The following is a 57,671-nucleotide window of genomic DNA, read 5'->3' on the forward strand; positions in this document are numbered from 1 at the left end:
ATTTCGTTTGTTCTTGAATAAATTTTACCGTTTGTTGTTTAAATTCATCATTGTACCTTTGCCGTTGTTCACCCATTGTGAACACCTCCTCGTTACATCTATTATCTTAAATCTGTTAACGAGGTGTCCACTTTTTATTCTAGCTGCAGAAATCCAGTTAAACGTCCCAAGACGTGGATTTCCCACGAATTAGCGGGAGGAAATCCAGTTATTTGTCAAAAAGGGGGCAATGCCGTATCATTGAGCCGCGGAGCTCCCTCAATTTCGATTTTAGCTAGTTGGAAGTGCGCTCGATTAAAGTTGGGGGGAGTTGGAGCCGCGGAGCCCCAAAGAAACAAAAAGCGAATCCCGAAGGATTCGCTCTCCATACAACACGCAACACACAACCTACAGCCCCGCCGCGGCATACACCTTGTCGAAGCCAGCTTTGGACCGCTCGACCAGGCTCTCCGGAGAATCTGTCGGCGCTTCGGCCGTCAGGATCTCCTGCGCCACGGCGCCGGTGTAGCCAATACGCTTCAGGCCTTGYAGGAAGCCTGCCAAATCAATAACACCTTCGCCCGGATACACACGTCCGTTGTCGAGCACTTCCTCAACCGGCACATCCGGTGCATCGTTGATGTGCACATGCACGATCTGATCGACGCGGAGCTTCTCGATATCCGCGACAGTCCCACCGTTCGTGTACCAGTGGTACGAATCGAACAGTAAACCCACGTTGCGCTCACCGATCGCATCGATCCAATCCAACGTTTCATCGATGGTCCAGATGAACGGGTTCTGCCACCGTGTCCGCAGATGATGCGGACCGACGAACTCCAGCCCTAGGCGAATGCCGTAGGCGCCTAGGATTTGGGCGCACGTGCGCAATCTGCGCGTCGCGAGCGCCATGAAGTGCGCTGCCCCGAGGTCTGTCGAGGGCAGCACATACGTGCAGCAGCTCGTGCAGCCGAGCGCTGCTGCCGCTTCCGCGGCTTGGGCTAGCTTCGGCAGCCCCTCGCGGAACACCTCTTCCGTGGAACGCCATTCCACGGGCAAACCAATGGACCCGACAACGAGTCCATTCTTCTCTAATAACTCACGAGCACCAGCTGCGGTGTGAGCTTCTACAAGGCTCAAAGCGTCGATGTCGACCGCTTGGAAGCCATATTTTGCCGCTAACTCGATGAACTGCTCGTTGCTCTCGATCTTGCCAAGCCCTGCTCTCGTTAACCCTCTAAGCATCGGATAATCCCTCCAAATGGTTGCTGCAATACGCTTTCTTAGTCTGTTCTCCACGCTGTCCGTTCTATATTCACTCTGTTCCGCTTACTTCGCTCTATCCGCGACTACTCCCAGTTCAATTTCACTTCACTACCTGTACGCGAAGATTCATAGATTGCATCGAGAATCAAATTGTTCGTATAACCGGAAAGTGCCGATGTGATCGGCTGTTTGCCTTCTCGAATACAATCTAGGAAATGTAGGCTAAGACGTAGGCGCTCGCCTTCATCATTCTCAGGCTTTTTCAATTCAGTCTCGATTGCACGGTTGAATTTCTCTGTCAGCAATTTACCCGTAGGTCCCTTGTAGCTAGCTCCGCCATCCGCGCCCATGAGGTGTACGAAAGGCGTGTTGTCTGTGTCCATATGAACCGCCCAGCTCACTTCAAGCGTCAGCGTGCTGCCATCTTCCATACGAATCAGCGCAGTTGCCAAATCCTCTACATCATAGGTACCGTTCCAATTCGGTTTGCCCCATGTGCCAATCCCTTTGCGGCGCGGCCCGAATTCCGCATACGTTGCACCTACAACAGAAACTGGTTTCGGATTCCCCATCAAATAAAGAGCAAGATCCAGCATATGAACGCCGATATCGATCAACGGACCGCCACCGGACTCATCCATTTTCGTAAACCAAGTTCCCCAGCCTGGAATACCTTTGCGACGGAACCAGCCTGTTTTGGCTGTATAAATTTTGCCTAATTCGCCTGCTTCAACCTGCTCTTTGATTTGCATAGGAACGGATTCCCAGCGCATTTGGTGACCGATCATCACAATCGTATTCGACGCTTTACTTGCTTCATATATTTGTTTAGCCGCTTCGGCGTTAATGCCCATAGGCTTCTCGATAAGTACATGTTTACCCGCTTCAATCGCTTGTACAGCAAGGGAAGCATGGTATTGATTCGGCACCCCAATAATGACGGCGTCGACGTTCGAGCTTTGGATTAATTCCTCCGGTGTGGCAGCCACATGAGCAATGCCATGCTCTTGCGCTCTCGCTGCAGCCAAAGGCAAGTACGCATCTGTAATCGCCGTAATTTCACAGAGTTCCGCCAGCTTTGAAAACTCCCGAATATGAACCCCGCCAATATTGCCTGCACCAATAATTCCAATTCTAATTTTGTTAACGCTTTCCACGATTCGTTCCTCCTCATAAGTACACGCTGTTGACCCTGCTTTTATGATAAAATAAGATCACTAAGAAGTCGTACCGTATATTCGGAAAACGTCCCATTTTTTCGAAGGAGCCCTGACTGATCATGACGTATTTTCCAGATTATCTGAAAACGTACCCTAATATGCACTCCCCCTTCCCATTTCACCTTAGTAGAAATACATTGGAACATGGCTTTCGCGCGCACCGCCATGATTACCTGGAGTTCTCTTATGTGGTTGAAGGACGTGGCGCTGAATCCATAAATGATGTGAAACATACGATGGCGCCTGGCACTTTCACGTTTGTACTGCCCTATCAGGTGCATGAGATTTTTACGGACCCGGGTCAAAAGCTAGTTCTCTTCAACGGCATGTTCAGTATGGATCTGCTCATGGAACCAGGGAACGATCAAGGTCTCTCTGATCTGTTTAATGATGCGAATGGATTGCCAGCTTATGTCCAGTTCGAAGGGGCTGAGCAAGAGATGATGTCGGCTCTCATCGAAGAGATGGTGAAAGAGTATCACGGTGACGAACGTTACAGGCAGACCCTGCTGAAGGCCAAATTGAAGGAAATACTGATCCGCTTCGATCGGCATCGCTTCCAGCACGCAGGTCAGGAGGAGGAAGCTGCAACATTGGCCAAATCCCCCTCAAGGTCCAGCCACGCCGTGTGGCCGATTATTCATTATATCCATCGGAATTATCAAGAAGATTTGGCACTGTCCGATCTGGCAGCTCGCTTCACGATGAGCGTGTCACGCATCAGCGAAGTGATTAAGCAAACGACAGGCCAAACCTTTGTCCACTTCCTGCACGATCTGCGCTTGCGTCATGCCTGCAGCTTGCTGGTCTCCACCGACATGAGCGTCACGGAGATTGCATTGGAAGTTGGCTATGGCTCGTACAAAACCTTTTCGCGGATATTCCGAGAGAGTAAGGGCATTGTGCCGAAGGAGTACAGGCGGGTTGAGCATGGGCGTGCGGTGACGTAAACAGGACTGGTCTGATGTACCCTATCGTGATGATCCTTCCTACCATTGCGTATGTAGAAAGCTGCCGCGAGGCAGCTCTTTTGCCGTTCTACTGAACTGCGCTACAACCCTACTACACCGGTACTATGAAATGTTAGTACTTATCCTACTGGGCTTACTTTACTAAAATGTAAGTATTGAAGGGTGGGTGTGGTAATGGAAAGAATAAGCGTGTATACGAAAGTTATTGATTTCATCGGTTTAATCATTCTGGGTATTCTCGTAGGGTTTCTTTATTCGATCTTATCCATCGTCATTCTGGTACTATGTTCACCTTATTTGGAGCCGCAGTTTCAGATGTTTAGTCAAATCTACATGTACTATCTTCCACTAGCGGTCTTACTGAGCTCCCTTATTTTCAAACAAGTTAACGCATTTATCACTATACTCGCTGCCATGCTGACTGTGGCCTATTTGTATTATCTATGGAGCCATATGACATTCGGATTCTAGTCTGACCTACTACGCTACAAAAAAAATGACCCACAGCAACGGGCCGCAGGTCTCAAGGTATATATATTTAAAAGGGGGTCGAGATTTAGTATAGGCTCGTTTCCTTAAATCTACCTGAAGATAAGATTTCAATCTTGTTACATTTACATGACGGCTTGTTAGGCCCCCCAAGGGGTGCCCCACTCATCGCCATCGTGGTGCGATCATAAGCTCGTTTATTTTTTCTTAAGCATTTCGAATACTTGTTCGACATCCTTGTCTCCGCGACCAGAGAGGTTGATGATGATGATTTGATCCTTACTCATCGTCGGAGCAAGCTTCTTCGCATAAGCGACAGCATGCGCGCTCTCAAGCGCGGGAATGATCCCTTCCGTGCGAGACAGCTCCTGAAATGCCGCCAAAACTTCATCATTGCTGACTGTCACATATTCCGCTCTCTCCGTTACTTTCAGATGGCTATGCTCCGGACCTATGCCTGGATAATCGAGACCCGCTGCAATCGAATAGGTCTTCCGTGGGTTGCCCTCCTCGTCCAACAGCACCAGGCACTTGAAGCCGTGAATTACGCTCGGAACACCTTCAGTCAACGTAGGTGCTTGATCCGGCTCGACCCCGATCAATCGAACCGATGGTTCGTCTAGGTAGTGGGCAAACGCGCCGATCGCGTTGCTTCCTCCCCCTACGCAGGCGATAACCGCATCTGGCAGGCGACCCTCCTTTTCGAGAATCTGACGCTTGGATTCCTCGCTGACGATCGATTGGAAATGTTTAACCATTGACGGGAATGGATGTGGGCCGACGGCAGAACCAAGCAAGTAGAACGTGTTCTTGTAATTCTGAACAAGATCTCCCAAGGCTTCGTCAACGGCATCCTTCAGGCGACCTTGTCCTTTGTGAACGGGAACAACGGTAGCGCCAAGCAGCTCCATCCGGAAAACATTCAAGGATTGACGGCGCGTATCTTCGGCGCCCATATAGATGATACATTCCATGTCGAACATGGCGCAGGCAGTCGCCGTTGCGACGCCATGCTGCCCGGCTCCAGTTTCGGCGATAATCCGCTTGGCACCCATCCGCTTGGCGAGCAGAATTTGACCGATTACGTTGTTAATTTTGTGCGCACCTGTGTGGTTCAGATCCTCACGCTTTAGATAAACTTTCGCACCGCCCCAAGTCTCCGACAGCCTCTTCACATAGGTCAGTGGATTCTCGCGACCCACATATTCACGTAAATAATAACTATATTCTTCATTAAATTCCGCATCGTCCTTATACTTATAGAATTGCTCACTCAGATAATTTAGCACTTCCTGTAATTCTGGCGGCACGAAGCTGCCTCCGAACTCCCCAAAATACCCTTCCTGCAATTGTTCCTGATTCATACTGTAAGCGCCTCCAATATACATAATAATAGTCTGTCTGACCTAGTTTCCATCGTACCATAAATAGCCAATTTGTGGTGTTGCACATTTTACAACTTCATGAGGAAGTCCGTCGGCACAAAAAAGAGGCCCTAAAGCCCCTCATTCATTCGAGGATCCCCTTCTAGGACAGCCCCGACATAATTCTACGCCGCTTTCTTCTTGTTCTTTACGTTCTTATTCAGAAAATGGATAAGTGCCTGGTAGAAATCCCGTTCATTTTCTAACTTGGAATAACCATGTCCTTCGGACATTTTGAGCATATAAGGTACGTCGACATCTAGTTTGCGAAGCGCTGTCACCATCTGATCCGATTCCGTTCTCTTCACCCTCGGGTCGTTCACGCCTTGCGCGATCATGAGAGGGGCTTTGATTTGGTCCGCATGCAGCACGGGCGAATACGCTTCGAGCATCTTTTTATCTTTAACAGGGTCACCTACCTGTTGGTACATCTGCGAACGACCAATCTCCCAATATGGGGGCATCGAGTTCAAAAACGTTAATAGACTGGACGGACCTACATAATCCACACCTGCTGCGTACAAATCCGGCGTAAACGCCATACCCGCCAACGTCGCATATCCACCGTAGGAGGCACCGTATATCGCCACGCGTTCAGGGTCTGCAGTGCCCCGTTCAATCAGCCATTTAACACCGTCCGTGATATCATTCTGCATCGCTTGGCCCCATTGCTTATCTCCAGCATGCAGGAAGGCTTTCCCATAGCCTGTTGAGCCTCGGAAATTCAATTGCAGCACAGCGTACCCTTGGCTAGCCAACAGTTGAACTTCCGAGCTATAGCCCCAGGAAACGCGAGCCCTCGGCCCGCCATGCGGATTGACAACAAGKGGCAGTTTCGTTGCTGCTGCTCCTTTAGGTAACGTTAAATATCCGTGAATCGTCAAGCCATCTCTGCTTTTGAAAGAAATCGGCTTCATATCGGCCAGTTTCTTCTCATCCAGATTCGGATTACTATCTGCAATCTTGTCGAGCTTATCCATCTTGCGATCATATAAATAATAGCTGCCGTATGACTTATCGCCTCCCGCATGCAGCAGCAGGACGTCTTTATCCGGTGAACCAATAATGCCCCAATGCGTGTTTTGCAGTTTGTCATCGATTTGGCGCGACATCACTTCAAACTCTTTATCCAAATACTTCAAATGAACATCATCGGTCTCATAGGAAACCGCTAAAATGGTCCTCTTCTTGTAAGAATAGATGAAATTGCTAATATCGACTTCGTCATTCACATAGATGACTTCCGTCTCTTTCTTCGTGCTTAAGTCATAAGTAACCAGTGCTACTTTGTCGCGTCCAACGTTGGAAGCCGCATAGAGTTGATCAATTGCATTAGCCCCTGGATTGTAAGTGAACATAACAGGAATAAAGGTATCATTTGGATCAAAGCTCGCTATTTTCTCAAAATCTTTGTTCTCATCCTGCCTATAGAGGAGGCTTGTCTTTTCGCCATCTACAGCTATCGCTGCACGAACTTGGCCCCAATTATCGGTCTGCCAATAATTAACGTTTCCTGGATTTTGCACATGGAGGGTTGTATCTCCTGATCCCAGCTTTACCCGGTAAACATCCATTGCTTTGGGATCGCGCTTATTCATGGTAACTAAAAGTTCAAAATCCTCTTCTTTCTGAGCAGGCCGCACATCAAGCAGGTCCGCCTTTACATTCGTATAGGGAGTCAGGTCTTTATCGCCTGTACCGTCTGCATGAACAACATGAATATGTGTATTTTCGGTACCGCCGTTATCGACGGAATAGATGAGCACTTTGTCTGTAATCCAATATAAGCTTTGAATATTTTCGTCTTTGGAGCTCGTAATCCGTGTGCTTTCTGTCTCTCCAACTTTTTGAATATAGAGATTCATGCGGTTTTCCCACGGTTGCAATAAAGCTAGTTTCGTACCGTCAGGTGATAAACGTAAAGCAGCCTTATCTGGTAGCTTCAGGAGATCATCCAATGAAACCGTACCTTGCGACGTCTCTTCTTGCGCGGAAATCGTCCGATATATGAATAAGACAAGTTGTGCACGCGTCACATGATCCTGTGGCATAAACGTCAATTGCTCGGTAATAAAATTTTGCTTCAGTCTTATCACATCGTCGTGATGCGGTTTTGCGATGCTGCCCTCATCCTTGAGCCAGGCCTGAATGCCATTATCTTTGAGCTGAAAAGCACGAACGAGCAGGCTCGCCATCTGTTCACGTGTTAGAAAGGATGCTGGTTGATACATCCCGCCATCCCCCTGGACAATGTTCCGTTCCTTCAAAGCGTTCACCGCTTCCGCGTAAGGACTGGATTCGGCCACGTCCGTGAATCCATTCAATGACTTCGGCTTCTGCACCTTGAGCGCCTTGCCGAGCCATACCGCAGCATCACCACGTGTAACGGCATCATCTGGATGAAAGTTACCGTCCTCTTCGGCTTGGATAATCCCCTTTTGTTTAAGCCATGTAATCTCTTGACTCGCATAGTAATCAGCTGGCACGTCCGCATAGGCGACGGCATCGTTGCTTGCCTGAGCACTGATCGGCACGGCAACGGCCACAATCCAAACAGCAGCCAGTAGGGAAGCTATCCCTTTTCGAATGAAAATCTTCATGTTATTCCCCCTGTAAACTAAATACAACGAACATAATACGTCCCATTATATGACAGAAAATAGTATATTCATAGACTTATAGGAGAGATTTGTATAACATTCCTATTCTCTTCGAAAAAGGTAAAAGCCCCCAACTCACGATGAAGTGATTGGAGGCTTCTCTTATTGGTTCAGCACGCGATTCGAAACATCGCTGATCTGCTTTAATTCCTCTTCGGTTAGTGTGAATTGCATGGCTTTCACATTCTCTTCTGCGTGATGTGTTTTCGACGCACCTGGAATGGCGAATACGGTCTCCCCATGCGCATGAATCAGCCAATTCAGTGCAATCTGCGTTGGTGATGCATCATAGATCAGTGCAAGTTCATCTAACTTGTCGATCAGCGGCTTCGATTTCTGCAGCCCCGAGGCACGGAAAGCCGATGTGAATTTACGCGGACCTTTGATTGCTTTCACCAGCTCTGGGTTTTTGTGAAACTTGCCGCTTAAGATCCCCTGCTCCAGCGGTGAGTACGCGATAATCGCGACACCAAGCTCCTTGGCAGCCTCCATGATCCCATTGTGCTCAATCCTGCGATCCAGCAAGCTATACTTCACTTGATTGGAAATGAGGCGAAGTCCGTGCTCGCGGAGGACGCGGTCGGCTTCACGCATTTTATCCTCAGAAAAATTACTGACGCCTACGTTCTTGATTTTACCTGACTTCACAAGTCCTGCCATCGCGTTCATTTCTTCTCGAACAGATGAAAATGAAAAAGGCTGATGCACCTGATGCAGGTCGATCGTCCGATTCTCCAGCAGCCGTATGCGCTCTTCAATCGTGCTCGTGATGCTGCTCGCGGTACGAAGGAACGGCCACCACTTCGTCGCAATATGTGCTTCATCAGCCAAAGGACCCGCTTCGCGCAGTGCTTCCGCTAGCATTTGCTCAGATTGACCTTTTCCGTACACCTCCGCTGTATCAAACCAATTAATCCCGCCCTTGAGACTGGTCTGAACGATGCTGCGCACATCCGCTTTCTTCAGCACCGGCCAGAACTTCCCAACCATGCCCTGACCGTTACTGAATTGCCAGCAGCCGAGCCCAAGTGGCGACAACGCCAACGACGAGCTGCCCATTTGCCGAAGTACCGCTTTCCCCATCATACTATTCACCTATTCCTCGCAATGTGATTCTCCCATGATTATACACGATACCAGTAGGAATCACCCAATTCACGCAAGTGGCGAGTCTGAGCTTCACCAACGCGAAAAACTCAAGCTGTCGAGAACATCCCGACGACCTGAGTTTTTCATGAATTGCTCTATTCCCACAATTTATTGGTAATCCTTCGCTTTCTTCACCAATTCATCATACGCCGCTTCCGGTGTAATTTTGCCGAACATCACTTTTTCACCAATATCCTTAAAGTCCTTAGCTGTGTAGTTACTCCAGCCTTTAGCGCCAGGATTAAATGGTTGTGCATCCGGTGCTACATTCTTGATCAGCTCGATTTGCTGTTTATCTGCAGGCGTTAGCTTAGGTGTCAAATATTCGAGAACCTTTTTGGAAACGGGTACACCGCGCGTTGTTGTCAAAATGTCCGCTGCTTCCGTATCGTTGACAAACCAGTCGATGAACGCTTTGGACGCTTCGATGTTCTTGGAATCCGCACTGATGGACCAGAACATGGACGGCTTCAGGAAGCCGCTGGCTTGAGCGCCTTTAGGCTGCGTAACAAATTTATAAGCGCCCGGCTTCACGCCTTCATATCCAGGTAACAGTGCCGCAAAGCTGCGCTTGATCAAAACCGTATCGTTGTTCATCAAATCCATCTTTGCATCGGATTCTTTATCTGTCGTTGCAATATCCGGTGGGGGAACAACGCCTTCTTTTCGAAGGTCAGCGTATTTCTTCGCGTACGTGAGGTAAGTATCCTTGTCCAAATTAAATTTGCCGTCTACTGTTACCGGGTAGCCTTTGCCTTGGCTGATCTGGTAGGAAGAATAAACTGTGTAATCACTCGTCGCATCCATTAGCGCATATTTATCTTTCTCCAGCTTTGCTTTCGCATCCCTGCCGAATTGGAAATATTGATCCCATGTCCAGCCATTGGCCGGAGGTGTGATGCCGAGCTTGTCCACGGCATTCTTGTTAAATAGCATACCCGTAGCGTTATTTCCTAGTGGAATTGCATACAACTTATCTTTATATTTACCAGAATCAACTAGGGATTTATCGATATCCGCGGTATTAATACCTTTGGACAGATCCACGAGTTGGTTTCTTCCACTATATTCAGCTAACCAAGCCGGATCCATCTGGATCACGTCTGGTGCATTTTTCGCCGCAGCCTGAGTGGCAAGCTTATCCGCATAGCCATCGAACCCGGAAAATTCCGGTTCAAACGTAACGTTTGGATGTTTCTTCGTGTAAGCATCAAGTGCCTTCAAAGTCGCATCATGTCTGGCTTGTGAGCCCCACCATACAATGCGCAGTTTCACAGGCTTATTATCCACTGCTGCTGTTGCTGCTGCACCGCTGCTTGGTTGTGCGCTTGCACCCGTTTTGGTACTGGTCGCGGTATTGCCACCGCAAGCGGTCAAGCTTACCGCTGTAAGTGCTGTAACTGTCAGTAAACCCCATCTTTTTATCTGCTTGTTCATCATTCTGTTAACCCCTTCCTGTACTCCATATTCAGGTCCATGTGTCAACGCCTTTTCGATAAAAGGAACGAAGTACTGTGGCAACTCCATTCATCAGCAGCGCGCTTATACCTTCATTATATAAACCGAAGGACACAATCAAAATAAGGGTAATGAACACATTTCTACCACAATCGAGCACAACCTATTTCTTTCCGAGCTCACTGGGATTCATACCGTAATGTTTTTTGAAAATAGAGCTGAAATAAGCCACATTTTTGTAGCCCACCTTTTCTGCTATCTCATAAATCATGTGCTTACCTTCCGTCAGCAGTACTTTGGCTTTCTCCAGCCTTACACGGATCAAATAGTTCGTAAAGGTTTCTCCCGTTGCATTCTTAAACATCCGGTTCAAATAATTGCGGGTTAAATACAGCTGTTTCGATAAATCTTCCAAAGCAATGTCCTCGGCATAATGCTCATGCGCATATTGAATCATGAAATCGATGGCTTCCTTATGTTTGGAATGTTCGCTCCATCCACGCTGTGAGGAAATGCCGGAGATTTTGTTCTCAAGCCAATCCCGGAGCTCCTCGATTGTCTGAATCTTGGTAATTTCTTGGTTTGCCGGCAGACCGGGAAACAGATCGTCGAGCACTACGCCGGTGCTGTATAGCGAATAGGCCAGAATCGTCCACAGTTCCGAGCATAAGTATTGCAGATACGCTGGCGTTACGGAAGGCATCTGGCGAAGCTGCGCCAAGTAGGCATCCACAATCGCAAGTGTCTCCTCTTTCTTCGCATATACAATAGCCTCGGCCAGTTCTTGATAAAACTTGATAGGGCGAATCGTAAACTCGGGCTCCTCAGCATCCGGATTGGATAGGCGAGTCCCCTGATCTTCGTTCAGCGTTTGCTGCAGGAGATCCAAGAAAGCCTCTTCTGTTGAGTCAGAGAGTTGTCTCCAGTCCGCCTGTACACTACCAATTCCGATACGGATACTTAATTTCAAATAGGTCTGGGTACATTCCGAAATGTACGCTCCGATACGCTTAATACTCGCTCTTGCCTCTGCATCTGATTGCTCTAGAGGAATATGAAAAACGATGGCAGCATGATGGCTGTGCAGCTCGATGAACTCAGAAAGCGGCCAATCCCGCTCTAACACTTCGCGGATGATGTTGGCCAGAGCGAACCGGAACAAGCTCCAGTCCGTTAAGGTGAGGTTCGATACACGGATTGTCCCCATGAGCTCGATGCCCATGATAAGATGTTTCTGCCTTAGCCACGATTTCTCGTCGATCGGCTCCATGCTTTCCTCCGCGATAGCCCGACCCAACGTACCCGTGACGATCGACTTCAGCCATTCCTTCTGCACGAAGGGCTCGTACATCATTAACCTGCGCCGCGTCTCCTCCTGCTCTAGCTTCGCCAGTTCCTTGGTCTCCAGCTCATGGATAGCCCGCTCCAGCACACCACTTAGCTCATCCATCGTGACTGGCTTCGACAAGTAATCACTTACCTGCAGTCGCAACGCTTGACGCGCGTACTGAAAATCGGAATAACCACTGAGAATAATGATTTCTCCCGCAAATCCTACCTGCTTCAGTTGCTCGATCATCTCGAGACCATTCATCATAGGCATATAGATGTCGGTTATGATAATGTCTGGGCTCGTTTCCTTCACCTTCTGGAGTCCTTCCTGCCCATCCATCGCTTCTCCTACCCATTCGGCTTCTAAACGTTCCCAGGGGATGGATTTCTTCATCCCTTCCAACACTTGAAAATCATCATCAATAATGAGTACTCTCCACATGAAAGGCCTCCTCCACTTCGGATTTATTGTGCAGAACAGGGAGCCGCAGGACCACTTCCGTTCCGCCTTCCGCTCTGCCTCGCATCGTGACGCCGTATGGTTCCCCGAAATAGGCAGCGATGCGGTCCATCACATTCCTAACGCCATAGCCGCCTGTTTTGCGCGGCTTCGGCACTTCCCAACCTGGCTGTAGACCTACGCCATTATCACGAATGGTAATTTCCAATTCGCTTTCCTTACGCTTAAGGGCAATATGAACCTCCCCAGCCCTTCTGCCATGAAATCCATGAATGAATGCATTCTCGACAAATGGCTGTATCGTTAAACGCGAAATATACAGTTCTTTTAGCTCCTCTTCGATTTCAATGGTGTACGTAAGACGTTCGCCCCAACGAATCTTTTGAATTTGCAGGTAGCAATCAACATGCGTCAGCTCATCCCGAATTGGAATGACTGTCTCACCATTGGAAAGACCAATACGGAACATTTTACCCATTAACGAAACGATTGTACTGATTTTCTCTTGCCCAGAATCTATCGCAATCCAGTTCAGCTGATCCAAGGTATTATATAAAAAATGGGGATTAATCATCGCCTGCAGCGCCAATATCTCCGCTTCTCGCTTACGCTTATGCTGGGATTGCAGTGATTGCACCAACTCATCAATCCGCTCCATTTGCCGGCGGTAGCCGTTGAATAAGCTCCCGAACTCATTCTCATAGTCTGTAGGCAGATCCATGCCAGCCCCTGTCGCGGGCACACGTCCCATTCGCGCAAGCAGCAGGCGAATCGGCTTCGTGAATTGCTTTGACAGGAACAGCGTGAAGAAGGCGGTGATGCAGATGGCCATCAGACCAATAGAGACTAGGATATAGGCAAGCCGGATACTGCCGTGTACAATTTCATTCCATGGCGTGATTTCAATCAACATCCAATCCGATCGCACCTTGCTCCACACGAGCAGAGCTCCCTCACTCTGATCTTGGTTCACCGGTAGGTGTATATAATTCGAAGCGATTTCCTTGCTGCTGATCAGCCTAAGATCATTTTCACTTAATGTTGGTTTACCAATCGTGGCAATCGTTCTGCCGCTGGCATCCAACAGCAACCGGTTCCTCTCTTTACCCTCGGACTCCCCGCGAACCAAGCTTTCGATTGCGGATGCCTTCACGTTCAGCATCAGAAGCCCATAGTACTTGTCCGAATTGTTGTATAGCTTACGGGCGAAGCTGATAAACTGTTGAGGCCCTTTATTCGTAGGGAGCGTCCGCTCCCCGACCCAGGCGAAGTCTGATTTCTGAATCTCTGGATACCAGGGCTCATCCCGAACATGCGCCATATCGAAAATTTGTACAGGAGCTTGGGGATCCGTCTGAGATGGATTGTCTAAATATAAATAAATAGACTGCACCATCGTCGTGCTGTAGGTGATCCTAGCCAACATCTGCAGCATATCTTCCCTTCGAATATGTTTCTGTAGCAAATCCTTTTCAAAAGGATCGTAACCGATCGTATTCATATTGCGGGAAGCAGCCAGCGACATTTGCTCGATCGATTTCAGCTGGATATCAATCTGTTTATTCAACTCATTGAGCATATCTTGCTGGTAGTACGATGATGTATCTGCAAGTTCTCTAGCCGTCACACTGTAGCTGATCCATGTAAAGACGAGCAGCAAGATCGATAAGAAAGAAGCGAAACTGCTGAAAAACAACCGATCAATCCGCACACGTTTGAATAAGTTCATCAAGGCCCTCCCCTCAGGCGGCAATCCTAAAAGCCAAAAAAGCTGCACAATATCGCAGCTTTTCAAGCAACTCATCAAATTTTACCCCTTCACTGCACCTGACGCAATGCCGTCTACAAAATGGCGCTGAGCCATAAAGAAGATAATTAACGAAGGCACAATGGATACAAGTGACATCGCCAGCAATTGACCCCAAGGCAAGGCAGACTGACTGTCTACAAACAATTTGAGTGCCAGCCCAACTGTGTATTTATCCACTGAATTGATATACAACAAGTGACCGAAGAAATCATCCCAGTTCCATAGGAAACAGTAGATGGCTACCGTGACTAGTGCAGGCTTGGTGAGTGGCAGGATGATGCGCCAGTAAATGCCGAACCAGCTGCAGCCATCGATTTTGGCCGATTCGTCCAGATCCTTCGGAAGACCGCGAATGAACTGAATGAGGAGGAAAATAAAGAACGGTCCGCCGATACCACCAGCTAAAGCATGAGGGACATAGAACGGCAGATACGTATTAATCCAACCGAATGTATTGAACATAATATATTGCGGAACTAACGTCACCTGACTAGGCAGCATCAACGTGACCATCAGGATAGAGAACCAGAAATTTTTGAGCGGGAAGTCAAGTCGGGCAAAGCCGAAAGCGACGAGGCTGCAAGAAAGCACCGATGTAATTAGTACGCCTGCGATCAGCTCGAAGGAGTTCATATAGAAGTGCGTGAACGTAAATTTCGGAAGCGCAACCCAACCGTCAGTGAAGTTGCTCCACAACCATACTTTCGGGAACAAATTAGGCGAGCTCATCTCATCATTGGATTTGAATGCGGCTCCAACCCACCACAAGATGGGATATACCATAACGATACTGAATAGGGTTAAAAAAATATGGGAGCCGAGAGTCCGGCGCTGCGTTAGTGTCATTTCTTACGGCCTCCTTCAGTCTCATAGAATACCCAGTAACGGGATGATGCGAAGATCAAGGCAGTCGCGATGCCGATAATAACAAGCAGTATCCAGGCTAATGCCGAAGCGTAGCCCATATCATAGCGGGCGAAAGCTCTTTCGTACAAATACAGCGCATACATATACGTAGAGTTGATCGGGCCGCCTTTTGTAATAATGAATGCCTGCGTGAACATTTGGAACGAGCCAATCGTCTGCAAAACCAGATTAAATAGCAGAACCGGGGAAAGCATGGGCAGCGTAATGTTGAAAAATTGTCTGAGCTTCGATGCGCCATCGACAGAAGAAGCCTCATAGAGCTCCGATGGAATTTGTTTGAGCCCCGCAAGGAAAATAACCATCGAAGAGCCGAACTGCCACGCCACCAAAATAATTAATGTGCCCAGAGCCGTACCAGGGGAGCTGATCCAACTGATCCCCTCGATCCCAAAAATACTTAAAAACTTATTGATAAATCCGTCGATCCCGAAAATATTTTTCCATAGAACCGCGACGGCGATACTGCTTCCGATTAGAGATGGCAAATAAATAAATGTACGATAAATGGAAATTCCCTTTATGTTCTTGTTGAGCAGCATAGCGACCAACAGGGCAGTCACCAGCTTGATTGGCACGGAGATGACAACGAACAACAGCGTGACAGTGAGAGACTGTCTGAACGTTTCATCGTCGGCGAAGATTCGTTCATAGTTTCTCAAGCCGATCCAATCGGGAGCGTCCAGCAACGTAAACTTGGTAAAGGAATAATAAACCGATCGGATCATCGGCCATAAGGTTAAGAGCAAGAAGCCAAGCAGCCATGGGGAGATGAACAAATACCCTGCTACAGGCGATTCCCAGCGGCCCTTCCAATGAAAGGCGGAGAACCGCTTTTGAGCCTGTTTACTGGTATTTGTCGTAGGTTGTGTACGCATATTGGGGCTCACCCTTTTCTAATAGTAATTTCATCTATCATCAGTATAAAAGAGCCCTCTCCTCAAGAAAATGAGAGGATTGAACACAACTTCATCCCTATCGAACACAACCCAGACAGAAAAACCTCCTAGCCTATTCTAGCGCTAATGTCAAAGTCAGCCTCTCAGCAGCAGCCATTTTAAAACTACGTTGTTTCACCTCTCTACCTCCTCGAACTGGATAACATTGCTGACGTTGGGATCACGATTCCCGCTATGACTTGTCATAACGTTCCCTGTGTCTTGCTATGCTGTTTGCCGCGCTATGATATACTATCCACATACCTATTATCGAAGGAGATCCGATCGTTKAACGTGCTATACAAGGAACAAACCGCCCACCATGACATCTCCATTTATGACACCAACACCTTTTCTGATGAAAAAGGGAGCTTCCGCGTCTTGGAGTTTTCCAATCAGGCCATGCAAGGTGCGATGGATTTGGATCGTCCAGATCGTATCCTTTTCGAATATCCACGAGCCATGATTCATCTCATGCAGATTAATGCTCCCACCTTTGAACGTGTATTCCTTATCGGTCACGGGATCGGCACGATCGCTTCCCACCTGAAGGAGAAACGCTTCACCGTTGCGGAGTTGGATGAACATGTCGTGGCGCTGAGCAGGCGCTACTTCGGTTATAACCAGGACAATGTGCACATCGGTGATGGCAGGCAGCTTCTAAGCTACGAGCCTCCACGAACGTATGATTACATCCTCGTTGATGCTTTTACTGACAAGGGCACACCGCTGTCATTAACGTCATTAACCTTTTTCCAAATCGTCCACACCAAGCTCGACGAAGGCGGCGCTATTCTTCTGAACCTAATGGGCAAAGGTGAGCATGATCCGCTCCTAGCCGCCATTCACACAACACTTCGTGAAGTGTTTAACCACGTTAAAGCATACGCCCTCCCCTCGGAGGGACGCCGCGATCTGCAGAATATGATCCTTATTGGTCAAAATAAGCCGATCATCTGCCACATGCGCCATATGGCCGGCTTCGTCGAAATAGAGCCAGGCTATGGGCATATCCTGATGGATGAAGCTTAATTTCCTTTTTTTATTCACCTGCGGGAGTTGTTTGCTTCCTATCGTTTATAATAAAATGTAAGAAGAAGAAAAAAAGTTCAATAGAAAAGGTGTCATTCATGAGCATATTAAATGTAGAACGACTTAGTCACGGATTTGGGGATCGCGCGATCTTCAACGATGTATCCTTCCGCCTGTTGAAAGGCGAGCACATCGGACTTATTGGCGCAAATGGTGAAGGGAAATCGACCTTCATGAACATCATTACCGGCAAGCTGCAGCCGGACGACGGGAAAGTCGAATGGTCCAAGCGCATGCGCGTTGGTTACCTCGATCAACATGCAGTGCTTAGCAAAGGTATGACGATGCGCGACGTGTTGAAAGGTGCCTTCCAGTATCTCTTCGATATGGAACAGGAAATGAACGATATGTATGGCCGCATGGGCGACGTTTCGCCTGAAGAGCTTGAGCGCTTGCTCGAGGATGTAGGAACGATTCAAGATACGTTAACGAATCAGGATTTCTACATGATCGATGCCAAAATCGAAGAAACGGCCCGTGGTCTGGGTCTGACAGATATCGGCTTAGATAAAGACGTGAACGATTTGAGCGGTGGGCAGCGTACGAAGGTGTTGTTGGCGAAGCTTCTTTTGGAAAAGCCAGACATCCTGCTCCTCGATGAGCCTACGAACTATTTGGATGAGCAGCATATCGAATGGTTGAAACGCTATCTGAACGAATATGAGAATGCCTTTATCCTCATCTCACATGACATTCCTTTCCTGAACAGCGTAATCAACTTGATCTACCACATGGAAAATCAAGCCTTGAACCGCTACGTCGGTGACTACGATCATTTCCTAGAAGTCCACGAAATGAGAAAATCCCAGTTGGAGTCTGCTTACAAGCGACAACAGCAGGAAATTTCGGAGTTGAAGGACTTCGTTCAACGTAACAAAGCAAGCGTGGCCACACGGAACATGGCGATGTCCAGACAGAAGAAACTCGACAAGATGGAAGTCATTGAGATTGCCAAAGAGAAACCGAAGCCACAATTCAACTTCAAAGAAGGCCGCACAGCTGGCAAGCTCATCTTTGAAGCGACAGATTTGGTTATCGGATACGACTCACCGTTATCCCGTCCGCTTAACCTGCGCATGGAGCGCGGGCAGAAAATTGCCCTCGTCGGTGCCAACGGGATCGGGAAGACGACGTTGCTGCGCAGCATTTTAGGCGAAATCCCTGCGTTGTCAGGTTCCGTGCATAAAGGTGAAAACCAACAAGTTGGCTATTTCCAACAGGAAATTAAAGAGTCCAACAACAATACCTGCATTGATGAAGTGTGGAACGAGTTCCCGTCATTGAACCAATTCGAGGTACGCGCGGCGCTTGCTCGCTGTGGACTAACGACCAAACATATCGAGAGCAAGATTGTCGTTCTCAGCGGTGGTGAGAAAGCGAAGGTCCGCTTATGTAAGCTGATTAACCGCGAAACCAACCTGCTCGTGCTCGATGAGCCGACGAACCATTTGGATGTCGATGCGAAGGAAGAACTGAAGCGTGCACTGAAAGCGTACAAAGGCAGTATCATCTTGATCTCCCATGAACCTGACTTCTATCGCGATGTCGTGACAGAGACTTGGAACTGTGAGTCGTGGACGACGAAAGTATTCTAATCCACGCGTAACTTGAAGTGCTTACCCCATTTATGTTGGGGTAAGCTCTTTATTTCAAGGCAGGTTCTGGAAAATAAATTGACCCAATCTTACGCAGCATGGTACAATTAAGCGATCTTAGGTCCGTAGCTCAATGGCAGAGCAACCGGCTCTTAACCGGTAGGTTGTGGGTTCGACCCCCACCGGGCCTATAACGAATCCCCCTCGATCTCCATCGGATCGCAGGGGGATTTTCTTATACGTCGGTGTAACTGGACAAACTGCCTTCAGAATGATACATTATGTATCAATAGTGGGATTCGTCCTCCTCACCTCTGACCTGCCCGATGCTCCGGAACGCATCCGAATGAAGCCACGGAAAGCGAGGAACCGTATGCTTGTTGTTCGATCCATGTTTAAGAGCAAACTGCTGGTATTGCTGCTCATTCTCTGCTTTTTCGACGCACTATTCACCGATATCGGCTTGCAGCTAGCCCTCATTCAAGAGGCCAATCCGTTCATCCGCCATCTCTACGAATGGCACATCATCGCGTATTACCTCGTGAAACTCATATTCCCTCTCGCTCTAATGCTCATATATCCCTATATTCGCCAGAAATTATGGGTACAGCCCTGCCTAACCCTCACTGTTATCGTTTATGCAGCCGTCAATGTGTATCATTTCGTCTGGCTTTCTTATGGGCTAACGTATGTCGCTGGTTCTGCCTAGCTACGCTGTCCTCATAAGGCGATTCCGTTTCGGAAGGTAACTGGAAAATATACAGCTATTTACGAGAAATTTCTTCGAAAACTCGATTTAACTGTAAAATATGTAGCTAAAACGGCCTATTTTCTTCATATTAGGTAAAATGGTTAAAATTAACTGTAGGTTCTCCATCTATTAAGCGATTGATCGAAAAATCTCGAAATATAACTGTATAAAATCCATCTATTTGCCTAGAGCACCGTATATTTGAGAAACTTACAGCCAGCATATACGCATCTTCACGCCCTATGGCGAAAAAACAGAAGCCTGATGTACGTCTACCGTCAACTCGGTATCAACGTCAACATCAGGCCTCTTCGTCCGCATTTTTCACATGCTCAATGAGCTTCACTTAACACGATGCTAGGATTGTTGCCCTGTCCAAGAATTGCATCGATCTCATGCTGAATTCTCTTCAGAATGTGTAAGGCTTCCTGTGGATGGATGCCATTCTCCAGCTCCTTCTCCATAGCGAGCACCTCCGTCACCAGCGCATCTGCGTAGAAATTCACAGCGATCCCTTTCAGGGTGTGGATCTTTCTTTTAACGGCAACCAGCTCCCCGCCATCTATAAATGGGATCAACTGATCATAGAAGTGATGATAATCCTGCTTAAATTTCTCCATCATATACTGGAAAATATGCAGCTTCTGATCAATATTCTGCAGTAATTGCTCTACACCAACGCCTGGATATTGGTTCAACAAGCTTAATTGATTCCATTTCCCTAACATATCTGTCAGCTGCCGTTCCGTAATCGGTTTAATAAGCAAATCATTCATGCCGAGCTTCAGTAGCTGTATGCGATCCTGCATAAGCATATTCGCCGTGAGTGCTACGATCGGCACGAGATTCAAATGCTTGCGCTGTCTCAGCTTCTGGGTAGCCTCATAGCCATCCATCTCTGGCATATGTACATCCATGAGAATCAGCTTCCATGGCTGGCTGTCAGCTAATTCTAAAGCTTCGAGGCCATTCTGTGCGATCACCGTGTGATAGCCCAATTGCTTCAATTGCTCAGAGATGACGAGTTGATTGATCTCATTGTCCTCAACCACGAGAATGCTCCCTTTGGACTCCGTTGCCTGCTCCGCTTCCGTGTGAGTCATGGGAGTAGTTTCCGATGCAATCGCTCGGACCTCCCTCTGAGCTAACTCCTGGATAGCCAGCTTCAGATTCGATCTACTTACAGGCTTCACGAGCACAACATCCGCTTGCAAAGCCTCTGGCAACTCTGACATCCATTCTCTGCCATCTAGTGTCGTATAAGCGATTATCTTCGTACGTGAACGGTCAATAGGCGCGATCACTCGCTCTAACCCATCCTGGTACTCGAGATTTTCCATTTGCATATCGAGAAGCACATAGTCAACAGGCGAGTCGTTCCACGCTTCCTTTTCTAACGCAGCTACTAATTCCGACGCTGTCGCTACGCGATCTGTCTTCAAGTGCATCGCTTCGAGTAATTCCGCGATATGCTTAGCAACAAGAGGATGATCTTCGGCAATCCGAATTCGCTGACTCTGACAAGAATTAAGCTTCGTCTGTACGTTAGCAGGCTGCACTTCCTCTTCGGCATGGACTTTCCCTAGCACTAAATTGAAATAGAATCGGCTGCCTTGACCGATGGTCGATTCAACTTGCAGGACACCGCCCATAGACTGTACTAAATGTTKGCAGATGACAAGCCCTAAGCCTGTCCCCCCATATCGCCGACTCATCGACGTATCTGCTTGTGAGAACGGAACGAAGAGCTTCGAGAGCTGCTCCTTAGAGATTCCGATGCCCGTATCCTCCATGGAGAACGAGAGTAAATAACCCTCATCTGATCTTTCCTCTAGAGCGACTTTCAATCGCAAATAGCCCCTCTTGGTAAACTTAATGGCATTATTCGTTAGATTAATGAGCACTTGCTCTAACCGAAACGGATCCCCACTGACGCGATCAGGCAGGTCCTCCGACGTTTCGAGTATAATCTCGATTCGGTTTTTGCCTAGCGATACACTCGTCAGATCAACTACCTTTTGGAGTGATGCCTCCAGAGAGAAATCTACCGTTTCAAGTGACATTTTACCCGCTTCAAGTTTCGAGAAGTCAAGAATATCATTAATCGTAGCCAACAGAACGTTAGAGGATGAATCGATTTTGCTTAAATAATCCTGCTGAATGGTCGTTAGCTCTGTCCTTTGTAAAAGCAAAGACAAACCGATGATCCCGTTGAGCGGCGTACGTATTTCATGACTCATCCTAGCTAAGAACTGACTCTTCGCCCTGTTGGACTGATCCGCTTCTTCCCGCTTCTTCAAATCCGTAATATCGTGGACCGTTCCMGTCACACCATCAATTTCCTTCTCACCTTCCGTAAATAGAGGCGACAACGTCACATTATAGGCATGCTCGGACCCATCCGGATGCAGGAGGTGAATACCGAACTGTTGCGTTTTTCGCTCCAGAATGGTTTGCTCGAACCCTATTTCCCATGTTTCTGGCTCGTCCATTTGGACCAATTCTGTTAGCCGTTTTCCTTTCACCTGGTCGGCATCCAACTGATACGTCAGATACATCTTACTATTGGACGAAGCAATGGTACCATCCAATTGAAATCGAAATATGAAATCTTCCGAGTTTTCTACCAAAGTCCGATACTGTTCATCCCTAGCTCTTGCTTTAATTAATGCAGCGCGTTGCTCCGTAACATCACAAGCAGAAGCGATCAATTCAATCACGTGACCATATTTATAGATGGGCTGTAGACTGACTAGGATTGTAAAACCGTTATAGTCATACTCATAATTGACTCGTTCGCCCTGCCATGCCTTTTCGTAATATTGTTGGATACGAGCCATAAAAGATTCGTTAAATACATTCACTTCACTGAATTTCTTGCCAATAAATTGGCTGGGTTTCAGACCTAACATCTCCAGCAGCTGTCCTTCAATAACGATATACACGAATTCATCGCGGTGTTTATGCAGCTTAAACGTGAATCCCGGTTGAAACCGCAGCATGTCCAGCATCTCTTCCTCAACCTGTCGAATCTGCCCTTTATATTCCCGATTTCGAAGCATATACCGCATGAAGCAAGCGATTACAAAAACACACATGAACTGATAACTGACGTATTTCAAGATAACATCCAGCGATGTCCCGAATACGAGCCATATCATGGCATAATAAAAGACAAAAAAGAACGTAGACGCATACAGCCATCTCATCCAATACGTTTTTACTTGGGCGAAAATGATGCCAGTTCCAGTAATCGCTGCAAGGCCAATGAACAAAAGCGGCAACGAAATCGCACCTTCCACGACAAATCTAGCTATCCATACGCAAGCAAACGTAATGAATAGAGAAACTATTCCTCCCATATAGGCAGCTAGCAGCAGACCGACACCACGGAAATTCAGACTCACCTGTGGCGCCATTTGAATACTGAAATTCATCAAGATGACCACAAGCGCACCATGTGCCAATCCGATATAGACTTTATGTAACCAGGTTGGCCTCTGATCCAGCTTCATGACAAGGAAGAAATGTTCCACAACTACGACAAAGACCGTTATTAACGCAAAATTGACAATCAAATCACGCAACAGAACAATCACCAACCCGTTTCTGACTCTAGTGCGGATACGCTTCTAACTTATCCTTCATCATTCTATCATTTCGGTTAGGCTAGTTGATACAACATTTCTTCAATATGTCTAACTTCCACTGGTTTGCTAAAATAATAGCCTTGAACGAAGCGGCAGCCATACTCGCGCAGCACCTGCAATTCTTCTTCGGTTTCAACGCCTTCTGCGACGACAGAGAGGTTCAACTGATTCGCCATGGAGAGCATGGTACTCACAATAATTGCGTTCACTTGGCCGTGTTGTAACCCTTTAATAAAAGATTGATCTATCTTTATTTTATCCACCGGGAGGTCACGCAGGTAGCCAAGCGAGCTATAACCTGTTCCGAAATCATCCATGGCAATGCGCAGACCCAGCTCTTTGAGTTTGCCTATTGTATCCGCGGCTAGTCTGGCATCCACACTTAGGCTCTCTGTAATTTCAATTTCTAAGTACTGGGGCTCTAAGCCGGTTTCCTCCAAGATCGTTGCTATGATTCCACTTAAGCGACTATCATTGAACTGCTTGCGTGATAAATTAACAGCTACAAACATCGGTGGCAAGCCCGAAAGCTGCCATTTTCGGTTCTGTCTGCATGCTTCTCGCAGCACCCACTCTCCAATATCGTGGATAAGCCCGCTTTCTTCAGCTATCGAAATAAATTCCGACGGGGGGACAAAGCCGACATCAACATTGTCCCAGCGTAGTAGACACTCCATCCCGACAACACAACTTGTACTAATATCAACAACAGGTTGATAGACAAGATTAAATTCTTCCTTCGAAATGGCATGTCGAAGATGCGATTCAATATCCATCCGTCTCTGCAGTAATGCGCCATTAATTAACGGAGCACACGGCTGCAAGCTATCCATGTAACCGTCTGTGTGTGTGGTTGCAGGATATACGCCTTTAACGCCATTTTGAACGGCAAGCTTGCAACGTTCGAGGAAGTAGGTGACTACCCCTCCTCCCTCCAAACCCGAAACCAACATCTCTTTATGGAAATAATCGACTGCGCCAAAACGCATCGCTTGGATCGTTTGAGCCGAGCCTTCTGATGTCAGTGTACTTAATATGATTACAGGAATAGGACTATGGTCCATGATTAATTGAAGCGCCGAAAGTCCCAGTAAATCAGGTAAGTCCATATCAATGAGGATCAAGTCCGGCCTGTCACGAAACACACATGCTAGTACGGCACTGCCATCTGCTACAACCTCTGACAGTATAAGCTGTTCATCCTGCTTTAATATGGTCGCAATGACCCCCTGCGTTCGTTCCAACCTACTCACTAGTAGTACTCCATGCCTGCCTATCAGACTCATTTTCCCCGCCACCTCTTCAAGCCATTCTTACTTATACTACCAGTATACTTTCCACTTATTAGGTTACTTACTTAAATCTTATGAATTTCACACCTCCTTTTCGCTAATATTTTACTAACATTTTTTTGAATTTCCTAGATGAAAACGGTTTACTCTTAAAATTCGACAGCGTATAATAGAATTATTAGCTAAATATTAGCAATATCACTCACCTCATCACTTTTACGAATTTCAAATTAGAAAACTATGCGTTAGGGGGAACTTCTAATGGACAGAGTTCTATTAATTGAGGACGATGATATTATAGGTGAGATGATCTGCATGTATCTGAAGGAGGAAGATTTCTTAGTTCTCAGGTGCCACAATGGACAGGAGGGTCTAACGGCCTTAAACAATTTCCAACCCGATCTGATTCTACTTGATCTTATTCTTCCTGACTTTGAAGGTACAGAGCTATGCAATTCCTTACGAGGGCTAACACCTGTTCCGATTATTATCATCTCCTCTAATTCCAAAGTCAGCGAGAAAATCGAAGCCTTTACCGTTGGTGCCGATGATTATTTATGCAAACCATTCAGTATGCATGAAATGAAGGCACGCATCCAAGTCCTATTACGCCGCTTCAAAAAGGAACTACCCGCTGAGCAGCAACTTGCTACTCCTACCCCGATTCGCCAACGGATTACCGTTCCCGCCATGGAGCTCCAAATTAATTTAGAGAAACGAACCTTGCACGTACGAGGTGAATCGATCGAAATGACCTTCTCTGAGTTTGAGCTCATTCGATTGCTAGTTGAACATCCTGAACGGGTATACCGTCGCGAGGACCTGATCAATGCTTTACGCGGATTCGACTCCTACATAAATGAACGGGCGATCGATGTACATATTACGAATTTGCGCAGGAAAATCGAGATCAATCCCAAAGAGCCAAAATATATTAAGACCGTATGGGGCGTAGGCTATAAATTTGTCATCTAAGCCAATTACATATTGACCTGATCCAAGAGTGGATTGGGTCTTATTTTTTTGTTTTCATTATTAAAATTAGTAAGAAATGGGTTGACTTTCCAGCTCCATACCTTTATCATTTAAATTCTGAACCGCTGCCGTAAGCGGTAATTATAACTATGTAACTTACAGGTGAGGTATTCGAATGCACAATGATAAGTACATGAGGAAGCTAGATACGCTAGGTCAAGAAAAGAACGAATTATCCGATTTGTTAGCCGACAGCACAGTGCACGCTGAGCATAGAACGGAAGATCATCTAGCTGCTCTGAAGAAGCCTGTCTGGGCTGCAGGAATTCCGAACCATCTCGATATCATTCATGTGGGGGAAAATCATATACATATCTTGAGCTCCTCACTAGAAACCCTCCATGTCATTCCCAACGGCATCCTCGATCTGAATCATCAATTCAACTTACGAAGGGCTCCTAACCAAAGGCAGATCGCACTGTGTATCAAATGGCTGTCTTGTCGCTTGCCGCCTACCTTACAGACTTTCGCTTGTATCGGCAGAGGACTTCATGCCCTGCAACAATCAGCCATTGAGCTTGAACAGGATCGCTATTGCTTACGCGAGGATTTCCTTCTATTTGCGCAGCAATTGGCCCTTCAAGAGTTTCATACCTTTGCTGCTAATTCCCCTTCGAAACCAGTATGGGTGCAGGAGATTATTGCCTTGCACTGCGTTATTCTAGCGGGATTGTTCAAATCAGGTGCCTCTAAATTCATGCCACACACGTTGGAATCCAATTCATTAACGGGGCTAATCTAAGTAAAAAGCATCTCTCCTTCTTGTTTGGATGAAGAAGATCCGCGCAGATCTTCCGAAGGATTCTTAATGGACCCTATCTGCGATAGAACCAGCCTTAAACGAGGTCGTTTATTGGGAATGACCTCGTTTAAGGTATTTAATTAACCAGGTATTTCTCTGACCTATTACTTAGGTAGGCTAAATATAAACGAGGGTTATGGAAGGGGCAGGGGCAGCCGCAGCGTCCGCTGACGGCAACGCATGGGACTCATGAATAAACTGTTGTTCCGTTTATTCATCAAAGAAACGCCGATAGAAACCTTTCCTATCGACAGCTATCTGAAAGCGAATGACACGCTAGATTTCCCTGCTGGTTTACAAACGATCCCTGCTCCCGCGCATAGCGCAGGGCAAACGGCCTTGCTGCTGCCGAAGCAAGGCGGCGTGATGTTCGCCGCGGATGCAGCGGCCAATATGATGGGCCTTGGCTGGAGCATCGGCCACGAGAACTTCGCGCAAGCGAAGCAGGACTTGATCCGCCTAGGAAAGGCGGAGTTTAATGTCGCTTGCTTCGGCCACGGCAAGCCGTTGCTCGAGAAGGCTTCGCAAACGTTTCGAGCCAAGTGGGCTCACTGAAGCAAGAGAGATAGTCGATTATTTCGACTATCTCCTCTGCTTTTKCCTCTCTTGTACCCGAGATAGTCGATTATTCGACTATCTCCTCTGCATTAGTTCGATTTTGCCGAATTAATCTCACCGCGCGCGCCAATAAATCTCAATTAGTCCGAAATGACCCAACTAAATCGCCCCAAACAACCCACACGCCAGGAAAATGGCTAAATAGTTCGGCATAATCGGACTATTCCTCCATTTTCACAAGCAATCTTCGTTTTAGTTCGGAGAAATCGGACTAAATCGAGGATTTTAACAAATAAAACAGGCCGTCCACAAGTAGACACTTATCTACTTTACAGGACGACCTGTTATCACTCAATCACTCATTCCTTCTTCTTCACCTTGATTGAAGCCAGTGTGGCTCCCTCAGGCACAGCGTGTCCTCTCGATTTGGACAATCCGATTCGCTGTGACGTGTAGATCCCTGAGTGGCCGGAGAACAAATAGCTCACGATGCACGCCATGAACATGTAAAGGATCCCCTCGGAGCCGAACAGCTCCACGCCCATGATGAAGCATGCTAGCGGCGTGTTCGTCGCGCCACTGAATACCGCGATTAGCCCAAGCGCCGCTAAGAATGGCGCAGAAAGCCCCAACAGATCGGCTAGCGAATTGCCCAGCGTAGCGCCAATGACGAACAGCGGGGTTACTTCCCCGCCGAGATAACCGGCACCGAGAGTAAGCGAGGTGAACAACGTTTTCCATAAGAAGGCCAAATGCGCAACGGGCTCTTCAAAGGATTGCTGTAGCAGCGGAATGCCCAGCCCCAGGTAATCCCTCGTTTTGAATACCGCAACAAGCGCAATAATCACAAGGCCGCCGACAAACGCTCGCAGCACCGGGTTCGCAAATAGCCGCGTATACAGCTTTTTCACCCCATGCGTTAGCTCGCTAAATAGGATGCTGGCTAATCCGAATAGAATTGACGCCATCACGACCTTGAGTATAACCCCTGTGGATAACTCAGGGACGCTCCCCATCACATAGTGAATATGCTGAATCCCCCATGCCGTGGTCACGAGGTGGGCCACCAAGCTGGCAATAAAACAAGGGATCAGCGCCTGATATCTCACCATCCCAATGGCGACCACTTCCATGCCGAAGACGGTTCCCGCAAGCGGCGTCCCAAACACAGAGCCAAACCCGCTGCTAATGCCGCACATGAGCAGGATTTTCCGATCAGCCTCATCCACTCGGAAGATGCGCCCTATCCATTCGGCGAAGCTTCCCCCCATTTGAACAGCCGTCCCTTCGCGACCTGCTGATCCGCCAAATACATGCGTGACAAGGGTCCCTATGAGAACCAACGGTGCCATCCGGAAAGGAATCACTTCCTTGCCATCATGCAGCTGTTCGAGGATCAGGTTATTCCCCCTGCCCGAATTTTTGCCCATTTTCAGATAGACATAAGCCATCAGCGCCCCGCCTAAGGGTAATAGAAACAACAACCACGGATGGTGCAATCGTTTCTCAGTTACAAGGTCTAAGCTGGCTAGGAACAGCGCAGAAGCGGAACCCGTCACAATGCCGACTAGGCTTCCATAGAAAATCCATTTAATGAATGAACCTATTAATGCAACATGTAGGAATGAATCAGCATGCTCTGCGAGTGCCTTTAGACGATGTTTCAACGTAATTCTCACCCCTCATTGAAAGGCCTAGTGTTGCAAGGGTCCGACTCGATCCAACAGATGCTTGCTTTCCGCGTTCAAGCCAATCATCGTTACGGTTTTATTGATTTGCTCGTATCTTTGCATGGTTTTGGCAATCGCCGTCACGGCCGAATGATCCCAAACATGAGATGAGCTGAAATCGATAACGATGGATTCCGGGTCATTTTTATAATCGAAAAGCTCAACGAAATGCGCCATCGTACCAAAGAACAACTGTCCCGTGATGCGATATACCTTGGTCCCATTTTTCTCGATCGTCGTGTGAGCCTTGATTCTTGCTGACCGCCAGCCATACACCAACGCGCTTAATATCACACCAGATACAACACCTATCGCCAAATCAGATGTAGCCACAACGATGGCAACCGTCACAATCATAATCAGCGCATCACTCCGTGGAATTCTTGCCAACGTTCTTAACGAGTTCCAATCGAAGGTCCCGATGGATACCATGAACATCACGCCAACTAGCGCCCCCATGGGAATTTGCTTCACGACATCGCCGAGAACAAGAATAAGGAAGAGTAGAAATACACCGGAAACGAACGTCGATAATCGCGCTCTTCCTCCGGATTTCACATTAATAACCGTTTGCCCGATCATGGCACAGCCTGCCATCCCGCCAAACAACCCTGAGACCACATTCGCGATTCCTTGGCCCTTTACCTCTTTGTTTTTGTCGCTTTTGGTCTCTGTCATTTCATCCACAATCGTGGCCGTCATCAGGGATTCCGTCATGCCGACAACCGCAAGTGCTAAGGAGAACGGCAGCATGCGCCAGATCAGTTCGAAAGACAATTCAATTTGTGGAATATGGAAAAAAGGCAGCTCTTGCGTAATTTTGCCCATATCTCCTACTGTCCGAAGATCTAGATGCAAACTCGTAGAAATGATAGTCATTACAATGATCGCCACAAGTGGCGAGGGCACGGCCTGTGTGAATCTCGGCAATATATAGATAATCGCAAGGGTACCAGCAATCATCAACGGCATTTGCCAATTCGCCCCTTCAAAGCTTGGGATCTGCGCCATAAAAATAATGATCGCCAATGCATTCACGAATCCCGTCATGACCGAATGGGGGATAAATGTAATGAATCTGCCAAATTTCAAAAGCCCCATCACATACTGGAGAATGCCCGTAAGTATCGTCGCGGCGAATAAATACTCGATCCCGTATTTCGCCACAACAGGTCCCATCAACGAAGCCATAGCCCCTGTAGCAGCCGAAATCATTCCTCTACGCCCGCCTACAATAGATATCGTAACGGCAATACAAAATGAGGCGTACAACCCCACCATCGGGTCAACACCCGCTAAGATCGAAAAGGCAATAGCCTCAGGAATCAGCGCTAAAGCCACCGTTATGCCTGCGAGAACATCCTTACGGACGTTCGAGAACCACGCCATTTTAAACTGCTGAACCAACAACCTATCTCCACTCCTTCCACGTACTTCTTGACCTTTCAGTCTCAGAAAAGTCGAGTCCGTTCGTCAACTTGTCTCATTATACACAAATATTAGACATCCCTCTAGATGAAAAAGAAAAAGCACAGCACACTCCAAAGGAGCGTACTGTACTTATCCGCGAGCTTCTATTTGTCTTACGATGCACGAACTGGTTTGCGATTTGTAACAACTTCTGTTTCTTCTTCCGCTTGGCCTACACGTTTGATAAAGAAGGAAAGCACCAAGCCAACAACTCCGATTCCAATAATAACGAGATAAGAATCATTAATACCCTGAATCGATGCTTCTTTAATCATTTCTTTCGTAGCGGTCGCTGCTTTACCTGTCGTCATGATCTCGATGAGATGAGATTTCGTTCTAGTTGTCATAACGGTAATCAATAGTGCCGTACCAACGCCACCCGCCACTTGCTTGATGGTATTGGATATCGCCGTACCATGCGCATTCAGCCTTGCAGGCAATTGATTGAGTCCCGCCGTCGTGATCGGCATTAAGAATAGGGCCATACCGAAACGTCGTCCTGTGGACATGAGAACTAGGTACGTATAACTTGTAGAATCCGTCAAATTGATGAAGCCAAGTGTCGTAATAATCGTAATGACCATACCGATAATGGACAACCATTTTGCTCCGAATTTATCGAAAAGCTTACCAGCTATTGGCATCATCAAGCCCATGAGCAGTGCGCCAGGGAGCATAAGGATACCTGATTCCAACGCGGTATAGCCGCGAGCATTTTGCAAATACAACGGAAGCAGCATCATATCCGCATACATGACCATTGTTACTGCGATGTTGATTAAAGTGGTCAAGGTAAACATGTTGTGTTTAAACGCTCTAAGATCTAATAGTGGTTCTTTGATAACGAGTTGACGCCATGTAAATAGAATTAAGGCAACTACACCAACAATGATAGATACGATAACTTCCGCACTGGACCAGCCTTTGCCACCAGCACTGCTGAAGCCGTAAAGAAGGAAACCGAATCCGACGGTTGAAAGAATGGCACCCCACGTATCAATTTTGGGATACTGACGTTCAGAAACATTTTTGAGATAGATAAAAGCAACAGCAATAACTACAACAACAATAGGGATGATACCATAGAAAAGAGTACRCCACGAATAATGTTCTAAAATATAACCAGCAAGAGCAGGGCCGACTGCAGGGGCAAAAATGATTGCCAATCCAACCATGCCCATAGCTCCTCCACGCTTATCTGCAGGGAAGATCGTCAAAATAACATTCATCAGAAGCGGCATGATAATACCTGCCCCAGCTGCTTGAATCAGACGACCCGTCAACAACACCTCAAAGCCTGGCGCCACGGCTGATACAATGGTACCAATGAGGAAAATAATCATGGACGCTTGGAACAGCTCCCGCGTCGTAAAGCGTTGCATCAGGAACGCTGTGATCGGAATCAAAACACCGTTAACCAACATATAACCAGTGGTCAACCATTGTCCTGTTGAAGCGGCAATATTGAACTCGACCATGAGTGGCGGCAAGGCAACGCTCATAATCGTCTGATTCAAAACAGCGATGAATGCCCCCAGAATCATAACAAATAATAGGGGACCTTTCTTAATAGAACTAGGATCAAATGCTGCAATTTTACTCATTTCACATATTCCTTTCAAATTCAATTTCTAACTAATTGACAATGTGTTGTATAATAAACTTGATGTAAATAGTATTATAGTCATCAATCCTTATGTTCACAAGCAACAGCTTTTTTATAAATGTTTATTAGTTAACAGTTTTTTATTAATGTGTCGTCTACTCTATACATAATCCACAAATATTGCAGGAATTGTCGTCTATCCTTAGGTAAGAAGGAAGTGATTAATTATGTCAACAAAAGTACAACGAACTGATCCTCGTGTGGTTCGTACGAGGCTTTTGATCCGAGAAGCATTCATTGAATTACTTCAAGAGCTTGAAGTTGAGAAAATAACCGTGAATCGCATTGCGGAGCGAGCGACGATCAATCGCGTCACCTTCTATCTTCATTATCGAGATATTCCAGATATGATTGATAAGTTAGCAGATGAGATGATCCATGAAATCCATGAGATTTTGCATGAAGCTCCGAACTTGAAAGGTTTTAACATGCAGATCATCATCAACATACTCGAACATATCGCGGTGAACTCGAAATTTTACAAGATCTTGCTAGCTTCCAAGCGGATTCCCGTGTTCACAGAACGACTCATGAAGCTCATCTCTGACTATATCACTAGTCGCATAGATAAGTTGGAAACATCCTCCACTTTGAACGTCCAGAAAGATATCGCAATCTGGTACGGCTCCTCTGCCATCATTGGTACGATTGTCTTCTGGCTCCGCAATGATTTGCCCTACACGCCAGTATTCTTGGCTGCACAGCTCGCTGAGCTTCTGCATTTGCCTAAACCCGAATAGTCCATCATTCATCCGGGCATATTATTTGGCAGACACATTAACAGCAGTTTGTAAAAACAAAAGGAGCGAACCAAAAATCTGTTCGCTCCCCTGCATGCAACCTCGTTACTTCTTCATCGTTTTATAAGCATCGCTAATCTCTTTGTCGTAATCTTTTCCTCCGGCTCTTTCCCATGCGCCAAGCATCTCCGCATACGTCTTCTCGAAATCCGTAGAAATAATCACTTTGGAAACCCCTTCATACAGGCTCTTCTCGATGGTTGCAACGGTCTTCTGAGCTACAGGTCGAGGTGAGTCGATCACCGTGTTCGGTTTGCCGAATTTCTTGAAAATATCATAATAGGTTACGAATGAATTGGCATACTCTTCTCGCTGCTTCTCATCCGGAAGTGAAAGGGCTACTGACTTAATGAGTTGCTCTTTGTTTAATGCGGGTCCCCCTTGTTGAACAATAGCAAGGTCTCCCGCCAGAGATACCCATGTAGTTTTCTTATTCAGTTCAGGATCAATCTGGACTTTAACGCCACCGTCATCCTTCCAGTTCACTCCCTCAATTCCGCTTTGTACGGTCGCAAGGTTCTTCGGTTGAACCATCCAGTTCAGATACTTCAAGACAGCATCCGGATTCTTGCTGGATTTCGGAACTGCGACAAGCATAGAGTAATCCGATACCTTTGACATAAGCTGAGTTCCGTCCGGACGTTTAAATGGTTCTACAGGTACCCAATTGGCTGTTGGGACCGATTTGCGTGTGGCCACATTCAGGTTCCACGGTGTGTCATTGGAATCTACGAAGCCGGCAACACCACTATTAACCTGTTGCGTAAATTGCTGAGAGTTCACATCCGTGACAAATTCCTTGGAAATCAGCCCCTCTTTGTACACTTTGTTCATCCATTGGTAATAGGCTTTTCCTTCAGGTGTAGCAACGGAAGAGGTGAAGACACCATTCTTATAGTTGCCATCTGGTGCATAGAACTGGTTACTCGGGCCGTCCATATTGACGCCGAAGCCAAACATCGGACCATAGTAGAATGCTTTCATGGATTGGTTGATGGCAGGGAGCGCCCATGGGATTACTTTGTCTTTCCCTACATTGCCTGGGTCTTTCTCTTTAAAGGCTTTCAGTACCTGATATAATTCTTCGTTCGTAGTCGGATTCTTCATCCCTAGCGCATCAAGCCAGTCTTTACGAATCTTCATGTTGGGGCCGGAGTACGTGTTCGCCTTCAGGGCAGGAATCGCGTACCGCTTACCTTTGTACATGCCCACTTGGTCAAGCGCTAGTTTGTTATTCTTAATCAAGTCTGGATACTTGGCTAGATAGGAATCCAGCTCCCATAATCCGCCTTGTTCCGCGTATTTGAAGATCGTATCCATGGAGTAGGTTAGAATAATGTCAGGTGCTTCACCGGAAGCCATCCATACGTTCAGTTTCTCCGATTCCTGCGCTCTAGGCAGGGAGACGAATTCCACATCGAGACCAACCTTCTTCGTTTCATCAATGACATATTTAATAATCGGGTTATTGCCTAGATTTTGCCCCTCTGGCGCATTCGCGCGGTCCCACAATGTGACACGGATTTTGGCTGGTTTTTCAGGTTCCTTGCTTGGTGTTGTTGTGTTACTGCCACTAGGTGAAGTTGTTGCTGTGCTTCCGCCCTCATCTTTGTTGGAGCAAGCAACCAAGAAACCCGAAAGCATGAGCATAACAGCCATACTTCCTAATACCCCTTTTTTAAGTACCTTTACCATAACGCTTCCTCCCTAGTATGAAATTTCAGGCCTACTCGTTGAACTGGGATTTCACCCATATCTGGTTGGGAATGCATGTAACTTAAAGCGCTTGCATTGTAAATATAGGCTCTTTCCTTATGCGATTCTATTCGATAATTTTGACATTTTAATAGTTTTTTTGTTATTCACCTTTGAGCTTCATCCTTTAACTGATCCGAGGAACGACCCCTTCACAAAATACTTTTGCAGAAAAGGGTAGACGATGAGAATTGGAACCGTGGCAAAGACAATTGTGGCTCCCTTCAGAGACTCCTCAATGACGTTGAGATTATCCAACGATTGCATCGTTTCCAATGAAGTATCCATTTGGGCAAGCAGCAGTATGTTCCTGAGTTTCACCTGTAACGTATAGAGCGCCGAATCGTCGATGTACAGGACGGCTGCAAAATAGGCGTTCCAATGGCCGACCGCATAAAACAGGCTTATCGTTGCCAATACGGCACCGGATAGGGGAAGCACGACCTGTGCTAAGTAACGCAAATTGCCACAGCCGTCCATGACGGCCGCCTCACGCAGCTCTTCAGGGAGATCCTGAAAAAAGGATTTCATGATAATAACGTTAAACGCGCTGATTAATCCTGGTAGCATCAACGCCCATAAGCTGTTCAACAGCCCTAGCGACTTGATCAACAAGTAGCTGGGAATCATACCGCCGCTGAAAACCATGGTCACAATCATGAAATTCATAAAATATTTGCGTCCCTTCAAGTCCTTCCTGGAGAGAGGATAAGCCGTTGTAATCGAGAATAGCATGTTAAGAGCAGTACCGACCACCGTAATATAGATGGTTACCCCTAACGATCTGATGATATTGGAATCTGTGACGACCGATTTCATCGCATCAAGCTGAAATTCGACAGGCCAAAGCACAACTTTACCCGTCTGTATGGCGTGGCTGCTGCTGAAGGCATTAGCTAACGTATTAATGAAGGGAAATATACATATGAAAGTAAATAGGATCAGCAGGGTATAATTAAAAATGTTAAAACTTACATCCCATCCCGAGTACTTGCCGAATAAGCTGCGTCTATTCCCATGTTTGTGTGCAGTAGCCTCCATATCTCTACTCTCCTACTCATTCGAATTTTACCAAAGTCCTTCTTTACCCAGACGCTTGGCAAAATAATTCGCACCAAGCACAAGAATAAGATTAATAATGGATTGCGACATCCCGATGGCCGTCGTAATTCCGAATTGCCCCTGTTTAATCCCCGAGGAGTACACGTATGTGCTAATGACCTCCGAAATATTCGTAACAACAGGATTCTGCAAGGCAAAAGGATGCTCGAAACCGATGGATACCATATGACCGATATTGAGAATCAACAGGATAATCACAGTCGGCATAATGCCTGGCAGCGTAATATGTACGATTTTTTTCCATCTGCCTGCACCATCCATAACTGCTGCTTCGTACAAAGAAGGATCGATCATCGTCATCGCTGCAAGATAAATAATCGTTCCCCATCCCGCTCCTGCCCATACGCTGGACAACGTGTAGATGATGACCCACCAGGTCTCCTCGATCATGAAATAGATCTCTTCCATCCCAAGGAATCTCATCATACTATTGACGATCCCATATTTCGGGGAAAGCAGATTATAAATAATCCCGCCCATGATGACCCAAGACATAAAGTGTGGCAAATACAGAAGCGATTGCGATATTTTCTTGAAATATTTCGCCCTGATTTCATTCAGCATTAGCGCCAGAATAATCGGTGCTGGAAATCCAACAATAAGGCCTAGAACGTTAAGCAGCAGGGTATTGCGGACGATCCGATAGAAATCCTGAATCTGTAGCATCTCTTTGAAATGGTGCAGCCCTATCCAATCCGAATCGAAGATCCCTTTGAAGATGTTATAATCCTTAAAAGCGACGACAAGCCCGAACATCGGAATATAACAAAAAACAAAGAAGAAGATAATGCCTGGGACAAGCAGTAAGTACAAATCGTAATTTTTGAACAGCTCTTTTGTAAAAGCGTTTCTTGGTTTACTGTCCGTCTGTGCAATTACATGGCGTTTATGTGATTGTACTTCCACATCCTTGCTCCTTTCTCCAAATACGAAACCCCTTAATTGAAAGCGTTTTCTATTCAGTTAAAATAATTCGCTGCACAGCCTATTCTTCTAGGTATGTTGCAAGTGTACTCGCTTTTGAAAATGATTGACATGCTAGAAATTTTACTTTTTATTAGTTTTCTTTACTTCATCTTTATATCTCTTGCTCTCGGTCAATCGATCAATAATTCATACATGCCCTGTAAGCAGATTTCGGCATGCTGCATCATATCGTCAATAAAGATGAACTCGTCTGCTTGATGCACGTGGGTATCGACGCCACCAGGTAGCCCTGCACCGAATGCGACACCATTGTTCCGCATTTTACGGGCATAGGTGCCAGCGCCCATACGCAGCAGCACGGCTTCATCTCCAGTGATTTTCTTGTAAGCGCGGCTTAACCGGACAATGACCGGATGGGTCTCTGGCACATAAACGGGAAGCAGATGTCGCGTCAACTCAATATGGATGCCATCCTTGCCCGCTAGACCGTCAACCGCAGATAATATACCAGCGCCGTCATGGCTGACTGGATACCGAATATTACACAGTGCTTCCGCACGATGGAGATCACAGGAAATGGTGCGCAAATATACGACCAGTGCGCCTGAGAAGCTATCGCTACAAGCGATACCGAGCGACTGCCCGCCTTTCTCCGCACCAATCTTACTATTGAGGAAGTGCAAGAGGCTGTCCCAATTGGTAGTCATTCCTTGTCCACTTAGGAAAGCAACCATGTTTGCGATAGCATTTCGCGATCCTGTTGGACTGTCAGCCAGAAACTCGCTTCCTGCTGTTAACACCAAACCGCCATCCTCGTCGTATGCGACCGACATATTCACCTGAATGTTGATCGCAGCGTGAAAATTTGCCACCTGGCTATCGGTAAGCTGCGCCAGAGAAAGCGAAGCCGTGCACGTCTCCGGAATGAGTGTAAGCATGTTACCACCCTTCAGAGACAAGATCGTCAGCTGCGGTTTCGTGGAAGACAATTCTTGTTCACTGGAGAACACCACGTTCATACTGCCCATTTCCACATTGAAAATTGGGTAGCCAGCATCAGGCGCAAATGCCATTGCTGGAAGCTGTTCCCTCTCGAAATAGTAGTCGAGGTCTTTCATGCCACTCTCCTCATTCGTACCAAAGATCAATCGGAGACGGCGATTGCCGGTAATGCCTAGATCCATCAGCGTTTTCAGCGCATAGAGAGCAACTACGGCTGGTCCTTTGTTATCGGATGCACCTCTTCCGATGATCTTGCCATTCTCAATGACGCCGCCAAACGCCGGGAACGTCCATCCCTCTCCTTCTTCTACTGTATCCAGATGAACAAGCACGGCAGCGATCTCCTCGCCTTGTCCGTATTCGGCATGACCTGCATACCCGTCCACATTAGTCACTTCGAACCCTAACGATTCAGCCAGGCTGAGCATATATTGCAAAGCACGATCAACGCCAGCCCCGAACGGTTTTCCCGGCTCTGGGGTGGCCATGACGCTTCTTATTTGTACGAGTTCAGAAATACCAGCCGTGATTGCATCCCGATATTTGTGGATTTCGTTCCCAATAATCATAGGTTTACCTCCCACCTTCCCACATTCGCTTCCAACGGTTAGTCGACATGATGAAGGCTTTCCACCAACATCAGCAATGTCATCGATTGCCCATAGGGCATCGGACATATCGGGATTTCGCGATAGAACTGTAGCGTACGCCCCATGCGCGTACCGTAAGATACGCCGTGAACGGCTCCTTTTACGTCAACCTTATTCATGACCGCCTGCAATGCCTTCAACCCGACTTCTTTGTAAACTTCGCTGATATAGCCTTTGCGAACTGCCTTTAGAATGCCGTATGCAAAACCTGCAGTTGCTGAGGTCTCCTCGTAGGATGTCGGATCGTTCAGCAATGTCGTCCACATCCCGCTCGGTCTTTGCAGCTCAGTCAGCTTCTGAATCTGACGTTCTAGCGAAGAAAGCAAGAATACTTCCACACCTAGCGGTATCTTGACGATATCTAAGTAGTCGACCAACCCAGCCGTGTACCACGCATTACCGCGACCCCAGAGCGCTTCCGCGAAATTATGACCCTCCATGAAACTCCAGCCATGGAAAAACAGTCCCGTTTTCTTGTCCGTCAAATACTTCAGATGGACGAGGAATTGACGGATACTTTCTTGTACATAGTGATCCTTGGTCAACAAAATGCCCATCCGGCCCATGAACAGCGCTGTCATATAGAGCGTATCGTCCCACAACTCGCCTTCGTTCGCGTTATCGATCGTCTCGTGCGTGATCCCAAACTCAGGCGTGCGGGGCATCTCATCGGCCGCATAACTAACCCACTCTTCACATATCCGCAAATACTCTGGATTACGCGTTTCTTCGTACAAGTAGCTTAGCGTAAGCAATGGACACATCGTGTTGACATTCTTCGGTGGCAGCCCCTCACGAATCCGACTGTCGAACCAATCGGTTAAATACGTAAACACATCACGATTCTGGGTTTCCTTGTAATACAAATAGAGGGAGAACAAACCGACTCCCTGGGACCAATCCCATTTATCCATCGTAATGATGCTGATTGGGGTGTCTTCCTGGATCGTTGCCTCCAGATTTTTCATTCCGCTAATGACTTTATGAATCAAAATCTCTATCTCTTGCCGCTGTATTTGCGCGATAGTCACGGTAAGCACCTCCTAGTACGCACTATAAAGTGCTTGTAACCATAATGTATCGCACACGTCCAGCAGTTTACATACGAGAATCTTACCCTTTTATTAGATTTCTTTACCTCTGTTCTTGTATTCTTTGGGTGATTGACCTTCAAGCCTCTTGAAAACCTGATAGAAATAGGCGTATTCCTTATAGCCTACCATTTCTCCTACTTCATTCACCTTATTTTTGGGATCCATCAGCAGACGCTTGGCGGTTTCAATTCGAGCCTTAGAGACAAGGTCTACGAAATTAATACCGGTTTCTGTACGCAGCAACCTGCTTAGATAACTGGAGCTCAGACCAAAATGTTCAGCAGTTGACGTCAAGTTGATGGTATCGGCGATATGACTGTTGATATAATCGATAACCTTTTTGACAACAAGGGAATACACCTTTTCCCCGCCTTCAAGCTTCTTTTTGACTGTCCCAATAAACGTTGTGAGGTAGGTAGAAGCTTCCTTCATACTCGTCAGTCGGTAAACATCCTCGAGTATTTGGTCGATGCTTTTACCAAGACCGAACTCATCCCCGGTTACGCGGAAATAGTAGCGTGCCACTGCAAGACAAACTTCAGAGAGCAAGCCCTTCACGACAAGAATATTGCCTTCACTATAGGCGGTAATTTGTTGTAGAAAACGCTCCAAATAAGCCATCACATCTTCGCTGGATTTGTCCTCCAACATTTGGTTGAACTGCTCCAAATCCTGAATAATCGAATATTTCCCCAGTTCCTTCTCTGGCTGGCTATGATCCGGGAATAACACACTTTCCTCCATCCGGAAAAAGCTTGAATCCATAATCAAAGAAGCTTCCCGGAAAGCTTCCGGCAGCTCAAGAAGTGATTTATACACGGAACTAACCGCGATATGACAGGAAACCTGCTCCCTTACATGGGCTATATCAATAAACTCGTTGCAGAAGCTCTGCAGCTTCATTCTGAACTCCCTCTGCGACAATACCTTAGGGAACAGACATACAAATATAAGATCGTTATTCCGCAGAGACTCAATAACATAGAAATCACGCTTTGCAGTCAACTCATGCGCTTGTTCGGATAGGCGGAGCTGCATCTGCTGCTTAACCTTGACAGCGTTCGCTGCACTAGACGGATCCCTTCTATTAGCTGTACGGACAATTTGCACAACGTATCGGCTACACAGGATATCGAGTTTCTTCACCTGTTCCTGCATATCGTCTGTTCCTGTAATCAAATCACCGATCAGTTTGCTTCTAAGCGAGGGCATGGCATCGATATGCTGCTTCTCCAACTCGACGAAAGCAGATGTAATCTTGACCGTGTGCTCATTCTCTCTGCGCTTGTTATCGATCTCTACGACAGCCCCCCCGATTACTCGGCTTAGCTCTTCGTAGTTAATCGGTTTGACGATAAAATCAAATACACCGAGTCGAACAGCCCTCTTCGCATATTCAAAATCCTGATAGCCAGTAATTAGGATTGTTTTGGCCAAAGGAAAGTCCGTACTCATCTCTTCAGCTAAATCGAGCCCGCTTAAGCCGGGCATTTTGATGTCCGTCACGAGAATATCTGGCTGCAGCTCCCTGATTAAACGTTTACCCTCCATGCCATCCTCCGCTTGACCGACTACGGTGCAATTCAGCTTATCCCAGGCGATCGTTTGCACAATTGCTTGCCGGATCAGCGGCTTATCGTCTATCACCACTACTTTGTATGTCATCTGGAGCCCTCCTCCGTTAGGATTGGAAGACGAATCCGAATCGTTGTCCCCTGATCCATTTCACTCATAATGCTTAAGCCGTATGCTTCTCCAAATAAGATTTGAATGCGCTTGTGCACACTGATGATCCCGACGTTCGTATGCTTATCCTTCTGTTTCAGTTTCGAGTGCTCTGGTGGGTCCAGCAAGTGTTCCTTCGTTTCTTCATCGATGCCTACGCCGTTATCGGACACTTCAAGATACAGAACGTCTTCCTTCATCCAGCAGCCGATACTGACAATTCCTTTACCTACCTTCTCTTCAATGCCATGCTTGATCGAGTTTTCTACGAGTGGCTGCAGAATGAACTTAGGAACCCTAAAGGCCATCAGGCTCGTGTCAAAATAATAATTGACCTCTATTCGATTGCCATAAATGATTTGGTGAATAGATAAATAACTCCTAATGAAGTCCACTTCTTCCTGCAGGTAGATAATATCCCCCTTCTTGCTGATACTCTCTCGCAGCAGCTTTCCGAGAAGGTAGATCATTTCACTGACTTGTTCGTCGCCACGCAGCTTGGCTAAGCTATGAATCGACTCCAATGTATTATAGAGAAAATGGGGATCAATCTGGGCCTGCAGCGCTTTATATTCGAACTGCAGCGTGCGATACTCCGCTTTTTGCTTAAGCAGCTTCTCCTCATAGACGGAATGGATTAACTCGCTAATCTTCTGAGCCATCGAATTGAATTTCTCCGCTAGCAGCCCTACTTCATCTCTGCTTCTGGGAACGATGACCTTATGGGTGAAGTCCACAGAGAAGTGGGTCATGCTCTGGAGCAGCAGTCGAACGTTTCCAGTGATGTTTCTAGAAATGATCACCGCTAGGATGAACGCTAGGAGTAGCGAGACGAGAATGGTGCTTAATGTCCACAATTTGATAACTTCTGTGCCACGTGTTAATTCGTTAACAGCGATGACTTGGATAATCATCCACTTGTCATAGGGTGTTGAAATTATAGTAGAAATGTACGTCTGCCCTTCAAATTGAAAACCCTGATTGAGACTGGGCTTCTGAGCGTACATCTTGTTTTCGATAAAATAGCGGGTCGGCTCGGAAACAAGCCTGTCAAACATCAGCGGTTCCAATCCCTCATTCAGGATGACGATGTTCCCCTTCGTAAGTTCGTCCACATTCGTGTAGATGCTGCCGATCAGATTAATGTCCACACCAACGATAATAATGCCCACATAACGGCTAGACGTGACATCATATACAGCCTTCTCCATGAAGATGACGTTGCTATTTCCCGGAACCCAGGAAGTGCGGCCACGCTGATCTTTAATCTTCTCGATATCCAGATTCATCAGGTCTTTGTTGTAGTTTTGAGTTGCACTGCGTTCGAACCCGTAGGGGTTACCTGCCGTATCGACGATCATAACCGACAAATAATAATCTTTGGAAAACACTAAATCTTTCATAAACTCACTAATGACCTTATTTTTGATATACAAATCGGATTCACTTGCATCTTCGGAAATACCTAGCGTCGTATTCAGCGTGGAATTACGGAATTGTTGGAATACATGCTCCTCGATGTCCTTGGTCCGTTTCTCGAGGTTAATCCCTATTTGTTCAATTAAATATTGAGAATAAACGGACGTATTCTGTTTAATTACACTGACAGAAACATAGTAATTAACGAAGCTAATCATAAGCACCGTTAATAAGATCATAACGGTGAAGGACAGCAGAAACTTCGTACGCAGCTTCAAATTCAGAAATTTGGAAATGACAGTAGACAAACACTTCACCTGCATTCTGATGGAATGGCAAGTGCGTGAGCCAGCAGCTCACGCACGTATTGTTAGCATTATAAACCTTTCCACGGTAATCGGCTATGGATTGCGTGCATTAATACTTATCGTAATTGAGTTCCATTGTTGCAAATCCACAGAACTCTGGAAAGCTGTGCAGCACTTTGTTAATCTCATCCTGGCTATAGCCCATTTTGCGAAGATGCATCTGTTTGACTGTTTCAGCGGCATTCTGTGCAGAGATGAAATCCTCCATATGCTCGAATAGCTTCGCACCCCATTTCTGCCCGAATCCAACATGAAGACGCTCGTCGGCGATATCATATTCGGATTGGATAGATGATAAGGGATCACCGTGCTTCATGAAGGCAGCAATCGACTTCCGTTTCTTAATGAAGGAACAGGGCTCCATAACCATGGTCAGACTGGAATAAAACTCTGGAAACACCTGCTTCATCGTTTCCGGCGTCGGCGCTGTGGATGGATGCCAAGAGAAATCCTCCGTGCGATAGCCCATCTGCTTTAATCGTCGAACCCCCATTTGACTATGACGGACCTCATCCCACGTATGCCGTGCTACATCCAGGTAGAAATCGACTGGCATTTTCTGCACGCCGTAGTACAGATAGGTCAGGCTTTCCACTGCCGACATTTCACTGGCATTGATGAAGATCATATGTTTCAAGCTGTCGTAAGTGGGAGATTTCGGATCGAACATCGCGCTTTTATATTTCGTCAGATCGACATGCGGATACTTCGGATCGTTAGCAGGCTTCAGTGGAATCGGGCCCGCTGGCTCGAGAACCGGATGGTCTGGCCAATCGATCTTTTTCTTCGACGATGATTGTTCGAGCACCTTCCATACCTGATCGATATAACCTAACCAACTATGATACGCATCACGTTTCTCTTGATCTTCAACATAAGCAAACTTCACGTAAGGAATGCCCCAGGAAATCATCTGTTCCTTATCTATCTCGATATATCGCAGTTTATCAAACGTCGGTCCGTCCAGGATCGGATCGAGCGTTTCATGAAATGTGGTATACTGCTCATAAAGTTTCTGAACGATGAACTTATAACCCGCAGCAAATTCAATCAGTCCTCCCGCTTGCGTAATACGCTGGCAAGCTTCTTGGAGGCCACTCGGCGTCCATGCTTTATCATTGATATCCGCGCCAGGCAACTCGCTGATCCGTTCACGCAGATGGACCATATGCTGCGTGTGCAGGTACGACAATCGCACAAGCTCCCCCTTCAGTTCCCAGTCTGGCACAGACGAGACCCATCCCATCGTCATTCGGGACAGCTCGAACTCTAACCAGAAGCACATCTTAAGCAATTTTGCGGTATCTATCGGTCGCAGCAGCGAGCCTCTATACGAAGATGCAGCTTCAAGGAAGCTGTAATCCGTTACGTCCACTTCAATTCTCTTCGCCATTGATGTTAACCCCCATAAGAAGAAATGACTTTCACTCTATCGTATAGACGGCACGATAGACTGCTCCACACCCGTGCCTTCTTACCAATACACCAGACCGTTTCTTAGCCGTTGTATCTTCGTACCCCTCGAATACATAAATATCAGTTCCCGCGCACCCTTCCATCCGAAGCGTTAACGTTCGTTCTGCCATTACCCAACGTATCGACCAGGTCTCACTAGTCGGGCATACACGTAGATTCATGAGGTGCTGGTAGCCAAACTCGCTCCMGATGGGCGCACACGGCTGCGTTTCGAACTCCGTCTCCATCTTCCCTTGGCAGTGAAACAGCCAATCTGTCTGATGTTCTTCTTCGCTGATGACCTCAAACGTATCCGAGATGTATCCTTCTTGAAGATGGATCTCGCGGACATAATCGACGCCAGGATACACATCTTTAGCTTTGGCTCGGATGCGGTTACTCTCCGGTTCGAATTGTTCGACAACTCCCCGCTCCGAACAGATCTGATCGACACCATCGACGATGACCGTATTATGAGCGATGGTCTTCCGCTGCCATTCTAGAAATAAGAAAGAACCATACCCATTCGAGGAAATATCGTGAGACCATAAGCAATCCGCGTCGAACAACTCGATATTCATTAAATCAGGGTGTGCATGGCTCTTCGTATTCAGTCCGTATTTCATAAATAAAGCCGTTTTCCCTCCGCGTAACGAGCAAATATTCGAAGCAGGATAATTTTTCGTTGCTGGGAGCATCTCTTCCCCAGCATATTTTCCTTTGCCGAAGATGAGGCGCTGAACCCACCCCTCAGGTGAATTCTCTATCATTCCTCCATAAGCCATCGTTGGCCGGTAGTACGCTTCGTAAGATCTGGAAAGTGCATACTCGAAGGCTGGATCTGGAAACAATCGATTCGCGTACTCGTACTGACCCGCATAGTGAGTCAGCGCGATATTCGGCCAGCCGTCATTCGGATTGGGGAAAACACCGTTGTCAAACACAAGCTCAGCTGTGAACACATACATCCGTTTAACGATCTCATCCATTCCTATGCATGCCACATCATACATACGGGCAAACAACAGGAAATACGTGAACGGTTCTACGCAATAAAAATGATAGTGAAACGAACCTTCGTACCAGAATCCTTCCGCAGTTACGCCTTCCTGCAATTGCCGCAGCAAGCCGAAAGGTCCCTCCAAGGCTCTCTCAATGTAGCTGCTATCACCGAAGAACATCCCCGTCATGCCCACTGCCGCCTTCATCCAACACGAAATGTTGTGAATACTCGTACAGTGGCTGTCGAGCAGCTCTACTTGGGGATCGAATAGCTTGCTTTTGTAGTGCCGCAGCTCTGCGGCGCTTAACGTCTCCTTAATCATCTCCATTCCCTGCAGCAGCCAAATCATGCCAACCGCATCGCAGAGATCGATGCCGGCTATTTTGCCTACATAGCCTGGCGGAACATCTACCTGGAGCTGTTTATAATGATCACAATAAAATGACAGCACGCTGCGGATGTAGGTCGGATAACGATCATCGCCTGTGAGTCTGTACAGCACCCCTGCGTAAAATACATGCTTATGCGCTTCATCTCGGTACAAATAATTCCATGCTTGATCAAAGCGGGCACCCTTATTGGCGTGGCCACAGCTTCGGCAGCTGTTCACATGAGGCGCTTCCCTCTGGAAATCAATCCTGCTCCCGCAAGCTTCGCAGAAATAATTGTGACCCCATCCCGTAATTCTCCCTGGATCATCTGCGTAATGATGGAGCCACCACTCTGTGGTCTCCAGCAGGGTGTCATAGATGCTCTTCGCCCAAGCTTCCGTCCGAATCTTCTCTTGAACAGCCTGCCAGTCCTGTACATAGCTCACGTTAACACTCGTCCCCTTCATACTTGGTACAATTCACGATCGACGGTTCCCCTAACGACTACCGTGTCATTCCGATCAATGCGCGATCTAGATCTTCGATAATCGAATCTGCACTTTCCAGTCCAACTGAAATGCGCATTAGACCGATCGGAATTCCTGTTAGGAGGGATGTCTCCTCGTTGACCCATAGACCAGGTGAATTGATGAGACTCTCAAAACCACCCCAGCTTGGGCCTTCTTCAAAATAGCGCAAGCTTTTCATCATCTTCATAATCTGCTGTTTATCGCCCTTAGGCACGAAGCTCATCAAACCGGAGTAACCGGACATCTGCCTGCACCCAAGCTCGTATTGCGGATGGCTGGGCAAGCCTGGATAGTAAACAGCGGATACTTGGGCATGACCTTCGAGGAAAGCAGCGACCTTCTTGCCGTTCTCCTGATGCTGCCTCATCCGAACCGAGAGAGTGCGCAGGCTCCGGATGAGCAGCCAAGATTGGTGGGGATCCATAACAGCCCCAAACAAACTTCTTTCGTTATTTGTAATCGATTCCAGAACCTGCTTGCTGCCTATGATGACACCACCCAGAATATCGCTGTGTCCACCCAAATACTTCGATGCAGAGTGAACCACGAGATCAATGCCATAGGCAAGGGGATTCTGATAAAGCGGCGTCGCCCATGTATTATCAATGATCGTCGCAATCCCGTAAGATTTCGCCAACGCTGAGATGGCCTTCAGATCCTGGAGCGAGAAAATGTTCGATAGCGGACTTTCCAAATATATAACTTTCGTATTAGGGCGGATGGCTTGCTCGAATTCTTCGATGCTTTCCCCTGATACGAGCGTAACCTCACAGCCGAACTTCTTCATGTAGGTTTCTAGAAATGCTTTCGCTGGCACGTAGGCCGCACGAGGACAAATCACATGGCTATCTTTCTCCAGATAGTAGGACAAGGCAGCACTTATAGCGGCCATTCCCGAAGAGAAGCAACGTGCTTCCTCCCCGCCCTCGAGCGCTGCGATTTTCATTTCAGCAATCTCCGTCGTTGGGTTTGCAACCCGCGTATACGTATACCCGTGATTGATTGTTTTCCTTGTAAACAGCGAGTTTTGAAAAATAGGAGGCACGATGGCACCCAAATAACGGTCATAATCGTCTCCGAGATGAGCAAGCAGGTCTTCCGTACTTTTAATATCATCCTTATCCATATCTGCCCTCCTCCTTACGATTGGGAGGCTAATAGTGGGAACATCCGACCTGCCAGCGGTTGATTTTCCTGCAAGTTCAGATCCATCGTGATCGCATGCTTCTTCCCGTTAAAGGTCGTTCCATCCGGCATGTAAATAATCGCTAGCGCACGTCTTGGTTTATCCGTTACATTCGAGTGAGCATAGTGAAAGGTAAGTCCATTATGAAACGTACAGCTTCCTGCTTTTAACGGCACCTTCACAGGCTTCGCATTCTCATAATCGGTCCCCTTCACAAACTCGAATAAATCCTGAGGATTTGCCAAATCAATATGGTTCAGTTTACCGGCATTTTGCGATTTCGGTACGAACATCATGCAACCATTCGACTCATCCACATCATCGAGTGCGATCCATATCGACATAGCTCCCTGCTCCGTCATCGGCCAATAAGGGTAATCTTGATGCCATGGGGTCGGTTTCGAATCGCCTGGCATTTTCCACAGGGCATGATCGTGAAAGAGACGGATTCCACTTGCACCCGTAAGCTCGAGTGCCATTTGCGCAAACCGCGGGTTGAATGAATATTTATGCATGCCGGCATGGTCACGCCAGACGTTAACACGCTGGTTAAGCACGCGGTAATAGCTGCCGCCTTTTTTATCCGTTTGCAAGGACAGCGATGCAGACTCCTCAACCATCACTTCTTCCATGCATTGACGAAGCTCAATTAACTCTTGCTCATTCAGGACATTATCCACTTGCACGAACCCGTTCTCTTGATAAAATGTGCGTTGCTCCAAGGTTAATAGCGATTGAATTGCGTTAGTCATGGCAGCCAGCTCCTTTTGTACTTTCTGTACTTTAATCTCACTTTATCATGCGTACAAGGGAGCAGACTTGGTGAATCCGTCAGAGTTTCAAGGTGATTTGCCAGCTTTCCTTCTAGATGGAAATAATCTATGATAAAAAGAAATAAAGCACTTATCTTCCTTGCCGGAGGTCTTGCCCGATGACCCGATTTCAAAATGAAAGTTACTTGGAAGCGTACGACTTCCCCTTTCATCTCGAGCAGTACACGTTCAAAAAAAAAGAATCCGTCAAGCCACATTCACACGAATTCATCGAGTTTGTGTATGTGGTAGAGGGATCGGGTCGCCATATCTATGCAGGATCGGAATACCTAATTCAAGAAGGTGATGTCTTCGTCATCGAGCCGGATGTCGAGCATGCTTATTTCGTGGATGAACATCTCATCGTGTACAACATCCTGTTTGCTCCATCCATCTTGAGTCACGAGCTGCAATCGTTATCCAACGTAACGTCGTTCGTTGACTTCTTCTACGTGGAGCCTTTTCTGCGGCAGTCCGTGCATTTCCAGTCCCATCTCAGGCTGAATCCACACCAACGGATCGAGATGAAACAGCTGCTTGACCGCATTCTTAGCGAATACACCGAGAAGATGCTCGGTTATCGTCTGCTTGTGAAGACCAGGCTCATCGAAATGTTCGTATTCCTCAGCCGCTGTTACGATCAAATGCTGCATAAACCCATGACAGCGCTAGCCTCTGAGCATAAAATAATTGAGCGCGTAGCTGAGTTTATCGAGCTGCATCACGCGAATCCGCTGTCACTTGCCCAAGTCAGCCAAATGTGCGGCATGAGCCAGTCTGCCTTCACATCTAGATTTAAGCAGTACATGGGCAAGACCTTCATTGAATTCCGTAATGAAATTCGCATACGGATAGCGAAAGAGCTGATGCTTTCTACAAATAGCAACATATTACAGATTGCTCAGGAGGTGGGCTTCGACGACTTAAGTTTTTTCAATAAACTTTTTAAGCAGATGAACGGAATCTCGCCCGGCAAATTCCGCAAAAGTCAGAAGGAAGCTTAACCGTCAGCACCTGCCTGAACAGATCCATTCCGCGCTATCCGATCACATGAATCTGAATGTCCCAATCCGCCAATTGCTCCGGGATCGCCTCTACTTGAATATCACGTGGAACTGTTATGTGCATGACTCGTTTTCCCTCTTCCTTCGACCATGAAACATCGATACGCCCATAAGCAGTCGGAACGCTTCCCTCTGCCCAGAGCAGTTCCGTCACAGGCGGGACGATTCGAATTTTCTGGTAGCCCTCCTCTACTTTCTCAATGCCCAATAGCTGATTCCCAAGGACAAAAGCCGGCGCAGCCGACCATGCATGCGCATGACTCCTTGGGAATACTTGAAAGGTTTCCCACGTGGTGGTAGCACCGTGTCGGATCATTTGGCCCCAGTCGGTCTTGATCTGCGCCAAAGTGCGATCGAGTTCACCGAAACGCTTCCATACTTCAAACAAATAGAATGAGAAGAAGGGAGAGCCAATTTGAATCCACTCCTCCGGTGGATTCAGCAGCTGAGGCTCGATAATAGCCGCCTGCCGCTCTCCAAGACAGTCCGCCAGATAAAGTAACACATGTGTCTGGAGACTTGTCGTTGTCGAAAGCTTACCGTTACGATAGATACCGTCTAGGTAGACTTGAGCATCATCGTCCCATAAATGTTCATCAATAGCCCTCTTCAACTGCTCCGTGTGATGAAGCAGACTCTCCGCATCGCTGAATAGTCCCAGCGATTCCGCCATCTCCGCTGCGATTCGGTGGCATTGGGCCAGCTGCGCCTGCTGCGCTGTGACTACACCAACAGAGGGAATATCGATTGGCGCCCAATCGAGCATATTCCAAGAACTCGTATCAAACAGGCCATCTTCGTTGAGAAATCCCCTATATGCATCAAGGGTTATCCTAATTTCCGGATAGATGGCCTCAATGAATGTATGATCTCCGCTATAGTCGACATACTCCTTACAGGCGATAATCCAACTAAAGGTCCACATCGGAATCGCTGCCTGCCAATCCGTAGGAAATAAGGCAAGCAGAAGCGGACTTTGACTCCGCGAACGCGGCACCATTTCCAAGCAATGCCTGACAAGCTCGTAGGAACCGAACAACTGATAGTTCACAAGTGCGCTCACTCGGCAGTCCCCTACCCAGAATACCTGCTCATAGGTGGGACAATCGACGAACGTATCCTCCATGCACATGTGCGACGTATGCCTGGAAATTTCCCAAATATCATTCAGCAAGGGATCTGAGCAGCGGAATAGCGCTTTATCCGTAGCTGGATAGCTAGACTGCTGCAGCTGGATTCGGTGCAGATGGACCTGCGTATCCGCTTGGCGCACGGTGACGATCAAATACCGGAAGCCCATCCGGGTGAAGCTCTTGAACACCTGTCTACCTTCACAACATATGTACCGGAATGAATTATTGCAGCCTGATGTATAGGCATTGACGCCATTGACACGGTTTTCGAATCCGTAGACATCGAGCACCGTTCCTAGAGCCGCATCAATCTCTAATTCAATCGTCCCTACGTATATTTTCCCGAAATCCAATATGAATTCGAGATCCCCGCCTTCTACGGTATCGGGAAGCACAGTCGGCAGCAGATGGTCATGGAGCATTCGCTCCAGACGGTTCGTAATGGGATAGTGCTTGACGAATCGTTTGCGCATCATCAACGAATAAATCATTTTATTTACGAGTACATGCCTAGGATGAACCGTCTTGCACATGTCATGGTACGCCTCGAATGCCTTCAAGGTGGAGCAAGCTCCGATTTCCAGCAGCAGCGGATGCTCATGATTCAAACCCGTTCGCTTCTCAACGCCCCCGTATACAGGCTGAAAGCCGTCGGCATACGACTCGATCGTCTCGAATGGGCCAATGGTTACGAATGAGGCGGCTTGATCGCCACCAGTAGGATGTGCGAACCGCAGCTCTGTATCGAAATTGAATTCCAAATGGCTGAACAAATCATTATGAACACCGCAAATTTCCATCATGAATAGATGCTCACCGGCCGCCAGCCGTATCTCGTCATTATGAACATACCAGCGGTCATCTATCTTGAAGCGTCCCTGAACACTGTTCCATTTGGAATGTGCGAACGTTAGACGACCTTTAGTTTCTGCCTCAGCCACCAGCCTAACGGCCAAAAATCCGCTGAATATCTTCGCATTCGCATCCCGCGAGCCTGGATACAGATTATCCCGCATATTAACGGATATCACTTGGCGGATGGGTACAATTTCACTAAGTGCGAGGATCTGCTTCGGCCTGACGATCTGTGTGGACAACGGCTCAATGACTCGGGGGTACAGTCCGCCCCAAGGCGCGCCTCCGTAAGGAGCAACAACTTCACTTCTCACCCAACAACTCTCGTCATCGTAGGATGGGAGCACCCATTGTTCGCTCATCGCGTTCGCATCGTATATTTCCATCCACCCCAGATTCACATTTCGCTTGACGACATCAGCATCATATCCCTCATGCCTACAACAAAGCCATGTTTCATCTGTTCCGATCACTTGAATACCGGCGGAGCCGTGCAAGGATAACTCAGCAATAAGTCCCGCTTCATTCTCAATGTATTGATAATTGGAATGACCATAGTGCCAGACCTGCACGGCAATTACATTCATAACTGGTCGCAATAGGTGAGTAATATCAAACTCATCATAATACCAATGATCCGCTGTGGAACGAATTGGGCCTTCTCCAAGCTCCGCTCCATTCACCCATAACCTAAACTTGGTATCCGCAGAGATAGACAGTATAGCTCGATTAGCTACCTCTACCTCGTATGTAAACGTTTTCCGAAAAAGGATGTGCTCATTAATCGGTCTTCGGTCTCCCGACTTCCATATCCACTTCGCCTGATCGAACATGAGGCGCTCCCCACTTTCTGTTGAAGTTAATCGTGTTCTTCGAATATCCGAGCTTCGATCCGTTCAGCCAATTGGACATGCAGGGCACGATCCGGGTGATTGATGCCATTGGCTAATCTAACATGAGGCGCTTGCCCCTCCAGCAACCAGTTCTCGAATAGCGCATACATATCCACGTATGCCAGCTTTTCTTGCTCCATATACTCCCTCAGCGCAAGGGTATACAGCCGCAAATATCCCTTCTCCGCCGTATCTGAGAAGCGAGACACAACCGTTCTATCCCTCTCATGCATGGAATCGTTATCATGCAACATCATCATGTTCGGCGTAAGCAACAGAAGATCTGCTTCTGTATCCCGCTTCACAGTTCGCACGAACGCGTCCATTTTTTCCAAAAATGGCTTAAGCCCCGCCTCCCCGGCATGACAATCATTCACACCGAAGCCAATGGTAACGAGATCCGGTTGATACGCAATCACATCCCGCTGCCATCTCGGCTCCGACTTCACTGCCGTATCACCAGATACACCAGCATTGATGACATTCAGAATCGTCGTAGGATACCGTTTCACGATGCGATTCTTAAGCAGATTGTGGTAGACTTGCTCATGCTCGATGGTCGCGTATTCCATACATCCTTGGGTCACACTATCACCGAAAGCCACGTAAGTGACGGGACGAGCCCGAACATCGTCCGCTTTCTCCTTAAGACGCTTCTGGAATCGGGCAAAAGCACTCATAACGGATCCACCAACGTATCCGGATTATGATAATTGCGTGGCCAATTGAACACTTTCAATTGCTGCAGCAGCTCTGTCGGCAACGGCTGCCCATCTGAAACTTTGAGATTGGCTTCCACTTCCTCCACGTTGCGCATCCCCGGAATGACGCAGCTTACAGCTTCATCTGACAGACAGAACCGAAGTGCAACTTCGGCAAGCGTCATCGTCGCATCGTATTCACGGATCATCCGTTTGATCACATCCACCTTCTCCAGCGTCCGCAGAAAACGTTCGCCCTTGAAATAGCTCCGTCTAACATCGCCTGGAGCGAAAGTCTCGTAGGTTTCTGGCACCCAGCTGCCGATCAGCGAACCTTCATCGAAGGGAACTCGGGCAAGGACAGCCACGCCATTCTTCTTACATACAGGTAACAGCTCCTCTGCTGGCCTCTGTTCAAAAATATTATAAACAACCTGCTCAGCTTGGATCAGCCCCGCCTCTGCTAGCGCAATACCGTCCTGCGGGCGATAATCGCGAATAGACACGCCGAATTCTCGGATTTTTCCTTCTTTCTGGAGCTCCATCAACGCCTCATGCCATTCGCGATCCTCCAACCCCCTAGGGAACCAACCATGCAACTGATACAAATCAATGGTATCCACCCCGAGCCTGGTCAAGCTGTCTTCGCACTGTTTGCGAATGTGAGCTTTGGGATAGCGCCCTGTCATAGTTGGATCAAGCTCATTTGGATGCGGCCATTGAACTGGTTGCACCTTGGAAGCGATATAAATATGATTGTGGTGCCATTCCTTGAGTGCCTTGCCGATAACTTCCTCCGAGTGGCCTTTCCCATACATTTGAGCTGTATCTACCAGGTTGACACCCCGATCCCAGGCTTCAAGCAGGGTTTTAACTGAATGACGATCATCCACTTGTCCGAAAGCTCCGCCGCCGCCAATCTGCCAGCCTCCGAAACCGATTTCCGAAACATCCCATTGTGTATGGCCAAATTTCCGATATTGCATAAGAAGCATTCTCCTCCCTCGAATCACCTTTCAGTATAAGGCGTTTATGAAGAGACTTTCTTGGTCGATCTGCCAGAAAAAGCACGCCAAATTCGAACTTCACAGCTCAGAATGGATGATGTAGAATGTAGGAAATTCCGGACATTTCCACGTATCCCGCGTCCGAATGCATGAAGGGACGAAAAGCATATGAAGGAGGAATGGATGGCTATGCGAGGAGAACATCATTTAAGTTTTACTGAGGATGGGGCGTGGTGTTTCTTCGCTGACCCACGAGCAGTCCGTTATGTCGGGCAGCAGGACCGAACCTATGTCGGATGGTTAACGAAACAGGGCCACGTCATGATCGGTACCTATGATCATCGTGACGGTTCAGTTAACTCCCTTATGATTAAGCCAAGTTTGCAGAAAGATGATCATGCGAATCCCTCGCTGTATATCCCTACCGATGGACGTGCAATTATCTACTACTCTGCTCATAATGGAAAGACGATGTATTACCGTCAAATGGAAACGGCAGAGGAAATCGCATCCTTTGGCGCTGAGCAAGAACTTCCAGAGAATACGAGCGGCATGCATGGATATACATACCCCAATCCGATTCATCTCCGTCAGGAACACAAGCAGTATTTGTTCTGGCGTGGCGGTAATTTCAAACCCAATTTCAGTTCCTTACCCGATAAAGAGGGGACATGGTCGGAACCTCAAACCTTAATCATGGGAGAAGGAGCCCGCCCCTACGTCAAATATACAAGCAATGGCGAGGATACCATCTGGTTTGCTTTTACCGACGGACACCCCAATATAGAACCGCACAACAGCATCTACTGCGGTTGCATCCAAGATGGCAACCTCTCTCATGCGGACGGTTCAACCATTAAATCACTAGCTAATCTGCCTATGCTTCCCCGTGAAGCCGATGTCGTGTTCGACGGAACCCTGCATGGTGCGAAGGCTTGGATCTGGGATATTGCCGTGGATGCCAAAGGGCATCCCGCTATCGTATACGCCGTTTTCCACGCCAATACAGACCACCGTTATTGGTACAGCTATTGGAACGGCGACTCCTGGGAGAGTCATGAAATGACAGTCGGCGGGTCCTGGTTCCCGCAGACCGAGCAAGGCGCCGTGGAACGGGAGCCCTTCTACTCGGGCGGCCTTATACTGGATCATGACAACCCGGCCAACGTATATCTGTCGCGTTCAGTCAATGGGATATTCGAAATTGAGCATTGGCACACGACCAATTATGGTAAAACGTGGGATTCAACAGCCGTGACTACCGGTTCTTCTCACAACAACGTGAGACCCGTCCTAGCCAAGAACAACGGGCAAGAAGATGCGCTCCTTCTGTGGATGCATGGGGATTATGTTCATTTTACTAACTATGAGACGGCTTTGAAGATGAAGTCGGTTACGGGGAAACGATAGGAATAGGATTTCGATCATTCTATTTAGGCTTTTTTATTCTTAGCCAAAGGGATAGTGAGAATAGGCGCCTTATAACCAAACGATGATGGCCTAGTAAGCGGAGCATAACCCGACCGTTCACCAAGCAGCAGCTGCCTGCCTAATCTACTGAACACACTAACCAAGAGCCAATAGTCCGAAACATCCTACTTAAAAACAACAAGTAGACCAAAAATCGCACGATAATTCGATTTTTCCGAACTAATCGACAGATTTTCACAGTGACAGCTGGTTTAGGGCATTTTAATTGGGGGAAATCGAACTACTCGTACGAATCTCCACGAACGATCACTAATAGGTGGGTAAATTCGAACTATAACCCTCACTACGTGCACATTCGACTATTCCAGTGTAAAAGGGAAGCCCTAAACCCTCAAATTTAAATAAGCCCCCATCCTTCTTATGGAAGGACGAAAGGGCTTATTCTTGTGCGTATATGGTCTTTTATTTCACATTAACGACGAAAGGCACTGTAAACACCTCTCCGTTATGTTGGAACTGTCCCCACAGCTTATAGACTCCCGCTTCTGGGAATGAGGTTGCGAACTTAGCAATAGGCCCCGTCGCCTTCTCCTCAAGCGGATGTACATGAATGTACTGCTCGGCATCAGCTGACAGAATCACAACATGGCCTACAGCGCCTAAGTAAGGCTGCAGATTCGTGATCTCTTTGTTCGTCTGAGCGTCTCGAATCATAAAACTAAGCGTAACATCTTCGTTGGCTTTCAAACTGCTCAAGGAAAGTTCAACAGCTTTGCCGCTAACCACTTGCTGAAGCTTGGCATCCGCTTTAAGCACGGTATGTTCCGCCTCTTTACCGGAAACCTTCACCCATTGACTGAGCGTAGTGCTCGTTCCGCCACTAGGAATAAAATCAGCAATGAGCTTATAATCCCCACCTGCATCGAAGCTTGTGCTGACCGTAAACTTGCCATTTCCTTGGTAAGTCGGATGGATATGTTGAAAGGACGATAGATTGTGATTCACAATTATCAAATGCAGTAACTTCTCATGATTTACTTGAAAATCAGTAACTGGTTTGCCGGCAGCGTCCGCAATTTGGATCGTTAATTCTGAACTCTCATTCGCTTTCAGACTTGTCGATCCGAAGGTGAACGATGCGTTCACCTTCGGGGATGCCTTCGGCGTTTCGCCCCCATGTCCACTATGTCCATCGGCACTTGCTGGGCTGGAGGCTGCCTCATGGCTGCCATGCTGACTCTTGCTCGAGGAGGCTTCTCTGACACTGCCGCATGCGCTCAGAAACAGTACCGCGAGCATAGCTGAGATAAGCCCTATTTTATGCATATACATGCGCTACTCTCTCCTATATTTAGGTCAATTCTTTATGGATCTTCACACGTTGAAGACGCAGTGCATTAAGAACAACAGAAACTGAGCTTAATGCCATGGCTAGGCCCGCCACCCAAGGCGCTAATAAGCCAAGCGCAGCAATAGGTATACCTAACGTGTTGTATCCGAGTGCCCAGACCAAATTTTGTTTGATGTTGCGCATCGTTTGGCGGCTCATGTAGATCGCATCCGGAATACTGGCTAAGTCCCCGCGCATGAGTGTCACATCGGCAGCCTCCATGGCCACATCCGTACCCGTTCCGATCGCCATCCCGATATCAGCCGTCGCTAGCGCCGGTGCATCGTTAATACCATCTCCAACCATCGCCACTTTCTTTCCTTGCGCTTGAAGTTTTTTCACTTCTTCCGCTTTGCCTTCGGGTAGAACCTCCGCACGAACATGCTCAATACCCACTTGAGCTGCGATCGCTCTGGCTGTCCGCTCGTTATCACCAGTGATCATGATGACCTGTAGGCCCATAGCCTTCAAACGGCTAACCGCGGCATGTGACGTTTCTTTCACGGTATCGGCTACAGCTACTATACCCCCGTACCCTTTATCAATGGCAACAAGCATCGCTGTTTTACCGGACTCCTCCAGCTTCGACATCATGTCGTCATCAGCTTCCTTCACATCTACACCGAATTGCTCCATGAGACGCCGCGTCCCGATGAGTAGCTCTTTCCCTTCAACGACAGCTTTAATACCATACCCAGGGATAGCTTCGAATGATTCTACGGCGGTTAGTTCAATACCCATGTCTCTAATCCCTGCAACAATCGCTTCTGCGAGGGGATGCTCCGAGTTTCTCTCCGCGGCGCCTACAAGCCGTAGGAATTCGGCTTCGTCACCTTCGGCGTACACATCGGTAAGTGCTGGCTTTCCTTGGGTGACTGTACCTGTTTTATCTAAAATGATTACATCAATCTGATGGGTCTTCTCCAGATGCTCGCCGCCTTTGAACAAAATACCCAGTTCGGCTGCGCGCCCTGATCCCGCCATAATCGAAGTCGGTGTCGCTAAGCCCAGCGCACAAGGACAGGCAATAACCAAGATGGCTATGGCTTTCTCCAAAGCCCCAGCAAAATCGCCCGGCGTCACGATGAAATACCAGACTAGGAAGGAGACAAGTGAAATACCCACAACAATGGGAACGAATATCCCCGAAATAACATCGGCTACCCGTTGAATCGGTGCTTTCGAACCTTGCGCTTCTTCGACGACTTTAATAATTTGTGCCAGTGCAGTATCTTTCCCAACCTTGGTCGCTTGCAT

42 protein-coding genes and 1 tRNA gene (1 of these 43 running past the window's edge) are annotated in these 57,671 nt (G+C 47.3%); 12 read left to right on the top strand and 31 right to left on the bottom strand.

All coding sequences use genetic code 11. The features are described 5' to 3' along the window. Window positions 1–387 precede the first annotated feature (387 nt). Window positions 388–1,224: a sugar phosphate isomerase/epimerase family protein gene (locus AB4114_RS28175; protein WP_441991450.1), complete on the bottom strand. Its 837-nt coding sequence runs from the start codon at window positions 1,222–1,224 to the stop codon at window positions 388–390. Between the two features lie 104 nt (window positions 1,225–1,328). Beyond that, the gene (locus tag AB4114_RS28180) at window positions 1,329–2,402 is read right to left on the bottom strand and encodes a Gfo/Idh/MocA family protein (protein ID WP_441991451.1); all 1,074 of its coding nucleotides are present in this window, start codon (window positions 2,400–2,402) and stop codon (window positions 1,329–1,331) included. A 161-nt stretch (window positions 2,403–2,563) separates the two neighbouring features. Here AB4114_RS28180 and AB4114_RS28185 point away from each other — a divergent pair, with 161 nt between their 5' ends. Next, on the top strand, window positions 2,564–3,415 hold the full coding sequence (locus tag AB4114_RS28185) for a helix-turn-helix domain-containing protein (RefSeq protein WP_246303178.1): 852 nt from the start codon (window positions 2,564–2,566) through the stop codon (window positions 3,413–3,415). Window positions 3,416–3,610: 195 nt separating this feature from the next. Then, window positions 3,611–3,907: a hypothetical protein gene (locus AB4114_RS28190; protein WP_441991452.1), complete on the top strand. Its 297-nt coding sequence runs from the start codon at window positions 3,611–3,613 to the stop codon at window positions 3,905–3,907. Between the two features lie 215 nt (window positions 3,908–4,122). Here the strand turns inward: AB4114_RS28190 and trpB are convergent, their stop codons facing one another. From trpB to AB4114_RS28230, 8 genes are all read right to left on the bottom strand, one after another. Continuing rightward, window positions 4,123–5,289 carry a tryptophan synthase subunit beta gene (gene trpB, locus AB4114_RS28195; protein WP_441991453.1) on the bottom strand — a complete coding sequence of 389 codons (1,167 nt, stop codon included), beginning with the start codon at window positions 5,287–5,289 and terminating at the stop codon, window positions 4,123–4,125. A 185-nt stretch (window positions 5,290–5,474) separates the two neighbouring features. After that, window positions 5,475–7,949 (bottom strand): prolyl oligopeptidase family serine peptidase, encoded by a 2,475-nt coding sequence (locus tag AB4114_RS28200; RefSeq protein WP_441991454.1) that lies wholly within the window; start codon window positions 7,947–7,949, stop codon window positions 5,475–5,477. A gap of 162 nt (window positions 7,950–8,111) precedes the next feature. After that, window positions 8,112–9,095: an aldo/keto reductase gene (locus AB4114_RS28205; protein ID WP_441991498.1), complete on the bottom strand. Its 984-nt coding sequence runs from the start codon at window positions 9,093–9,095 to the stop codon at window positions 8,112–8,114. Window positions 9,096–9,266: 171 nt separating this feature from the next. Next, window positions 9,267–10,598 carry an ABC transporter substrate-binding protein gene (locus AB4114_RS28210; RefSeq protein WP_441991455.1) on the bottom strand — a complete coding sequence of 444 codons (1,332 nt, stop codon included), beginning with the start codon at window positions 10,596–10,598 and terminating at the stop codon, window positions 9,267–9,269. Between the two features lie 181 nt (window positions 10,599–10,779). Then, complete coding sequence (locus AB4114_RS28215; protein ID WP_441991456.1) at window positions 10,780–12,390, bottom strand: response regulator transcription factor; 1,611 nt, start codon at window positions 12,388–12,390, stop codon at window positions 10,780–10,782. Continuing rightward, entirely contained in the window at window positions 12,368–14,137 is a 1,770-nt protein-coding gene (locus AB4114_RS28220) for a sensor histidine kinase (RefSeq protein ID WP_441991457.1), read from the bottom strand. Before AB4114_RS28220 ends, AB4114_RS28215 begins: the two co-directional genes overlap by 23 nt. Before the next feature lie 81 nt (window positions 14,138–14,218). Then, window positions 14,219–15,064, bottom strand: a complete 846-nt coding sequence (locus AB4114_RS28225) for a carbohydrate ABC transporter permease (RefSeq protein WP_441991458.1) — start codon at window positions 15,062–15,064, stop codon at window positions 14,219–14,221. Then, window positions 15,061–16,020, bottom strand: a complete 960-nt coding sequence (locus AB4114_RS28230) for a carbohydrate ABC transporter permease (RefSeq protein ID WP_441991459.1) — start codon at window positions 16,018–16,020, stop codon at window positions 15,061–15,063. Before AB4114_RS28230 ends, AB4114_RS28225 begins: the two co-directional genes overlap by 4 nt. A 354-nt stretch (window positions 16,021–16,374) precedes the next feature. On the opposite strand from AB4114_RS28230, the gene AB4114_RS28235 reads away from it, so the two are divergent. The 4 genes from AB4114_RS28235 (at window position 16,375) to AB4114_RS28250 (ending at window position 19,476) form a co-directional block, all read left to right on the top strand. Continuing rightward, window positions 16,375–17,112, top strand: a complete 738-nt coding sequence (locus AB4114_RS28235) for a spermidine synthase (protein WP_441991460.1) — start codon at window positions 16,375–16,377, stop codon at window positions 17,110–17,112. Between the two features lie 98 nt (window positions 17,113–17,210). Beyond that, window positions 17,211–18,767 (top strand): ABC-F family ATP-binding cassette domain-containing protein, encoded by a 1,557-nt coding sequence (locus AB4114_RS28240; RefSeq protein ID WP_171637022.1) that lies wholly within the window; start codon window positions 17,211–17,213, stop codon window positions 18,765–18,767. Between the two features lie 119 nt (window positions 18,768–18,886). Continuing rightward, a tRNA-Lys gene (locus AB4114_RS28245) sits at window positions 18,887–18,958 on the top strand. A gap of 182 nt (window positions 18,959–19,140) precedes the next feature. Continuing rightward, the gene (locus AB4114_RS28250) at window positions 19,141–19,476 is read left to right on the top strand and encodes a DUF5658 family protein (protein WP_441991461.1); all 336 of its coding nucleotides are present in this window, start codon (window positions 19,141–19,143) and stop codon (window positions 19,474–19,476) included. 374 nt (window positions 19,477–19,850) lie between these two features. Here AB4114_RS28250 and AB4114_RS28255 read toward each other — a convergent pair whose 3' ends face one another. Further along, window positions 19,851–23,105 (bottom strand): response regulator, encoded by a 3,255-nt coding sequence (locus AB4114_RS28255; protein ID WP_441991462.1) that lies wholly within the window; start codon window positions 23,103–23,105, stop codon window positions 19,851–19,853. A 77-nt stretch (window positions 23,106–23,182) separates the two neighbouring features. Further along, window positions 23,183–24,421: a GGDEF/EAL domain-containing response regulator gene (locus AB4114_RS28260; protein WP_441991463.1), complete on the bottom strand. Its 1,239-nt coding sequence runs from the start codon at window positions 24,419–24,421 to the stop codon at window positions 23,183–23,185. Between the two features lie 300 nt (window positions 24,422–24,721). Between AB4114_RS28260 and AB4114_RS28265 the strand changes: the two genes are divergently transcribed. The 3 genes from AB4114_RS28265 to AB4114_RS28275 all read left to right on the top strand — a co-directional run bounded on the left by AB4114_RS28265 (window position 24,722) and on the right by AB4114_RS28275 (window position 26,852). Further along, complete coding sequence (locus AB4114_RS28265; RefSeq protein WP_441991464.1) at window positions 24,722–25,435, top strand: response regulator transcription factor; 714 nt, start codon at window positions 24,722–24,724, stop codon at window positions 25,433–25,435. A 175-nt stretch (window positions 25,436–25,610) separates the two neighbouring features. Further along, complete coding sequence (locus AB4114_RS28270) at window positions 25,611–26,237, top strand: hypothetical protein (protein WP_441991465.1); 627 nt, start codon at window positions 25,611–25,613, stop codon at window positions 26,235–26,237. 249 nt (window positions 26,238–26,486) lie between these two features. Continuing rightward, entirely contained in the window at window positions 26,487–26,852 is a 366-nt protein-coding gene (locus AB4114_RS28275; protein ID WP_441991466.1) for a hypothetical protein, read from the top strand. A gap of 362 nt (window positions 26,853–27,214) precedes the next feature. On the opposite strand, the gene AB4114_RS28280 is transcribed toward AB4114_RS28275, so the two are convergent. The 3 genes from AB4114_RS28280 to AB4114_RS28290 all read right to left on the bottom strand — a co-directional run bounded on the left by AB4114_RS28280 (window position 27,215) and on the right by AB4114_RS28290 (window position 31,659). Continuing rightward, window positions 27,215–28,522 (bottom strand): voltage-gated chloride channel family protein, encoded by a 1,308-nt coding sequence (locus AB4114_RS28280; RefSeq protein WP_441991467.1) that lies wholly within the window; start codon window positions 28,520–28,522, stop codon window positions 27,215–27,217. A 27-nt stretch (window positions 28,523–28,549) separates the two neighbouring features. Beyond that, window positions 28,550–29,992 (bottom strand): SulP family inorganic anion transporter, encoded by a 1,443-nt coding sequence (locus tag AB4114_RS28285; RefSeq protein ID WP_441991499.1) that lies wholly within the window; start codon window positions 29,990–29,992, stop codon window positions 28,550–28,552. 176 nt (window positions 29,993–30,168) lie between these two features. Next, the gene (locus tag AB4114_RS28290; RefSeq protein WP_441991468.1) at window positions 30,169–31,659 is read right to left on the bottom strand and encodes a DHA2 family efflux MFS transporter permease subunit; all 1,491 of its coding nucleotides are present in this window, start codon (window positions 31,657–31,659) and stop codon (window positions 30,169–30,171) included. A 229-nt stretch (window positions 31,660–31,888) separates the two neighbouring features. Here AB4114_RS28290 and AB4114_RS28295 point away from each other — a divergent pair, with 229 nt between their 5' ends. Beyond that, window positions 31,889–32,461 (top strand): TetR/AcrR family transcriptional regulator, encoded by a 573-nt coding sequence (locus AB4114_RS28295; RefSeq protein WP_441991469.1) that lies wholly within the window; start codon window positions 31,889–31,891, stop codon window positions 32,459–32,461. Between the two features lie 105 nt (window positions 32,462–32,566). Here AB4114_RS28295 and AB4114_RS28300 read toward each other — a convergent pair whose 3' ends face one another. The 11 genes from AB4114_RS28300 to AB4114_RS28350 form a co-directional block, all read right to left on the bottom strand. Next, complete coding sequence (locus tag AB4114_RS28300; RefSeq protein ID WP_441991470.1) at window positions 32,567–34,216, bottom strand: extracellular solute-binding protein; 1,650 nt, start codon at window positions 34,214–34,216, stop codon at window positions 32,567–32,569. A 180-nt stretch (window positions 34,217–34,396) separates the two neighbouring features. Continuing rightward, on the bottom strand, window positions 34,397–35,317 hold the full coding sequence (locus tag AB4114_RS28305; protein WP_441991471.1) for a carbohydrate ABC transporter permease: 921 nt from the start codon (window positions 35,315–35,317) through the stop codon (window positions 34,397–34,399). A gap of 27 nt (window positions 35,318–35,344) precedes the next feature. After that, a complete protein-coding gene (locus tag AB4114_RS28310; RefSeq protein WP_441991472.1) occupies window positions 35,345–36,304 on the bottom strand; it encodes an ABC transporter permease in 960 nt (319 codons plus the stop codon). A gap of 191 nt (window positions 36,305–36,495) precedes the next feature. Further along, window positions 36,496–37,896 carry a Sapep family Mn(2+)-dependent dipeptidase gene (locus tag AB4114_RS28315; protein WP_441991473.1) on the bottom strand — a complete coding sequence of 467 codons (1,401 nt, stop codon included), beginning with the start codon at window positions 37,894–37,896 and terminating at the stop codon, window positions 36,496–36,498. Window positions 37,897–37,934: 38 nt separating this feature from the next. Continuing rightward, the gene (gene bglB / locus AB4114_RS28320) at window positions 37,935–39,008 is read right to left on the bottom strand and encodes a beta-galactosidase BglB (protein ID WP_441991474.1); all 1,074 of its coding nucleotides are present in this window, start codon (window positions 39,006–39,008) and stop codon (window positions 37,935–37,937) included. Window positions 39,009–39,101: 93 nt separating this feature from the next. Further along, window positions 39,102–40,736 (bottom strand): response regulator transcription factor, encoded by a 1,635-nt coding sequence (locus AB4114_RS28325; RefSeq protein ID WP_441991475.1) that lies wholly within the window; start codon window positions 40,734–40,736, stop codon window positions 39,102–39,104. Further along, window positions 40,733–42,523: a histidine kinase gene (locus AB4114_RS28330; protein ID WP_441991476.1), complete on the bottom strand. Its 1,791-nt coding sequence runs from the start codon at window positions 42,521–42,523 to the stop codon at window positions 40,733–40,735. The genes AB4114_RS28325 and AB4114_RS28330 overlap by 4 nt, the downstream gene beginning before the upstream one ends. 109 nt (window positions 42,524–42,632) lie before the next feature. Then, a complete protein-coding gene (locus AB4114_RS28335; RefSeq protein ID WP_441991477.1) occupies window positions 42,633–43,976 on the bottom strand; it encodes a DUF455 family protein in 1,344 nt (447 codons plus the stop codon). A gap of 31 nt (window positions 43,977–44,007) precedes the next feature. Then, a complete protein-coding gene (locus AB4114_RS28340) occupies window positions 44,008–45,858 on the bottom strand; it encodes a heparinase II/III domain-containing protein (RefSeq protein WP_441991478.1) in 1,851 nt (616 codons plus the stop codon). A 58-nt stretch (window positions 45,859–45,916) separates the two neighbouring features. Continuing rightward, window positions 45,917–47,068: a trans-sulfuration enzyme family protein gene (locus AB4114_RS28345; RefSeq protein ID WP_441991479.1), complete on the bottom strand. Its 1,152-nt coding sequence runs from the start codon at window positions 47,066–47,068 to the stop codon at window positions 45,917–45,919. Between the two features lie 14 nt (window positions 47,069–47,082). Further along, a complete protein-coding gene (locus tag AB4114_RS28350; RefSeq protein WP_441991480.1) occupies window positions 47,083–47,880 on the bottom strand; it encodes a phytanoyl-CoA dioxygenase family protein in 798 nt (265 codons plus the stop codon). A 179-nt stretch (window positions 47,881–48,059) separates the two neighbouring features. On the opposite strand from AB4114_RS28350, the gene AB4114_RS28355 reads away from it, so the two are divergent. Further along, entirely contained in the window at window positions 48,060–48,944 is an 885-nt protein-coding gene (locus tag AB4114_RS28355; protein ID WP_441991481.1) for an AraC family transcriptional regulator, read from the top strand. A 34-nt stretch (window positions 48,945–48,978) separates the two neighbouring features. On the opposite strand, the gene AB4114_RS28360 is transcribed toward AB4114_RS28355, so the two are convergent. The 3 genes from AB4114_RS28360 to AB4114_RS28370 are packed head-to-tail and all read right to left on the bottom strand — an operon-like array spanning window position 48,979 to window position 53,572. After that, window positions 48,979–51,825 (bottom strand): family 78 glycoside hydrolase catalytic domain, encoded by a 2,847-nt coding sequence (locus tag AB4114_RS28360; RefSeq protein ID WP_441991482.1) that lies wholly within the window; start codon window positions 51,823–51,825, stop codon window positions 48,979–48,981. A gap of 26 nt (window positions 51,826–51,851) precedes the next feature. Beyond that, window positions 51,852–52,565: an SGNH/GDSL hydrolase family protein gene (locus AB4114_RS28365; RefSeq protein WP_441991483.1), complete on the bottom strand. Its 714-nt coding sequence runs from the start codon at window positions 52,563–52,565 to the stop codon at window positions 51,852–51,854. Beyond that, window positions 52,562–53,572, bottom strand: coding sequence for an aldo/keto reductase (locus AB4114_RS28370; protein WP_441991484.1), 1,011 nt, complete (start codon window positions 53,570–53,572; stop codon window positions 52,562–52,564). The genes AB4114_RS28365 and AB4114_RS28370 overlap by 4 nt, the downstream gene beginning before the upstream one ends. A gap of 204 nt (window positions 53,573–53,776) precedes the next feature. Here AB4114_RS28370 and AB4114_RS28375 point away from each other — a divergent pair, with 204 nt between their 5' ends. Beyond that, a complete protein-coding gene (locus AB4114_RS28375) occupies window positions 53,777–55,003 on the top strand; it encodes a BNR-4 repeat-containing protein (protein ID WP_441991485.1) in 1,227 nt (408 codons plus the stop codon). Between the two features lie 483 nt (window positions 55,004–55,486). Here the strand turns inward: AB4114_RS28375 and AB4114_RS28380 are convergent, their stop codons facing one another. Both AB4114_RS28380 and AB4114_RS28385 read right to left on the bottom strand, forming a co-directional pair. Then, window positions 55,487–56,356 (bottom strand): hypothetical protein, encoded by an 870-nt coding sequence (locus tag AB4114_RS28380; RefSeq protein WP_441991486.1) that lies wholly within the window; start codon window positions 56,354–56,356, stop codon window positions 55,487–55,489. 19 nt (window positions 56,357–56,375) lie between these two features. After that, window positions 56,376–57,671, bottom strand: partial view of a heavy metal translocating P-type ATPase gene (locus AB4114_RS28385; RefSeq protein ID WP_441991487.1) — the 3' portion only. 1,158 nt of this gene lie beyond the right edge of the window; 1,296 of the gene's 2,454 nt are visible here — the last part of the coding sequence; its start codon lies off the right edge, out of view; its stop codon occupies window positions 56,376–56,378.

The sequence above is a fragment of the Paenibacillus sp. 2RAB27 genome (assembly GCF_052115445.1).
GTDB lineage: Bacteria > Bacillota > Bacilli > Paenibacillales > NBRC-103111 > Paenibacillus_E.

What these genes read in the sequence shown, in the direction of transcription:
- AB4114_RS28185 (WP_246303178.1), top strand. Translation starts at nt 2,564, where the DNA reads ATGCACTCCCCCTTCCCATTTCACCTTAGTAGAAATACATTGGAACAT.
- AB4114_RS28190 (WP_441991452.1), top strand. Translation starts at nt 3,611, where the DNA reads ATGGAAAGAATAAGCGTGTATACGAAAGTTATTGATTTCATCGGTTTA.
- trpB (WP_441991453.1), bottom strand. Translation starts at nt 5,289, where the DNA reads ATGAATCAGGAACAATTGCAGGAAGGGTATTTTGGGGAGTTCGGAGGC.
- AB4114_RS28205 (WP_441991498.1), bottom strand. Translation starts at nt 9,095, where the DNA reads ATGATGGGGAAAGCGGTACTTCGGCAAATGGGCAGCTCGTCGTTGGCG.
- AB4114_RS28210 (WP_441991455.1), bottom strand. Translation starts at nt 10,598, where the DNA reads ATGATGAACAAGCAGATAAAAAGATGGGGTTTACTGACAGTTACAGCA.
- AB4114_RS28215 (WP_441991456.1), bottom strand. Translation starts at nt 12,390, where the DNA reads ATGTGGAGAGTACTCATTATTGATGATGATTTTCAAGTGTTGGAAGGG.
- AB4114_RS28220 (WP_441991457.1), bottom strand. Translation starts at nt 14,137, where the DNA reads ATGAACTTATTCAAACGTGTGCGGATTGATCGGTTGTTTTTCAGCAGT.
- AB4114_RS28225 (WP_441991458.1), bottom strand. Translation starts at nt 15,064, where the DNA reads ATGACACTAACGCAGCGCCGGACTCTCGGCTCCCATATTTTTTTAACC.
- AB4114_RS28230 (WP_441991459.1), bottom strand. Translation starts at nt 16,020, where the DNA reads ATGCGTACACAACCTACGACAAATACCAGTAAACAGGCTCAAAAGCGG.
- AB4114_RS28240 (WP_171637022.1), top strand. Translation starts at nt 17,211, where the DNA reads ATGAGCATATTAAATGTAGAACGACTTAGTCACGGATTTGGGGATCGC.
- AB4114_RS28250 (WP_441991461.1), top strand. Translation starts at nt 19,141, where the DNA reads ATGCTTGTTGTTCGATCCATGTTTAAGAGCAAACTGCTGGTATTGCTG.
- AB4114_RS28265 (WP_441991464.1), top strand. Translation starts at nt 24,722, where the DNA reads ATGGACAGAGTTCTATTAATTGAGGACGATGATATTATAGGTGAGATG.
- AB4114_RS28270 (WP_441991465.1), top strand. Translation starts at nt 25,611, where the DNA reads ATGCACAATGATAAGTACATGAGGAAGCTAGATACGCTAGGTCAAGAA.
- AB4114_RS28275 (WP_441991466.1), top strand. Translation starts at nt 26,487, where the DNA reads ATGAATAAACTGTTGTTCCGTTTATTCATCAAAGAAACGCCGATAGAA.
- AB4114_RS28295 (WP_441991469.1), top strand. Translation starts at nt 31,889, where the DNA reads ATGTCAACAAAAGTACAACGAACTGATCCTCGTGTGGTTCGTACGAGG.
- AB4114_RS28300 (WP_441991470.1), bottom strand. Translation starts at nt 34,216, where the DNA reads ATGGTAAAGGTACTTAAAAAAGGGGTATTAGGAAGTATGGCTGTTATG.
- AB4114_RS28305 (WP_441991471.1), bottom strand. Translation starts at nt 35,317, where the DNA reads ATGGAGGCTACTGCACACAAACATGGGAATAGACGCAGCTTATTCGGC.
- AB4114_RS28315 (WP_441991473.1), bottom strand. Translation starts at nt 37,896, where the DNA reads ATGATTATTGGGAACGAAATCCACAAATATCGGGATGCAATCACGGCT.
- AB4114_RS28325 (WP_441991475.1), bottom strand. Translation starts at nt 40,736, where the DNA reads ATGACATACAAAGTAGTGGTGATAGACGATAAGCCGCTGATCCGGCAA.
- AB4114_RS28335 (WP_441991477.1), bottom strand. Translation starts at nt 43,976, where the DNA reads ATGGCGAAGAGAATTGAAGTGGACGTAACGGATTACAGCTTCCTTGAA.
- AB4114_RS28345 (WP_441991479.1), bottom strand. Translation starts at nt 47,068, where the DNA reads ATGGATAAGGATGATATTAAAAGTACGGAAGACCTGCTTGCTCATCTC.
- AB4114_RS28350 (WP_441991480.1), bottom strand. Translation starts at nt 47,880, where the DNA reads ATGACTAACGCAATTCAATCGCTATTAACCTTGGAGCAACGCACATTT.
- AB4114_RS28355 (WP_441991481.1), top strand. Translation starts at nt 48,060, where the DNA reads ATGACCCGATTTCAAAATGAAAGTTACTTGGAAGCGTACGACTTCCCC.
- AB4114_RS28360 (WP_441991482.1), bottom strand. Translation starts at nt 51,825, where the DNA reads ATGTTCGATCAGGCGAAGTGGATATGGAAGTCGGGAGACCGAAGACCG.
- AB4114_RS28365 (WP_441991483.1), bottom strand. Translation starts at nt 52,565, where the DNA reads ATGAGTGCTTTTGCCCGATTCCAGAAGCGTCTTAAGGAGAAAGCGGAC.
- AB4114_RS28370 (WP_441991484.1), bottom strand. Translation starts at nt 53,572, where the DNA reads ATGCAATATCGGAAATTTGGCCATACACAATGGGATGTTTCGGAAATC.
- AB4114_RS28375 (WP_441991485.1), top strand. Translation starts at nt 53,777, where the DNA reads ATGGCTATGCGAGGAGAACATCATTTAAGTTTTACTGAGGATGGGGCG.
- AB4114_RS28380 (WP_441991486.1), bottom strand. Translation starts at nt 56,356, where the DNA reads ATGTATATGCATAAAATAGGGCTTATCTCAGCTATGCTCGCGGTACTG.